Below are 56,044 nucleotides of genomic sequence, written 5' to 3'. Positions count from 1 at the left end.
ATGCTGGCCGCCCGTGACCTGCTGCCGGCCGAGCACTTCCTCGACTCCGGCTACCCGTCGGCCGAACTCATCGTCGCAGTGAAACGCAACTTCGGCGTCGTCCTGGTCACCCCGGTGCTGCTGAACAGCTCGCCCCAGGCCCGCGCCGGTATCGGATTCGATCGGACGGCCTTCACCATCGACTGGGACAAGCGCCAGGCCGTCTGTCCGCGTGGGAGCACCAGCACCTGGTGGAGCCCTGCCAGCCAGCGCGGGACGCCGGCAATCGTCGTCAAGTTCGACAAGCAGACCTGCCAAGCATGCCCCGTCCGCGACCAGTGCACCCGCTCCAAGACCGGAGGCCGCTCGCTCTCCCTCCAGCCCCGCGAACAGCAAGAAGCCCTCGACCAGGCCCGCGCCGAACAGACCAGCGAGCAGTGGCGCACCAAGTACGGCACCCGCGCCGGCATCGAGGGCACCATCCACCAGGCCGTGGCGGTCACCGGCATGCGACGCGCCCGCTACCGCGGCCTGCCCAAGACACACCTCGAACACGCCTTCTCCGCAGTCGCGCTGAACCTGGTTCGTCTCGACGCCTGGTGGAACGGCCACCCACTCGACCGCACCCGGACCGGCCACCTCGCCCGCCTCGACCTCTCCCTCGTTGCATAACCCGAAGTAGGAGCAGCTCTTTCGAAGGGATTGGTTAATCCGGGAGGTTGCAGGTCGGACTGCGGCGGGCCCGGCCCCCGACCCGCCCTCGCGGCAAGGTCTACACCGGTGCCCCGACTCCGTGCAGCAGAGTGTGCACCACACGTGCGGCCAGCTGGTCGACGGCGCCGATATCGACGACCTCTCGCCCTTCTTCGGATGCCTCGTGGATCAGGGCGTAGTAGACCCGGCGGGCCCACTCCAGGTCGGTGTCCGCAGACACGAGGCCGGCCTCCTGCGCGCGGCGGAAGAGCTGATCGCACTGGGCCAAGACGTCGGCGTGCACTCGCGCCGCCTCGGGGTCGGACGGAGCGGTCCGGCTCATCGCAAAACTCCAGCCGATCTTCACCTGAAGGACGTTGGCGGTCACCTGGTGCAGGGCAACCAGCGGCGGGGAGGTGAGCGGGCGGGCGGCCTCCACGGCCTGGTGGAACCGCTCGGTCGCCCAGGTCGCCAGCGCCTCGACCAATGCCTCGCGGGTAGCGAAGCGCCGGTGCACGGTGGTGCGGGCCACCCCGGCCGCCGCTGCGATCTGCTCCATGGTCGCCGCCGGGTCGGCGGCCAGCACGCGTTCGGCCGCCTCCAGGATCGTCCGCACCGTCCGCTCCGTATCGGCGCGCAGCGCGCGCCCCTTCGTCTCCATGGACCAGACAGTACATCGGGGACGCCGTTCCCGGCTTACTTGCATCATTTGTGTTGCATCTACTAGCTTCACGGCGTCGCTGAAGTCGCGACTGGTTTCATAGCCACGACAGGAGTGCATCCATGGATCTGCAGCTGACGAACACCACCGCCGTGGTCACCGGCGCGAGCCGCGGCATCGGACTGGCCACCGTCCAAGCGCTCACCGCAGAGGGCGTTCGCGTGGTAGCCGCCGCCCGCACCATCACTCCGGAACTGAAGGAGACCGGCGCCCTGGCCATACCGGTGGACTTGCTGACCCCCGACGCCCCCGCCCAGCTGATCGACCGCGCCACCACCGAACTCGGCGACCTCGACCTGCTCGTCAACAACGTCGGCGGCGGCGACGGCGGAGAGGGCCAAACCGGCGGCTTCCTCTCCTTCACCGACCAGCAGTGGCAGCAGTCCCTCGACCTGAACTTCCTGGCCGCCGTGCGGACCAGCCGGGCGGCGCTGCCCAGCCTGCTGCGCCGCCGCGGGGCGCTAATCAACATCTCCTCCAACGGCGCCCGGATGCCGCATGCCGGGCCCGTCACCTACACCACCGCGAAGGCCGCGCTGACCGCCTTCGGCAAGGCGCTGGCGGAGGAGTTCGGACCGCAGGGCGTACGCATCAACACCATCTCGCCGGGCCCGGTGCGCACCGCGATGTGGGAGAGCCCGGATGGCTACGGCGCGGAGCTGGCCCGCTCCATGGGGGTCACCCAGGAGCAGTTGCTGGCTCAGATCCCGGCCGCGATGGGCATGACCACCGGCCGCCTGCTGGAACCGTCCGAGGTCGCTACAGCCGTCGCCTACCTCGCCTCACCGCTGGCGGCCAGCATGTCCGGCACGGACCTGCTAATCGACGGTGGATCCGTCAAGACCGCCTGACACGACGTCCAGGACGCAGCCCGGCCCACGGCTTCCCAGCTCAAGCAGGTCTCTTCAGGAGGGCTACACCCACCTGAATTGGCCAGCAGGATCGATGGCAGCAACAAACAGCAGATTCTGTGAGGCCTTTGGGCTTGCTTGAGCCGTGGGTGCTTGGAAACAGGCGTGCCCGGTTCCGAGGGGGCCGGGTCATGGCAACATGACCCGGTTACCCGACCAGTGCCCAGCCGTGGCCACCAGATACGGCAAGCGCGGCTACGTCCTTCTCGTCACCGCGACCACCGCAGCCCTGGTCATCCGGCTCCGAACGTGATCACTACGCGACCCAGCAGTAGACGCCTTGGCTCTGCCTTCTGGCACTCCTGGCAAGGGCAGCCAGTTCACTCACGATCTCGTCGGCGATCTCAGCCTCGACCATCTCGCCGTCCTCCGAACGCTGCTGGACCCACGATGCGGCGACATCACGCAACCGGGACCGCTCGGCCCCGGCGAGGGCGGTGAGCAGACGTGGCGAGATCGCGAACACGACACACCCGTCATCATCCTGACCAGCAACGATACGTGGCTCACCGGCTTGGACAAGTTCCTCGAAGCTGCCGCCGACAAGGAGGCATTCCCACGCGTCGACGGCCTCCTCAGGATCGAAGTTGCCGAACGAGCGGGACTCGAGTGCACGTCCCGGCCCGATTTGAAGCGCCAGGGCCGCTGACCTGTCATCCGGCGCTACGAAGAACTTGACCACGACACTCACCGGGGCATGATGTCTGACTGCCCCGGCCGACCTCCACCACGATCACCCGGACAAGTCCTACGGGTGGTAGATCTCCTGCATGGCAGTGATCTGGCGCTGACCGTTGAGACGGTAGTAGAAGTGCGGGGTATTGGTGAGCTTGTGGTTCACCAGCCACTTCGGGGCGACCGACTTCACGGTTGTGGTGTTGATATCAGTGAAGACCTTGACCGAGGCACCTGGGGCGAAGACATACGACCGGGCCGCTCCCGTTGGGGTGTAGACGACGTCTTCGTCGTTCTCCGTGTTCACGCTGCACGTCTCCGGGGTGACGCGAACGACGATGCTGCCGTGGACGTTCTTGGCGGACTCCAACTCGAAGAAGTGCTTGTAACCCGCGGGCAGGTAGCACGGCTGCCAGGCCGTAGCCCCCGTGGTCCTGGCCTGCGCGTCGGCAGCGGTGTGCGTACCCGGACCGCGGGTGGCTGAACCGGCCGTGGTGGACACGGCCGTGGTGCTTGCCGCCGGGTTCGGACTGGCGCCGGAAGGCCCGCCCGCGGCGGCGAGGAGCGCGGCGGCGGAGGTGAGGACGACGGCGGCGGAGACGTAACGGTGGTTCATGAGCATCCTCTGCGACGAAGATTGGCTGACACCTAGGGAGATACCGGACCATAGGTAAGGGTTTCACCGACCGCCGACCGTGACCGCACAGTGACAACCGTCACACCGCGGAGACAATCGGCCGGGCCTTCGCCGGTCCGTCAGCGGCCGGCCTGCCCTGCCGGCCAGGCCGCCGCTCGGGTCCGCACCCCGAGTCAGATGCTGAGGCGACAGGAGCACCAGCAGTGGCCGGTGCTCCTGATATCGGTCCGCGGGCTTGGAAACGGCCGAGCCGGTAGGCGACGGAGCTGGTACCGGACAGACCGACCCGCCTCGCCGATCTGCCGGAAAGAAAGGCTTCTCGTCGGCCTTGCCGATCCGGTCCGGGATCATACGCAGGATCGCTTCCTGCCGGGCGGACAGGACGTCCGGCAGGGTTACGCCACTCTCGTCCCGCGCTGCTCCTGGCAGTGAGCGAGCCTCCGCAGCTCGACCCGGGCAGCAGTCGTGCCGGGCGGGGTGGACCAGAACGGATGCCACAGCAGGTAGGCGGACAGGTCCAGGAGGCGGCGGCGCAGGGCGGTGGTGTGGCGGGGGCAGGGTGCTGCGAGCTGCCGATAGGTGGCGAGCCAGTCGCGCTGGGCCCGGACCAGGTCGTCGGGGAAGGGAAAGGTCATACTCAAATTAGATCACTTGTTCGATTTTATGTGCGACTCGATCCGGGGTCCTGGCAGACCGGCTCGGCTCAACCTTGGCCTACGAACCCACCCTCGACCGGCTTGTGATGACGCGGCCCGTCCTCTGACCCTCGCACGTGGACCCATAGGGAGTGCCGTTCTGGTGACGGTCCTAGCCATGCAGGTGGCCGTCCTCGCCGGCACCATCGCCGGGCCGCACGGCGACCCCGGAGGCGACTGTCACCGGCCTGTTCCGCGACCAGGTCGACCGTGTGCGCCGACAACAGAACGCGCGGAAGAGTACCTCCGAGTAACCGACCGGCCCCAAGCGGCAGCCGCCCAGGCCGCCTTCACCCGGCAACACAGGTACCGCGCCTCTTCTCGGCGAGCACGGGCACAGGCACCGGCACCGGCACCGATGGGAGCCGCCCATCACCGGCCTGCTCTGAACTTGTTCATCAACTTCTGGCGCTTCTGAAGTGGCGCGGGCAGGGTGGGCGCACGGCAGACAGTTCCGGCTCTGTTCCTGCGGGCGTAGGCGACCGTCAGGCGATGGAGCACATCCTCGGTCGTCCCTTGAGCCGGACATGGCCGACGGGTGCGTTGACACCGGGTAGCCGGGGCACGGTCGTTCGTGACCCGGACTGGGACGGTCCTTGGCAGGTCGAGTTTCCCGGAACGATCGATGCCATGGGCGGACCCGAACTCAACCAGCATGCCCAAGGGCACAGTGGTGAGTTGATGTACTGGGTCACCTACTTCAGAGGTAATCGTCTCGGCCTGCCTGCGTCGGGCAGGATTGGCGATCTCTCCGCGTCGGAGGACGCGGACCAGGACGGAGAGGTCAGCCATGTCCATAACCGCATCTACGAACACACGCACTGTGGTCGAGGAGTTGCTGCGCAGAATCGGCGAGGGCAACCCCGAGCGCATCGCCGAACTGTATGCCGAGCAGGGCGATTGGAAGCTCAACTGGCCGGAGACCGAGCACGGCCGTACTGCCACGCCGTGGATCCGTCACCGGTCCACCCGGGCCGACGCGGCCACCCACTATCGCGAGCTTGCCGAGCACCACTTGCCGGAGCACGTGGCGACTGAGGTCGAGCGCATCCTCATAGACGGAAACGACGCGGTCGTGCTCGGCGAGATCCGCCAGACCGCCCGGTCCACCGGACGTGCGTATCGCGCGCGGTTCGCTCTGCATCTCACCATCGAAGACGGCCTGGTCACCCGGCACCATGTCTACGAGGACAGCCTCGCCGTCGCCCAGGCATTCGACGAGGAGCATCGGTGAAGGGCCACCAGGTCACTTGCGAAGATGCTGCCCACAGCCACTCATTGATAGCCGCTACGAGGACGGTGGAGTGGCCTCGTAGCGGACGGCGAGTTTCTCGTAGCGGGTGGGTAACGCCCGGTGCCTCTTGAGGTGACTGATGCCGCACTCCGCACAGGCCGCACCGTAGGGCAATCGGCCGGGTGGGAGTGCACGGCATCGTCGGCGCGCGGACCGGTACGGGGAGCGTGGGTCTTCGCCAACTTGAAGTCCCGGGTCAAAGGGCTGGCGTGACGGTCTTCCGGGTGCTCCCGCTGGTCGTGGGCGGCAGTCTGCGAGGTAGATCGTCTTTCGGAGTGGTCGGCTACGGACCCGGCTTGGCAGGGTCGTGGGTGATCAGGTCTCCCGGCTGGCACCGCAGGACCTCGCAGATCCTCGACAGGGTCGAGAAGCGGATGGCCTTGGCCCGGCCGTTCTTCAGTACGGACAGGTTGACGACGGTGATACCCACCTGCGCGGACAGCTCGGTAAGTGTCATGCCGCGCTCGGCGAGAAGGTGGTCGAGGTGGATCCGGATCGCGTGAGGTTCCTCTTCGGTCATCAGATGGTCCCTTCGAGGTCCTCTCGCATGCGCACGCCCTCGCGCATGATCCTCCCCATGATCACTGCGGCGAGGCCGGCAAGGACGAGCACCAGCGGCCCGGAGACCGTCGGCTCAGAACCCACGATCGGCGCCATGCTCCCGACGAGCCAGGACTGCGACCAGCCGACGACGAGGCCCGCCAGCGGCGTGCCCACGGTGACGAACCAGCCGAGAACGGAGAGCCGTTGTGCCACCGCCTCGGTGAACGGCCCCTGCAGCAGGACGGCCTTGAGCACCCGGGAGAAGAGCAGCAGCGCGAGCGCACCGAACAGCAGCCAGGGCAGTTCGCCACCGAGATCGGCGGCGCGCTGCCCCCCGGAGGGACTGTCCTGGCAGAGGCGCGTGGCACTGCTGGACACCTTCACGTCCGTGCCCACCGACAGTGGGTCTGCCAGTGAGGCGTTGTGCCAGAAGTCCGTCTGCACGCAGACCGCCCCGTCGTCGAGCAAGTGCGTGACCCCCATGCCGATGAAAGCGAGCCCGCAGAGCGCCGCCAGCGCAAAGGTCACCGAGGCCAGGGCCCTCGTGAGTCGCGTGTTCATTACATCCCTCCCCATCGATTTTCGATATGCTCAAGATAGAGGAGCATATCGATATTCGACAAGTGCATGGCCGTTGCGGATGAGCCGACAGCTCGCCGATGAGCCAACAGTTCGCCGACGAACGCGCGTCGGCCATGCCTACACTCGGGCAGGTGGGCGGACGAGCGGTGACGCCGATCCCGCACCGCACGTCAGAACTACTCCGGCAAACACCATCGTCACGGCCTGCACAGTGCACACCATCGTCGGTGCGCATCGCGGTGCGGTGGCCGGACATGACGGGCGCACTCCCGGTGCAGGCCCGTGACCGGTGCCGGTCTCCCCGATCAGGCAGGGTGGCTGGCTCTTCCTGATCCATTCTCAGCCGGCGAGAGTGTGGATGGTGGCGGCGTCGATGTCGGGTTGACGTCGGAATCGAAGCGAGCGGCAGCGGACCCGGTCGTCGCACTCGGCCATCAGCGGTTCGGCGAGGAAGCCGCGGCAGGTCATCCGGTCCTTGACCGCTCTGTCACAGGAGATCCCTCATACCGCGGGGTGGGGACGTCACGCGTAGTTGCGCAGTTCGGGCCACATCTCGCCCCAGGGGCGGCGGGGACCGGTGCAGATGTAGACGTGGCCGCCCCATTCGATGTTGTGCACGCCGTTGGGGTTGAAAAAAATGGCGGCTACGCGGACGTGCCGGAAGTAGTGACGCAGGTGGGCGGCATACCCGGGGGCGTAGTCGGGGCCGGGGGCAACGGCCACGACGGTCGTTGCGTTCGGGTTGCCGGGGCCCCACCGCCAGTCGGTGTTCTGGGCACCCGTGGCGGTGGGCAGCCCGGTGCTGCGGCCCAGTTCGTAGATGGCGCCGGCCTCGCTGCAGTCCGCCGCGAGGATCACCGCGTTCGCGCGCTGTCCGGGCGGGAGCCCGGTCCACACCTGCCGTACGGTGCCGACCAGTTGGGGCCGGCCCAGGGTCTCCCCCGATATCGGGCTGGTGCCGTACGTCCAGGCCACGACGGAGGGCGGCAGCACCGGCAGCACGATCACGGTGGACAGCGCGGCCGAGACGGTGGTTCCGGTCATCAGGCCGCGCAGCCGGTCCGGGCGGGCGTGCAACCACCCGTCGAGTCCCACCGCACCGGCCGCCCGCAGGCGCACGTACAGCCCGCCCAGGTAGTACACCTGCGCTCCGGTCGTCACGGCGAACAGTACGAACAGCCACGTCCGCCGCGCCCGGCACCCCCCATCGCGGCCTGCTGGTGGGCGTGGACGGCGGCGGTCCTCGTTGCCGGGGCGAGGGCGGCGGCTGCGCGCTACACCGACTGAAGAGCAGGCAGTGGTCACTGCTGCGCGCGATCGGACATCCTGCCGCACTCGGGTCGGTGGAGGACCCCGGCCTGATCGTGGCTAGCGGTGGTGCGGCGGGTGGAGTGGCGGTGGTGGTGGCGGGAGGGTGGTCGTACTGGGTGCGGTCTCCGGCCAGACCAGTAGGACGGGGCAGGAGGCGTGGTCGACGATGAAACGGCCGGCGGGGCCGAGGCTGCGGGGTCCGAGGTGGGTGCGGTCGCCGTCGCGGGCGAGGATGAGCAGGTCGGCGCCTTCTGCGGCGGTCACGACTTCCCGTTCGACACGGCCCGAGCGTTCTTGTCGGGTACACGGTCGTCCCAGCCGCTCGGCCGCTCTGGCCAGGAGCTGTTCGGCGGAGGCGGCGGCCAGGTGTTCCACTGCGGTGCCGGGGTCGCGGTCGGGGCGTGCGCGGCCCAGCAGTCCGGCGTAGGCACCGTGCGCGGCCCCGGGCACCTCGTGGCCGGTGACGTGGAGCAGCACCAGGTCGGCGTCCGCGGGCACGTGGGTGCGGGCGGCGTCGACGCAGGCGGGCCAGGTGCCCTCCACGATCCAGACGATGACGGTCACGGTGTTCAGCCTCCGATCGCTTGGAGCGAGACCCACAGTGCCACCACCGCGAGCAGCAGGGAGGTGGGCACGGCGAACAGACCGAGTCGGGTGAACTCGCCCAGGTCCACGTCGGTGTCGTGTTCGCGCAGGATGCGCCGCCAGAGCAGGGTGGCCAGCGAGCCGGCGTAGGTCAGGTTGGGACCGATGTTCACCCCGAGGAGGACTGCCAGGACAGCACCCGGGCCGGTGGGGGCGGTCAGGGGCAGCAGGACCAGGACGGCGGGCAGGTTGTTGATGACGTTCGCCAGTACGGCCGCCAGTGCCGCGATGGCGAGGAGGGCCGGGAGCCCGGTGCCGCCGGGCACCAGGTGGCCCAGCGCGTCCGCGAGACCGTTGTCGACCACCGCCCGGACCACGATGCCCAGCGCCAGCACGAAGGCGCAGAACGGCAGGGCCGCGGCCCGGACGATCGCCGTGGGGGTGGTACGGCGCCGGGCCAGGGCGCGGGCCGCCAGGACGGCCGCGCCCGTGGCCGCCGCCCATGCCGGGTTGACGCCGACCGCCGAGGTCAGCACGAAGCCCGCCAGCGTGCCTGCCACCGTGAACAGGGCGAACAGCGGCAGTTCGCGGGGCTCTTCGGTGGGCGGGGCCTCGGCGCCCGCGTCCAGGTCGGTGGCGAAGAAACGGCGGATCACCACGTACTCGGCGCCGATGGCGACCAGCCAGGGCAGGAACATCAGGGCGGCGAAACGGGTGAAGGTCAGGCCGCTGGCGGCGAACGCCAGCAGGTTGGTCAGGTTGGAGACCGGCAGCAGCAGCGAGGCTGTGTTCGACAGGTGGGTGCAGGCGTAGACGTGCGGTTTGGCGCGGGCGCCGAGGCGGGCGGCGGTGGCGAACACCACCGGGGTCAGCAGCACCACTGTGGCGTCCAGGCTGAGGACCGCGGTGATCAGTGAGGCGGTCACGAAGACGAGGACCAGCAGGCGGTGGGGGCGGCCGGCCGCTCTGCGGGCCATCCAGGCACCGCAGGCGTGGAACAGGCCCTCGTCGTCACACAGCTGGGCCAGGACCAGGACGGCCGCGAGGAAGCCGATCACCGGGCCCAGCCGGGTGGCCTCGGCCGCCGCGTGGTCGAGCGAGATCACGCCGGTGGCGATGACCACCCCGGCGGCGGGGACGGCCACGACCGCCTCCGGCCAGCCCCACGGCCGGATCACCGCGCAGGCCAGCACCGCCAGGAGCAGGACGACGGAGAGTGCTTCTGCGAGTGAGGCGTTCAGGGTCTGAGCCTTTCCGGAGTGGAGTCCTGGCGCCGCAGCATGTCGAGCCGGGCAGCGGCACCGAGAAGTTCGGACCATCCAACTTCACCCGAGTTGATCAGGGACACCGCATGGACCACGTTGCCTCCTGGCCCGCAGCGACGGGCCGACGGCCCGATGGCCGTCTGCTCGTCCGCGTGCCCGTCTCGTCGTCGTAGCGAAACGGCAGCACCTTTACGACCAGGGCTGGAGCGATGGTTGGCCACTGCTTCAGGATGCTGCCACCGAAGTCGGCCATCGCCCACCTCACACGCTGGGTCCGGTTCACGCGCCGGGGAGGATCGCACCGGTTGGGCCGGTGCGGGACGAATGGGAGCGATGGCGGCGGGTGCGGGCGACGAGCAGCGGCTGGAAGAAGCCCGTCTCCTGCGGCATCCGCCACTCGGGGTCGACGAACCCGGCCTCGGCTGCGAGGCCGGCCAGTCGGTCCCGGCCGATCGCCCAGTAGGTGGTACGGCGGACCTGGACGCGCCATTCTCCGCCTGCCGGAAGGAGTTGGAAGTGCTCCAGGTCGTAGTGCTCGCCGTCGTCGTGCCAGTGCCAGAGCTGGAAGGTGACGGTTCGTTCTTCTCCGTCGGCGCCGTCGACGTTCCTGTGGACTTGTGGAGGCGTCGAGGCCGGGCGGTCGCGCAGCAGGTCGTCGTAGTGGCGTGTGCTGACCAGCAGCAGGCCGTCGGGGCGCAGCGCGCGGCGCATCTCGGCCAGGGCGGCGTGCACATCCTGCTCAGTGAGCAGGTGGGGCAGCGAGTTGTCGGCGCAGACGACCGTGTCGAACCGGCCGTCAGGAAACGGGAGGCGCCGCATGTCGGCGGCGGCCGTGCGCAGGCTCAGGTTCCGGCGGGCGGCCTCACGGGCAGCGCGGGCGGCGGCGCGGGGGCACAGGAGATCGAACTCCGGACCGAAGCTGCCCACACTCTTGACGAAGACCATAGAGGCCTCCGAGCGGAGCAGAATCGTGTGCCGCCGAACGGCAGAAGACGTTATGCGTGCTGTGCCGGTGACCACTGCCTCCCCCGCCCCTGTGCTGCCGTTCCCGCTGCCGACGCCCCAAGGCCGCTGGGCACGCCTCCCCCTGCCGTACGTAGCCACGCTGCCTCCGCCCTCCCCGGACGCCCAAGCGCTCGCGTTGGCCTCTACCGCGCAGCGGATTGGCTGCACGCCTGGCCGACAAGCCGTAAGGGTTGCGGGGCTTTCTCAGATCGCCGGAGCATTCATCGAGGCGCGAGTTGTGGCGGAGATGAGAATGCCGCGGGGCACCCGCGCTGCGGCGGCAAGGGCGCGACCCACCGGGTAGGCGCGGGCGCCTGCTGGGAGATCTCCGTGGCGCCCGCTGAGTACCACGTCGATGGAGCCCGTGGTGCTGTGCGGTTCTGTGGTTCGGTCCAATCGCCGAAGTGCTTGGCGGGCGACTGCCTCCGCGCTGTCGTACAGAGTGGTTCCGGTGGGCAGGCTCTGCAGAATCTCTTGTGCCACCAGGGGATAGTGCGTGCATCCCAGCACCACGGAGTCGCAATTCCGGGGAGTCCGCTCGGCCGCGTCGGTGATCGCCTCTGCGGCTGCGGCCATGTCTCCGTGGTCGATCGCCTCGGCCAGACCGGGGCATGCGACACGCGCGACAGGCCGACCGTTCGCGAAGTCCGCGATCAGGCGATCCTGGTAGTCACTCGCCGTGGTCCGGACGGTTGCCCACACGGCGATGCCCTGGCCGGCCACTGCGGCCGACTTCACGGCGGGCACGGTTCCGATCACAGGCACACGGGGTTCAAAACTCTCACGCAGAGCGTCGATCGCGGTGACGGTGGCGGTGTTACAGGGAACCACGATGGCCTCCGCACCTCGCTGGACGGCCAATTGGGCGGCACTGAACAAACGGTCCGTCACGAAGGAGGCGGTTCTCGATCCCCAGGGGGCGCCGTCGGGGTCCAGAAACAGAAGCAGATCGAGTTCCGGGGCGAGGTGGCGAAGCCATCCTGTGGTGGAAAGGAGGCCGAGCCCTGAGTCGATCAATGCCACCATCATGGAAGTCAAGCTACCAGCCGACCACTGGCGCAGATGGCGGTCCGTCACAGGCGGCGGTGGGGCGGGCCTCCCAGCGGTGAGTGGTCCGCGCGCAGTCGATCGCGGTGGGTCTCGAACAGATCGGCAAGTCTGTCGCGCTGATCCACCTGTCACCTTCCTCGGCTGCCAACCGTCACCACGACAGGAAGCACGGAACTGCGGGCGGCTCAGGAGGCCCGCACGAGCAGATGGGAGATCCTGCCGGTGGACGTTTACCAGGCGGTTGAGACTCGGCGGGCAGTGCGCGGGTTCACGGACGAGTCGGTCTCAAGGATGACACTCGAACGCGTCCTGGCCGCTGCCGCGCGGACGCCATCGGGCGCGAACATTCAGCCATGGCAGATCTATGTGCTCACCGATGCTCCCCTGGCCGAACTGAAGAAGCGCACCACCGAGCGCACTGCGATCGACGAACACGGGGATGAGCCGGAGTACCGGATGTATCCGCCGGATTTGAAGCCCCCCTACAGCGCACGACGTTCCGCTGCCGCGGGCCAACGTTTTGATGCGCTCGGGATCCACCGCGGGGACGCCCAGGCACGCCGGGAGGCCGTCGCCGCGAACTGGCAGTGTTTCGGAGCCCCCGTCCTGCTTCTCTGCTACATCGACCGCGACATGGGCTCGGCCCAGTGGGTCGACCTCGGCCTGTATCTGCAGACTGTGATGCTGCTGCTCCGCGCCGAAGGTCTGCACAGCTGCCCACAAATGGCGTGGTCGGTGTATCACCGAACCGTCGCCGAGGTCGTGTCGCCGCCGAAGGAGCTGATCCTTTTCGGCGGCCTGTCAGTCGGCTTCGAGGACGCGTCCGCGGCGTACGCCCGTATCGACCGCGCCCCACTCGCCGAGACCGTTACCTTCCTGGGCGGTGCGGGTTCTTAGCTGCGCAGCTTGTCGACCGCGTCGGCCACGCGATTCCCGAACCGGGTGGGTTTCATGGGTCGTCCGCGTTCAGCCCGTTCGAGGAGGGGTTGGCCCACGTCTCTTTCGAATCGGGTGAGCTGTGCTGTCAGGCAGCCTGTGCGGTGCCGCTGTCCGCGGCCCCAACGGAACGCACGCCACGGCGATGCCTGCGACAGTTCCGAGATATCCGCCGCCCCAGCCGGTGCCCGGTTCTCATGTCCGAGGCCCCTCGCCGCCCGCCGCCTGCCGCCCGCCGCCACAACCAATCCGTGATCGGAAGCATCAAAGCGAGCGCAATATCAACGGATGAGGCAACCGAAGGGCCACCGATCACAACCATCGGTTGTACCCATAGGATGTCGGCATGGACCTCGACACCATCCGGACCTTCGTCGCCGCCGCCGACGCGGGACAGTTCCGGGAGGCCGCCGCCGAGTTGGCGGTCACCCAGCAGGCCGTCTCCAAGCGCATCGCCGCGCTGGAGCGCAACCTCGGCGTGCAACTGTTCACCCGCACCCCGCGCGGCGCCGAGCTCACCATCGACGGGCAGGCGTTCCTGCCCCACGCGCGCGAGCTGCTGCGCGTCGGCGAGCGCGCGGTCACGTCCGTGCGCACCGGCCGCCGCCCGCTGCGCGTCGACGTCATCGCCTCGCGCAGCGCGCAGTCGGGTCTGATGCGTGGCTTCCACCGCGCGCACCCCGACATCGAGCTCGACGTGCTGATGCTGTTCGACATCGAGGCGGCCGTCGCCGCCATCCGGTCCGGTGCGATCGACGCGTCCTTCCGCGCCGTCGCCGTGCCCGGCCGGCCCCTTCCCGAGGACATCGAGTCCGTCCGGGTGCTCGACGAGCCGCTCCAGCTCCTCACCGGGCCCGCCCATGCGTTGGCGGGCGCCCGGTCGGTGACCGTCGCTCAGCTCGCCGGGCACCGGATCTGGATGCCCGGCATCGTCCCCGGCACCGAGTGGGCCGCCTACTACGACGACCTCGTCGCCGAGTTCGGCCTCACCATCGAGGCGACCGGCCCCAACTTCGGCTCCGACGCGCTCCTCGACACGATCGCCGACACCCCGGCCCTGGCCACCTTCATGGGCGGGCAGACCCGCCTCATCTGGCCCGCCGACCACGGCCTGCGCCGCATCCCGGTGACCGACCCGATGCCCGTCTACCCGCACTCGCTCCTCTGGCACCGCGACAACCCCCACCCGGCGCTGGCCACCCTCCGCGCCCACCTCGCCGCCACAGCGGCCGGCCACGACGCCGCCGGGACCTGGACGCCGGGCTGGGTGATTCCGCGCTGAACGCCGCCGCGTCTGCGGTCATCGCGGCCGGATCCACGGACGAGGTGCTCCCGGAGGAGGCGGTGGCCGAGCTCACCGGCGTGCGAGTCGCGGACCGGGTCACCACACGTCCGGGGATGCCGCCGTGTGGGCATCCGTACGTTCGTGTCCCGAGGACAGCCGACCGACGAGTTCCGCGGACCGGGTCCGGTATCGCGCCACCGATGCCATCTTGATCTCCTCGTAGCCGCGCACGGTGTCGGGCAGTGCGGCGATCTCGACGGCCAAACCGTGGCTGCCCTCGTCGAGGTTCCGGCAGACCTCGGTGATCGTGGCCTCGTACTCGACGACCAGGGCCCGTTCCGTACGCCGCACACGTGCCGCTCCGAAGGGGTCCAGGCGTGTGCCACGGAGCCTGCGCATCGCTGCGAGAGCTTGGAAGGCCGGCTTGAACCAGGGGCCGAGTTCGATCTTGCGAGTCATTCCGAGCGCCCGCAGTACGGGCGGATGGAGACGGTAGGAGATCCGCGCGCCGTCCCCGAAGCGGGCCTTCACCGCCCGCTCGGCCTCGGGGTCGAGGGAGAGCCGGGCCACCTCGTACTCGTCCTTGTACGCCATCAGCTTGTGCAGGTGTCTGGCCACGGCCTCGGTGAGTGCGGTCGAGCCGGGGACACGCTCGCCCTCTGTTTGACGTACCTGTTCGACGAAGCGTGCGTACCTCGTGGCGTAGGCGGCGTTCTGGTACGCGATGAGGTCCGGTACCCGGACTGCCAGGAGCCGGGCGAGCTCCGACCCGGGGGCGGCCCCGACCAGTTCGAGGGTGTGCCGGGCCTCGGCGGACAGACCGCGCCCCGGCTTCGGTGCGGCGGTGCGCCCCGCCAGGAGGCCGGCGAAGGCCTCGGGGTCGGCGACGGCCTGGCGGCCGAGACGGAACGCCTTGAGGTTGGCCTCGACCTTCACTCCGTTGAGGGTGATCGCCTCCTCGATGGCATGGACCGGCAGCGGCAGCGCACCGCTCTGGTAGGCCACGCCCGTGAGCAGGAGATTGGCGAACTGGTCCTCACCCAGCAGGTCATTGGCGAGCCGGCGCGCGTCGAGGAAGATCGCGTCCCTGGACTCCGCCCGGATCCGTTCCTTGAGCGGCTCGGCGGGCGGGAACGACACCTCCGGGTCGATCACCATCTGTCCCGTCGGGACCTCTGCCGTGGAAACGACCGCCACTGTTCGCACCGGGGTGGCCGTCGTCAGCTGTCCGGCTTCGGCGGCGACGAGCAGGTCACAGCCGAGGTAGAGATCGCACTCGTCCAGGGCCGCTTTACCGGCCTGTTCCGTCGCCTCCTTGGTGATCTTGATGTCGGAGACCACCGCGCCGCCCTTCTGGGCCAGGCCGGTCTGGTCGAGGGCCCGGACGTGCAGGCCCGCGAGCGAGGCCGCGGTGCTGAGGATCTGGGCGAGGGTGACCACGCCGGATCCGCCGACGCCGGTGATCCGGGTGGTGTGGGATGCCGGTACGACAAGCTCCGGATCGGGCAGGGCAGCGCCGTCCGGCATCGGGACGGGGGTGAAGGCGGGCTTTGCGTCGGCGGGGACGACGGTGAGGAACGCGGGGCAGTCCCCCGCCAGGCAGGCGTAGTCCTTGTTGCAGGAGGACTGATCGATCCGGGTCTTGCGGCCGAACTCGGTGTCGACGGGCTGTACGGAGAGGCAGTTGGACTGCTGTCCGCAGTCGCCGCACCCTTCGCACACCCGCTCGTTGATCATCACGCGTTCGGTGGGTTCGGGCACCAGGCCGCGCTTGCGCTTGCGTCGGAGCTCCGTCGCGCATTCCTGGTCATGGACGAGCAGGGTGACGCCGGGGGTACGGGCGAGCAGCTCCTGGGCCTCGGGCAGCCGGTCGCGGTGCCAGACGACGACGCCCTTCGGAAGCGTGACCTTCCGGTAGCGCTTGACGTCGTCGGTCGTGACGATGATCCGCTTGACGCCCTCCGCCAGGAGGCCTTGGGCTATCGCGGGCACGGGCATGACGCCGACGGGCTGCTGTCCGCCGGTCATGGCCACCGCCGAGTTGTAGAGCAGCTTGTAGGTGACGTTCACCCCGGCCGAGACCGCAGCGCGGATGGCGAGGCTGCCGGAGTGGTGGAAGGTGCCGTCGCCGAGGTTCTGGATCAGGTGGTCGCGTTCGAGGAACGGCTGCATGCCGATCCACTGGGCGCCCTCTCCGCCCATCTGCGTCATGCCGATCACGTCCCCGGCCTGGGTGGGGTCCATGAGCGTGACCATGGCGTGGCAGCCGATCCCGGCCCCGACGGCGGCGCCCTCGGGTGCCTTGGTCGAGAGGTTGTGGGGGCAGCCGGAACAGAAGTAGGGGGTGCGGGTGAGCAGCGGCAGGAGTGGCAGGGCCCTGCGCCGGGTCGTTGCCCGCACGGTCGCCAACCAGCTCTGTACGGTGGGGAATTCACCCAGTGCGTTCAGCGGGGGCGCGAGCCGCGCGGCAACGGTGTCGGGATCGAGTTCTCCGTCGAGGGGAAACAGGGCCGAACCGTCGGGTGCGCGCTTGCCGAAGACGGCCGGCCGGTCGCGGCGGCCGTAGAGCAGGTCCTTGAGGGCGGTCTCGATGACAGGCCGCTTCTCCTCCACGACGACGATGTGACGCAGTCCCCTCGCGAACCGTTCGACGACCGTGGGTTCCAGCGGGTGGATCATGCCGAGGTGCAGCAGGCGCACACCGCACCGCTCCAGTTCGGCGTCGTCGAGCCCGAGGATGCGCAGGGCCTGGCGGAGGTCGAGGAAGGTCTTGCCCGCCGCGACGATGCCGATGCGGTCGTCAGGACCCGTCCTGACGATTCGGTTGAGGTTGTTCGCGACGGCGTAGCGACGGGCGATCTCCAGCCGGGCGCCGTCCCGGCTGCGTTCCAGATCGCCGAGGACCGGCTGCACCATCCGGCTGCCCACGGTGTGGCGGTACGGCACTCCGTCGACCGCGAGGTCCGGAACGATCGGTGACACCCGTCCGGCGCTCACGTCGACGGTGCCGGAACCGTCCGCGACGGCCGTCACGATCTTCAGCGCCACCCACAGTCCGGATGCCCGGGACATCGCCACACCGTGCAGCCCGAAGTCGAGGGCTTCCTGCGGGTCGGACGGATAGAGCGTGGGCAGGCCCAGGTCGGCGAGGAGCAGCTCGGAGGCGCCGGGGACGGTCGACGACTTGGCGGCGGGATCGTCGCCGACCAGGGCCAGTGCGCCGCCGTCCGGGTGGGTGCCCATCAGGTTGTTGTGCCGGATGGCGTCCGAAGCGCGGTCGAGGCCCGGGGACTTGCCGTACCAGATAGCCGTGACGCCGTCGACGCGCTTGTCCGGCTGCGCCGAGGCGAGTTGGGTGCCCTGGACGGCCGTCGCCGCGAGTTCCTCGTTGACGCCGGGGCGGAAGACGATGTCGTACTCGTCGAGAAGGGAGCCGCAGCGCGCGAGTTCCATGTCGTATCCCGCGAGCGGCGAACCCTCGTATCCGGAGACGAATCCCGCCGTGTCGCGGCCCTCGCGACGGTCGGCGCGACGGATGTCGAGCGGCAGGCGGGCGAGAGCCTGGATGCCGGTGAGGTGAAGGGTGCCTTCTTCGCGTACGTATCGATCCTGGAGCGTGGGGCGGGAGCCGGTTGCTTTCTGGGGGTTCACCACTGCGTTCCTCCGGGTGGGCATCTGTGGTCGTCGGGGCGGACGAGGAGTCGGCCCGGTACGGCAAGGGCGGGCGCCCGAAACGGCCGTGTCGGCAGGGCGCGGCCGTGGTGCGCGTGTCGACTCCGGTCGGCGGCGGGCGGCGTTGGTCACCGGCGGGCGGTGCGGGCGGCGTTCGCCGGGGGCGGCGGCGCGGCCGGGACCAGTCGGCGTCGGCCGGAACTGTGGCATCCGTGCGGCAGGCGGGGCAGACCGAGGCCGTCGGACCCGGCCTTCCGGAAGCAAGGGCCGGGACCAGGGCCGGAGGGCGCCGGGCACGCGGCCCGGCGCCCCTCACGCGCCCCGCACCGGGCTAAGGGCTGTCCCGGTAAACCCCGGCGGGCGTGCGACGACGGCTACGGCACCTCGCCGCGTTGTCGGAACGCCCGAGTACATCCAGTATTCGGGCGTCCCTCCGCCTTGCGATGCACCGCATCCGACGCCGCACGCCGGCCCACCAGGGATTACGGGACGGCCCTCAGGCGGACCGCTCGGCGGCGTTGAACAGGGCGGCGAGTGCGGAGGCAGGGGATGATCCCTCGGCGCTGTGCCAAGCGATGTGGCCGTCCGGCCGGACGAGAAGGGCTCCGTCCTCACCGATCCCGAGCAGCTCGGGGCAGTGGCCGTCCGGGCTGGTGACGTCCCGGCCGATCACGACCGTCCGCTTCGCCACGCCCTCCCCGGTCGCCGCGAAGGCATCGGCCCAGTCGGTTCCCCCGGGTGCCGTGATGAGGGTGAAGCCCGGGATGAGGAGGTCGTGTGTGGACACCCGTTCCCCGTCACGTTCGATCCAGGCATGCGGAAGTCGTGCTCCGGGGACGGCGGTCGGTGTGTGGTCGGTGGCCGAGAGCGGGGCGTCGTCGGCGTGCCGGTCCGCTCCGTAGATGTATCCGATCTCTTGGTTGAGCGCGTCGAAGTGCGGGCGCTGCGGAGGAATGGCCTGCGCGATCCGTCGGCGTTCCGCCTCGGCGACTGCCGGGTCGGGGCTTTCGAGGCGGGCGGCGATCCTGGTCGTCTCGGGGCCTATGCCGACCTCGGCCATCCTGACGGCGTTGAGCATGCTGTGGCGGGCGTTGTCGACGGCGACGGGACGGCGTTCACGCTCGTAGCTGTCGAGCAGGGCGTCGGAAGCACCGTCCCGCAGCACGGCGGCGAGTTTCCAGCCCAGGTTGTCCGCGTCGGCGAGGCCGCTGTTCATCCCCAGGCCGCCGGTCGGCGGGAACTGGTGCGCCGCGTCGCCCACGAGGAACACACGGCCGCTGCGGTACGTCTCGGCGGTCCGGGCCGTCATGGTCCACGGCCCCACGGAGCGGATGTCCAGGTCGAGTTCGGTGGTTCCGACGGCGTCCCGGATGATCCGGGCGCACCGTTCGGGCGGGTAGTCCTGCGGTGATTCGACAGCCGGGTCGAAGCTCCGCTGGAAGGTCCACCGGCGAACACCGTCCATCCCGATGAGGAGCCCCGGGGAGGCACTGTTGATCAGCCAGACCAGCAGGGCGGGGTCCTCCCTCGTCCACGGGGACAGATCTCCGTGGAAGTAGATGTTCAGCTGGTGGCCGAGAACCGCGGAGCCGTCCATCGCGATGCCGAGCGTGTCGCGAAGGCCACCGGTCGCCCCGTCCGCCGCCACGGCGTAACAAGTGCGCAGGATCCGCCGCTCGCCCGCGCCTTCCACGGTGACGTCGACGTGATCGCCGCGGTCCGTCACCTCCACGACGGTGGTGCTGTAGTGCACGGTGGCCATGCCCTGGGCGAGGACCGCGTCGAGGAGGTGTTGCTGCACACGGTCCTGGGCGCAGGAGATGAGCTGCTCGGCGGAGGCGTGGATCCGGCGCAGGAGCTGGTCCTCCGGGCCTTCGAGGAGGTCGATCCGGCCCAGTGGTTCCCCGGCGAGGGTCTGTTTCCACAGGATGGTGCCGGCCGATACCGGATCGACCGCGTCCGCACGGACAGCGTCGGCGATGCCCCAGGTGCGGAACAGTTCCATGGACCGGGTGTTGACGACATGGGCCCGGGGGTGCGGATTGATCCCGTCGTACTGTTCGAAGACCACGCTGCGGACGCCGTGCCGGCCCAGGACGAGCGCGGTGGCGAGCCCCACGGGGCCGGCTCCGACGATGACGACCGGGGTGTCGATGCCGGTCATGCGCGCCTGACCAGTTCGGCGAAGGACTCGCCCGAGTCGAAGCGGCGCACCAGGTCGTCGGGGTCGAACGCGACGCCGATCGGATTGGCTTCGAAGGCTCCGGACCGGAACCACTCGTCGAGGGCTTCCTCGGTGGCGAAGTTGTCGATCTGGAGCTCGATGTGATTGCCGTCGGGGTCCTCGTAGTACATCGAGGTGGTCGGACCGTGGTTGATGCACCAGAAGGGGAGGATGCCGTCCCCCTTCAGCCGCTGGTACGTGCCGAGCAGATCGCCGATCGTGGCGTAGGTGAATGCCGCGTGGTGCAGACCGGTGTGCGCATCCGTCGGGCGCTCGGACGCTCCGGTGGCGACCAGCGCGACACGGTGGTGCTCGTCGTCGTAGGTCAGGAAGGCGAGGGCGTCGTTGGCGAAGGTGACGCGGCCTTCGAGGACGCGTATGTACCAGTCGGTCATGGGCGACAGGCAGCCGGTGCGCAGAACGATGTGGGCGAGTTTGTGCGGAGAAGCCATGGGGCGACGACCTCCTCGTCGAGGGCATGGCAGCCCTCTTGGCTGTCATACAAGAGAACAGTAGGCAGGCTCTTGTATGGCAGTCAAGAGATCGGGGTCAGCGCGCCGCCGCGACGGCCACCAGCGCCTCCATGAGGAGATCGATGAACGCCTCGGTCGACCGGTCCAGCTCCCGGGCGCTGACCAGCAGACCCTCGAACAGCACATGGGCCATGTCCGCCACGGGCGCGATGTCGGCCCCCTCGGGCAGCCGGCCCGCAACAGCGGCGAGAAGGCGGCCCTCCAGCCACTCCCGCATGCGCGAGTACACGTCGGCGAGTGCCGGCGACTCGTCCATGCGGTCGTACGCTTCCCGGTGCAGCCCGCGATAGGACTCCAGGTCGGCAAGGAACGTCACCAGCTGCCGCCGCGGATCACCCCCGATCACGGGGTCCGCCTCGACGCGCTCCCGCTCACGCCGGAAGAGGCGGTCCAGCGCGGCGGCGAACAGGTCGTCCTTGGTCGGGAAGTACCAGCGCACGGCATTGGCCGCGACGCCGGCCGCCTTGCCGACCTCGGCCAGGCTGGTCCCCTTGTATCCCTTGACGGCGAAGAGCTCCCAGGCACTGTCGACCAGGACGGCCTGGCGCTCGGCTTTCGGGATCTGTTGACGGTTCCGTGGCATAGCAGCCCAGCCTAAGGGCTGTCCCGTACTCCCTGGCGGGTCGGCGTGCGGCGCCGGATGCGGTGCATCGCGAGGCGGAGGGACGCCCGAATACTGGATGCATTCGGGCGATCCGACAACGCGGCGAGGCGCCGTAGCCGTCGTCGCACGCCCGCCAGGGAGTACGGGGCAGCCCTTGGGCGGCGCGACCCCGCCCCCATCCACCGCGTTCGAGAACAGCGGCTCGGCAACCGATGAACTCTTGACTCCGAAACAAGAAAGCTCTTGACTTTGAGACAAGAGAACGTGTCGCCAACATGTGGGAGTCCGTGATGCGCCTGTACAGCACAGCCCTGGGCATCGCCAGGGAGGAGAGCCCCGGCGAGCTCTCCGTACTCGACCTCCCCTTCGCCGACCTGGGCGAGCTCCTGCGTGGACCGGGTGTCGACGCCGCACGCGCGGCGCCGGTCGTCCGGCGGGTCGCCCTCGACGAGGTCCGGGTGCACGCCCCCGTCCCCCGGCCCGGGAAGATCCTGATCGTCGGCCTCAACTACCCCAGCCATGCGGAGGAGGCCCTGGAGATGTTCGCTGCGATGGGGCGGCCCGACATCGCCCTGCCCACGGAGCCGAATTTCCAGCTGGTCGCCGGATCCGCGGTCATCGCACCGGGCGACGACATCCGCCTGCCGGCCGGCGCGGCCGACCAGGTCGACTACGAGGGCGAGGTGGCCGTCGTGATCGGCCGGCCCGCGAGCGCCGTCTCCGCCACCGAGGCCGCGAGCCACCTCGCCGGCCTGACCATCGCCAACGACGTCTCCGCGCGTGACATTCAGCAGCGCGCGATGTCGGGCGATCCGACCGCGTCCATCGGCGTGGCCAAGAGCTTCGACACCTTCAAACCGCTCGGCCCCTGCCTGGTCACCCCGGACGAGTTCACCGCCCCGCTCGACCTGCGGCTGCGTACCCGGGTCAACGGCGAGGTACGCCAGGACGACCGCACCAGCAGCTTCGTCCACGGCGTGGCGGAGCTGGTCTCCTACCTCTCGCACTATCAGACCCTCGAACCCGGAGACGTGATCCTCACCGGAACACCGCGCGGTGCCGGCGTATTCTCCGGTCGCCATCTGCGCCCAGGCGACGTCGTCGAGGTCGAGGTCGAACACATCGGCACACTCCGCAACCGCGTGAGCCCCGCCCCCGCAGGCCTTGCCGTTCGGGCTCGGCCGGTCGGAGTCCGACACCCTCCGGCCTTGACGCCTAACACCGTTAGCCCTAACGTGACACCACGCGGCTAACACTGTTAGCCATGGTCGGTCAGTGGCAACGCGAGAGGGCCGCAGTGAACACCGCCCCAGTCAGCAACACCCCGTGCGGCAGTGTCCCGACCCGGCCCCTCCGGGGTACGGGAGAGGCACCAGCGCTCCCGTCCGGGGCATTGGCGGCTTCCGGGGAAGAGCACCGACCGCCGGCCGTCGCCGCGCTCGTGTTCCTCGCCGGACAGGGCCCGTTCCCACCGAACACTGCGAAGCGCACCGCGGGAATCCGGTGTCGCGGGCTCGCCCCGTCCCGGGTCCCGCCCGCTGTTCGGATGCCGGTTTCCGGGTCCGGACGGCCCACCGGAATCCCGGTCGCGCGGACGGCCCGCCGTGGCTGACCGCGTGCAGCAGATCATGACCGCCGCCCGGGAACTGCTCGACGCCGAAGGGCCGGACGCGTTGTCGATGCGGCGCATCGCCGAGCGTGTCGGCATCCGGGCGCCCTCCTTGTACAAGCACTTTCCCGACAAGGCCGCTGTCGAGGCCGGGCTCCAGACGCAGGGGATGATCCAGCTGGCGGAGGACCTGGAGGCCGCCGTGGCCGAGATCGGCGTCGAACCGCCCCTGTGCGTGCTCGCCCGCGCCTACCGGCGGCACGCTCTCGCCAGCCCGCACCTCTACCGCATCACCCACAATCGTCCCCTCGCCCGCACCTCGCTTCCCGAGGGACTCGAAGATCGCGCGGCGATGCCGCTGGCCCACGCGGTGCACGGCGACCTTGACGTCGCGCGCTCGTTCTGGGCATTCGCGCACGGAATGGTCGTGCTCGAACTCGACGGCCGCTTCCCGGCCGGCGCGGACCTGGAATCCGCTTGGCGCACCGGCTGCGAGGCGTTCGCCCAGGCAATCCGGACCAAGACCGGGGGAGACAACGCATGACCACCATCGCCAAGGAACCCGTCACCGGCACCTCCGCCCGCGCCGCCGGGTACACGCACGCCGTGGCATGGGTTCTCGGCCTCGCCGCCGCATGGGGAGCCACACCCGAAGTCGGTGACACACCTGCCGGAATCACGACCGCGTACGCCGACCGGCCGGTCCAGGCAATCACCCAGGCACTGCTCGTTCACGGTGTGGCGGCCGCCTGCCTGGTGGTCGTCGGATCCGGACTCCTCGACCGGGCCCGCCGTACCAGCAGTACTGCGGTTCGCTCGGCCGGATGGGCGGGGAGAGTCGCGGGGGTGCTCGCATTCGTGCAACTCGTCCTGGAACTGGTCGCAGTACGTGGAGCTGATCCGGCGTCACCGGGCAGGACCGGCGCACTGTTCGAGGCGGTCCAGCGTGCGGACGGTGTCAAGATGCTCGCGCTCGCCGTGCTCGCCGCGGCTGCCTGTGCGGCTTCCCGGCACGGCACACTGCTACGGCGTCGGGAGGTCGTCATCGGCTGGGTCCTCGCCGCCACGATCACCGTGTCCGGCATCGGTTACCTGTTTCTGTCCACCGCCTTGACCTCTGCGGCATTCATTTCCCTGCCCTTGTTGCTGATCTGGATCGCCGTACTCGGCGCAGCCCTCAGGCGCCGCGCCTGAGCCCGGAGTTCCGGGACCCGGACCGGCCGGGCACCGGCACCGCATCGACAACTCGCCCGGAAGCGGCCCGAGTCACGGGTGGGGCCCGCCGCGCAGTGCGCCGTCACCAGCCGGGCTCCTGATCGACTGAGACTTCTACGGAGTGACCATGGATCTCGCCTACCTTCCCAGTCCTTCGACCGGGGTCCTTCACCTCGGCCCCGTGCCATTGAGGGCGTACGCCTTCTGCATCATCCTGGGCGTGTTCGTGGCCGTCCGGCTCGGCAACCGACGCTGGGTCGAGAGGGGCGGGGATCACGGCGTCATCGCGGACGTCACCATCTGGGCAGTGCCCTTCGGCCTCGCCGGCGGACGGCTGTACCACGTGATCACCAGCCCCGACGCGTACTTCGGCGAACACGGCGAGCCGATCCGGGCGCTGTACGTGTGGGAGGGCGGGCTCGGCATCTGGGGCGCCATCGCCCTGGGCGGGGTCGGCGCGTGGATCGGCTGCCGTCGCCGCCGCATCCCCTTCCCCGCCTACGCGGACGCGGTCGCCCCTGGCATAGCCCTGGCCCAGGCGATCGGTCGCTGGGGCAACTGGTTCAACCAGGAACTCTACGGCCGCCCCACCACGCTCCCCTGGGGCCTGGAGATCGACCGCGCGCACCGTCCGTCCGGCATGCCCGACATCGCGACGTACCACCCCACCTTCCTCTACGAGTCCCTCTGGGACATCGGCGTCGCCGCACTGGTTCTCTGGGCGGCCCGCCGGTTCGCGCTCGGTCACGGCAGGACCCTCTGCCTGTACGTCGCCGCCTACACGGCCGGCCGGTTCTGGACCGAGTACCTGCGCATCGACGAGTCCCACACGTTCCTCGGCCTGCGCCTGAACAACTGGACCTCTGTCGTGGTCTTCCTGGGCGCCATCGCCTGCCTTGTCGTGTCGGCCCGCCGCCACCCGGGGATCGACGACGTGTCGCAACCGGAGAACGAGGGCGGCAACGAGAGGGCCGGCGAGCCGCGCCTGGACGTCGCCGTCAAGACAGGGGGCGGCGACGCACGATGACACGAGAGACAGCCGGCGGCGCGGAGTGGTTCTCTCCGGGTCATGGTGTGTCGCGACATGCGAGAGCATGCCGGATCGCCGCGAGGGTTTCCTCGTCAGTGGCATGGAGCTGCCTGGCGGCGGCAGCGTAACTGCTTGCGTGTTCCGCGAGCTTCGCTTTGATGTCGGTCGTGGCCGCAGGGGCGATGACCTGGGTTCCAGAACCTCGGCGGCTCTTCACCAGGCCCGCGGTCTCCAGTTCGCGGTAGGCCCGCACAACGGTGTTGTTGGCCAGCCCGAGGTCGGAGGCGAGCTGGCGTACGGACGGCAGCCTGTCCCCCTGAGTCAGCCGGCCGATGGAGATCAAATCGGCTAGTTGTGAACGGAGTTGCTCATACGGTGGGACGGGAGAAGCGTGGTTGACGCTGATGCTGATGCCATGTGTTGTCATGGTCGAGCCTTGATGTAGGCCTGGGGCAGCAACAGGACACCCAGACAGTGACACGCGGTCAGTGCGGAGATGAGGGCCGTGACGGCCAGTCCCCACAAGGCCACGTCCTTCATCCCGCCCGCGCAGGACAAGCTCAGCACCACAACGCCCATCGTCAAGGAGACGGCGAACAGAGGGGCGGTCACCAGCACTCCCCACGCGCCGACCGCCGCCCGGACGCTCGTACGGCGTTGATCGTCGCTCCCGTACCGCGCGGTGACACGACGCAGGAGCAAGGCGCAGGCAACGGTCCCGAGGGCGAGCCCACCGAGGACCGGCCAGGCGTAGTAGGGGCCCGGCCAGGGCGAGAGCAGCTGGGCGCCCTCCGGGCACGCGACGGACAGGGCACGTCCTGAACGACCGTCGGCGTCCGCCGAGCCTGTTGTGGCGGCGACGGTCAGCAGGGCCAGCAGGACAACCGCCTGCGCGGCCAATGCGGCGGTCAGGAATCGGGGCAGATGGTCCCGGATCCGGCGCGGTGTCACTTCGGCGACGCGTAGCGGGCCAGGGCTCGGGCGCGCGATCACATCCGCCGCGAACACGCCGCCCATGACGCAGAGACCGAACACGGGGAACCCGTACAGCAGATCCACATCGGGCTCGGGGCTGAAGGAGACCAGGGAGTTGACCGTCAGACCGGTCGCCGCACCGGCCCATCGCACGGGCGTATCGAGCCTCGCCCGCCACACTCGCTCCGTTCCTGCGGCAGCAGACATGCCGACCCCGTTCCCTCCCACGACGTGTATCACCTACATGACACACTGCCCAGCGGACCGAAGTGTGTCAAGTGAGTGACACACTTGGCCCGTCCGGCATCGGCCGGCCCCATCGTGCGCTACGCCGCCCGCCTCCGCACCGTCCTCGCGGTGACCGCGATCCCGGCCGGCACGGCGACCAGCAGGGTGCCGAGGACGGCGGTGGTGATGGCACCGGTGTTCAGGTGCAGGCTCACATCGGACGAGGTGGCCTGCGAGAGACCGGAGGCCAAGCCCGCCAGCGGCGGCAGCGTCACCACGACACCGAGCGCGGCGCCGATCGCGACGACCAGGGCGGACTCGCCGGCCGCCAGGAGGAGCAGCTGGCGAACCGTGCCGCCGGCGGACTTCATCACCGCGAAGTCGCGGCGCCGTCCGTGGGCGGCCATGGCCATGCTGTTGGCGACGGCGACGACGCTGTAGCCGACGGCGATCACGATCAGCATCGTGGCGAGGCTGTCGGTGAGTTCGGCGTCGGTGTCGTAGTCGGCGAGGGCGTACTCGGCGGCGTCGTGCAGGGCCGTACCGGGGACCGCGTCGGTGGCTTCGGCAGCACCGGGAACGAAGATGTCGTCGGTGAGCGCGGCCGGATCGTGGGCACGGACCAGTTCACGGGCGACCACGAAGTCACCGCGGGCCGGGTCGTCGGGCAGGACCGCCCCGACGCGCAGGGGGACGCGGATGCCGTCGGCGAACCGGACCGTCACGGGTCGGCCCTTGCGCAGGCCCAGGTCCTTGGCGGTGCGCTCGCCGAGCACGGCCTCGCCCGGCTTGTTCCACCGCGGGTCCCGGGTGCCCAGGACGTCCAGGACGGTGGCGCTGTCCGAGTGGTCCGGGCCCTTGAGCACGAAGGCGCGGGTCGGCAGGGCCGCCTTGCCCACCGGGTTGGCGGCGACCACCTCGTCGGTGTTGCCGGGGGTGCCGTCCGGCGTAACGATGGTCTGGCCCGCGACCTTGAGCGCCTCGCCCGCCGGGTAGGCCACCCGCATGGTCTCCACCATGCCGCTGAGCAGGACCGCGAAGCCGACGGCCGCGATCACCGGGGCCACCAGCGATGCGGCACGGCGGGGGTTCGCGACCAGCTCGGCCCGGATCAGGACCGGCCCGGCCGAGCCGCCGCGCTGGAACGGGGCGGTCAGAAACCGGCCGACCGGCCCGATGAAAACGGGCGTCAGCAGGGCCGCAGCGACGATCAGTGTCATGGTGGCGAAGATCGCCATGTTGATGCGGTTGTCGGCACTGGAGGTGGCGGTGCCGATGGCGAGGAGTACGCCCAGGCCGAGGACGGCGAGGCCGGCGGTCCAACGGCCGTGCCCCATACCCTTGTTGGCGGCGCGGCTGTCCAGCAGCGCCTCGATGGGGGCCACCCGGGCGGCCTTGCGGCCGGCGGCCCAGGCGCCGATCACACTGACCCCGACACCGATCGCGGAGGCCGTGAGCAGCGGCCAGGCGGTGACGGTGACCTCCATGCCCGGCGGGGTCACGTCCAGGCCGTCGAGGACGGAGCGCAGCAGCGGGGTGGCGGCCACGCCGACGACGGAGCCGGCGATCGAGCCGAGCAGGCCGACGACGGCGGCCTCGCCGAGGATCATGCGGCGGATCTGGGCGGGGGCGGCACCGATGGCGCGCAGCAGGCCGATCTCGCGGCGGCGCATCCCGGTCGCCAGGACCAGCATGGAGGCGACCACGAACACCGTGGTGAACAGGCCGAGGACGGCCATGGCACCGATCAGCTGGACACCCAGGAAGCGCTTGTGCCCGATGTACGCGGGCTGGAGCTCGGCCCTGCCGTCGCCGGAGACCACGCTGCCCCTGTCGCCGAGCACCTTCCGGGCGGCGGTGACGATCGCGCCGGTGTCGGCTCCCGCGTCGGCGATCAGGGCGATGGCACCGACACCGGGCTGTTGCCGCGCCGCGAAGGCCTCGCTGAAGTAGTAACCGGGGCCGTCCACCGTCCCGACGACGGTGAACCGCTTGCGGCCCTCGGCGATGTTGACGGTCAGTTCGCTGCCCACGGCCGCGCCCAGGCCGCGGTCCACCACGACCTCGTTCGCGCCGCTCGGGGCCCGGCCGGAGGCCGGCTCGTAGGGCGCCATCCGTGTGCTGCCCCAGCCGTGCCCCGCGACCGAGGCGCCCTCGTCGGTGACGGGCTCGCCGTCGCGGATCGCCTGGGCGTAGAAGGAGCGGTCCACCACGGCCTCGGTCACGCCCGGAACCCTGCCGAGGCCGCCCAGCAACGGCTCCGCCTCGGACTTGCTCCATGGCATCCGGTCCTCGGGGCTGCCGTCGGCGTCGACGGCCTGCTCGGGCAGGGCCAGGGCGGCGGTGCCGGCGTATCGGGGCTGGACGTCGGGGCGGGCGGAGTCGTAGATCACCAGAGTGGTGGTGATGAGGCCGACGCCGACGAGGACGGCGATGAAGGCCCCGAGGAATCCGGACCAGCGTTCACGTACGTTCGCGAGGATCAGCATCACGCCTCCAGCCGGGCCATGCGGGTGGCGATCACGGTGGCGCCGGAGCCGTCGGCGTGCCGGCCGAGCGGCATGCGGTCGGCGATCCGGCCGTCCTTGAGGAAGACGACGACGTCGGCCACGGCCGCCGCCACCGGGTCGTGGGTGACCATCAGGGTGGTCTGGCCCTCGCGGTCCACCAGCATCCGCATCATGCGCAACACCTCGCGGGAGGTGACAGTGTCCAGGGCGCCGGTGGGCTCGTCCGCGAAGAGGACGTCGGGGCGGGTGACGAGGGCCCTGGCGAGGGCGACGCGCTGCTGCTGTCCGCCGGAGAGCTCGCTGGGGCGGTGCCCGGCGCGATCGGCCAGACCGACCGCGGAGAGCGCGTTCGCGACCTGCTCGCGGCCGACCCTGCGGCCGGCGAACCGGGAGGGCAGTTCCACGTTCTGGGCCGCCGTCAGGGACTCCACCAGGTTGAAGGCCTGGAAGACGAATCCGACGTGGTCGCGGCGGAACTCGGTGCGCTCCCTCTCGTTCTGCCGGCCGATGTCCACGCCGCCGAGGACGATCCGCCCGTCGGTCGGATGCTCCAGCCCGGCCGCGCACTGCAGCAGTGTCGACTTACCGGAACCCGAGGGGCCCATGATCGCGGTGAAGGTGCCGCGGGGGAAGGCGATGGAGACGCCGTCCAGCGCGGTCACCCGGCGGCCGTCCGCGCCGTGGACCTTGCACACGTCGTGGAGTTCGACCGCGTCCTGCACGGGGGTCCGCCTCGTGGTCGTCGGGGTGTGCCTCGTTGTCGTCATGGGGCGATTCCACTGCTCAGGAGGGCTCGGAGCACTGGTCCGCGCTCTACCCCGGAGGTAGAGGCAGCTCCACCGCGGCACCCGAACGGGCCGTACTACGGTGGCTCCATGCGTCCCACAACCGCCTGGCAGGCCATGGCTCAGCGTCCCTTGAGCTTCCTGACCTCAAGCTGGCCCTGGCGGTCGCTGGCCTATCTGAGCGGGGGCGTCGTGGTCGGCGCCGCGGCCGTGCTGGTCCTCGCCGCGGGCCTGGCCGCCGGGCTCGCCCTGCTGATCGTGCTGATCGGTGTGGCGCCCCTGGTCGGCACGGTACTGGCCGCCACCGTGGTGGCCACGGTGGAGCGCCGCCGACTGCGGCTGGTGGACCTCGACCAGCTGCCCGACCCGCACAAGGCCCCGGACGGGCCCGGTCTGCGCGCATGGGTGACCACCCGGCTCAAGGAGCAGGTGACGTGGCGGGAGCTGATGTTCGCGCTGCTGTCGGCGGCGGCGCTGTGGTGGCTGGATCTGCTGGTCCTCGGCTTCTCCTTCGGCGTGCCCGCCCTGACCTTCGCCTCGCTGGACAGCACGACCTGGCCCTGGGCGGTGTTCGGAGGGATCGTGCTGCTCGCCTCGCCCTACACCGTGACCTCGTGGGCGGGCGCGCGTGCCGCCATGACACGTTCCTTCCTCGCCCCGCGCGACCGGGAGCTCGGGGAGGAACTGCGCGAGGTGCGTGCCTCGCAGTCGCGGCTGCTCGACTCCTTCGACGCCGAGCGGGTGCGTATCGAGCGCGATCTGCACGACGGGGCGCAGCAGCGGCTCGTCTCGTTGGGGATGACCCTGGGACTGCTGCGCCTGGAGACCCGGGAAGGTTCCCCGCAGACCGAGCTGCTCACCCGGGCGGAGAGTCAGCTCTCCACCGTCCACCAGGAGTTGCGGTCCCTGATCCGGGGCTTGAACCCGCCCGTGCTGGCCGATCACGGACTGGTCGCGGCGATCGAGGACTACGCGGGCCGGTTCCCGATCCCGGTGACGGTGGACCTGCGGCTGCCCGAGCGGCTGCCCAGGAAGCTGGAGACGACCATGTACTACCTGATCAACGAGGCCATGACGAACATCGCCAGACACAGCGGGGCCACAACCGCGCAGGTACGGGGCCGGTACCATTCCGATCTGTTGATCCTCGACATCACGGACGACGGTCACGGCGGGGTCGCCCCGGAGGCGGGCAGCGGCGTGACCGGGCTCGCGGACCGCGTCACGGCGCTCGACGGCCGGATGCGCGTGTCGAGCCCTGCCGGTGGTCCCACCCTGCTGCATGTGGAGGTTCCGTGTCGCTTCGCCTGATCGTGGCCGAGGACGCCGTTCTGTTGCGCGAGGGCCTGGTCGGGCTGTTGGAACGGTTCGGCCACGAGGTGGTGGCAGCTGTCGGGGACGCCGACGCCCTGGTCGAGGCGGTACGCGCCGACCGTCCCGACCTGATCGTCACCGACGTACGGATGCCGCCGTCGCTCAGTGACGACGGGCTGCGGTCCGCGGTGAGGCTGCGCGAGGAGTTCCCCGGCCTGCCCGTGCTCGTCCTCAGCCAGTACGTCGAACGCTCCTACGCCCTTCGCCTGCTCGACTCGGGCGGCGGGGCGGGCGTGGGCTACCTCCTCAAGGAGCGGGTGAGCCCGGTCACCGACTTCATGGCCGCGATCGAACGAGTCGCCGTCGGCGGAGCGGTGGTGGACCCGGAGGTGATCCACCAGCTGGTCCGGCTGCGCAAGGACCCACTGGAGCGGCTGAGCCCTCGGGAGCGCGAGGTGCTCGGGCTGATAGCGGAGGGCCGCACCAACGCCGGCCTCGCGGCCCACCTGTTCATCAGCGAGGCGGCCGTCAACAAGCACATCGGCAACATATTCGCCAAGCTGGACCTGCCCGTGGATACCGAGGGCCACCGGCGGGTGCTGGCAGTCCTTGCCTTTCTACGGGCCTGACACACGCCCCCGGTCCTTGCCTTTCTACGGGCCTGACACACGCCCCCGGTCCTTCCAAGCGTCGCGGCGGACGGGGTCGGTCTGCCTCCCTGGTCGTCACGGCGCACAGCGCGATACTCCCGGCACGGGTGACCCGCGCCGGCGGATGCCCTTCGCGCTGCGGACGCGTGCCTGTTCACGTCGCCGGGCGGTCAGCGCGTCGGGGTGCCGGGGACCCCGGCCACACGATCAACGGCGCGCACCGATCCCGAGGCCGTGGTTGCGTGCGACGGCGCCGTCGCGCTTGAGGGTGCGGATGAACGGGCCGCTCTTCACTCCCTCCACGGAAGATCATTTCACTGTCCGTCAGATCGCTTTTCAGCCGTTCGACACCGGCCTGGAACGCCGTTGACGGAGGTTTCGGCGCCGTGGATGATCCGTTGGAGCCGCGTCGGATCTCGTGACGCGCGCCCGGCCGGCCGCGAGACCCGACAGGAGTCCACATGCTCAATGAGTTCAGTTACGACGTGGGGCAGTGGGACCTCTCCCGTTTCCGGGAGCGTCCGCCGCAGGACACCTTCACGGTCTTCGACCTCGAATGGCATCTGCTCCCCGACGTGTGGCCGGGAAACGCGGTCGCCACGAAGCTCTTCACGTCCTGGCTGCCCTACGAGGAGGTCGACAGCTTCCTCGAAGTCGGCTGCGGCGCCGGCGTGACGGCCGTCATCGCGGCGATGCGGGGCTGTTCGCGGGTCTGTGCCCTCGACATCAATCCGGCGGCGGCCGAAACGGCCGAGCTGAACGCGACGCGGCACGGTGTGGGCGACAAGGTCACCACGCTGACCAGCGATCTGTTCTCCGGGCTCGACGAGGACACGACGTTCGACCTGATCTACTGGAATTCACCGTTCGTCGAGGCGCCGGTCGAGCACGACTACCGAAGCCAGATCGACTACGCGGCCTTCGATTCCGACTACAAGATGCACGGCGCGTTCTTCGCCGGCCTCCAACAGCACATGTCCGAGACCACGCGCGTCTTCCTGGGCTTCAGCGAGACCCTCGGAAATCCGCAGCGCCTCCACGAGCTGGCCGCGCGGTCGGGGTTCACCGCGTCCGTGTACCGCAGGGAGGAGATCGCCCTCCCTGCGGACTTCTCGGGCCCCCGCAGCGGCGACGGCAGCGGCCTGACGTCGTTGGTGTACGTGCTCTACGAGTTCCGGCGCACCGCTCCCGCAGCCTAAGGGCTGTCCCCGTCCGGCTCCCCCAGCCTGAGCTGCGGATCGGCGGTGCCCGCGGCGAGGATCGTACGGAACTGTTCGGCGATGTCCCGTGCTGTCGCCGCCTCGAAGAGGTCGGTGTTGTACTCAAGGCGCCCCGAGCAGCCCGCGCCCGAGCGTGTGACGGTCAGGGAGAGGTCGACCTTGGCCGTCGCGGTGTCGCCGAACTCCCCGCGCACCGCGCAGCCGGACAGTGTGAGGCCACCCCCAGCGCCCTCCTCGCGGGCGGCCTCCTGGTAGCCCAGCATGAGTTGGAAGACGGGGTTGAAGCCCGGGTCGCGTACGGGCTTCAACTCGTCCACGAGCAGGTCGAACGGCACGGCCTGGTGCGCCATCGCGCGGCGGCTCTCGTCACGGGCCCGGTGCACGAGCTCCTCGAAGGTGGGCTGCCCCGACACGTCGAGGCGGTGGACGAGCGTGTTCACGAACATGCCGATCATCCGGTGGTGGCTCTCGCGCTGCCGGGACGTCACCGGCGCCCCGATCACCACATCGGCTCCGCCGCCGCGCAGCCGCACGAGGGCCGCGTACACCGCGAGCAGCACGGCGAACGGCGTCGCCCGGCACGCCTTGGCGAGCGTCACCGTCCGGTCGGTCACCGCCGGATCGACGGCGAAGCGCACATGTCCGCCGAACACCCCCTGCACGGCGGGGCGTTCGCGGTCGGCCGGGAGGGTCGCGGGGGCGGGGAGTCCGGCAAGGTGGGTGCGCCAGTGCTCGACCAGCGGCCCGGTCCTCGCCTGCGTCAGCCGGCTCGTCTGCCACGCGGCGAAGTCGGCGTACTGCTCGTCGAGGGGCCGGAGCCCGGACGGCTCCCGCCGTCGCGCCGCCCGGTAGCAGACGGAGAGTTCGTGCTCCAGAATCTGCAGCGACCCGCCGTCGCAGGCGATGTGATGGAGAGTCAGGCACAGCAGATGCCGGTCGGGGGCGGCGCGCAGGAGCAACGGCCTGATGACCGGTCCTGCCGCCAGGTCGAACGGCCGCCTGCCCTCCTCCTCGGCGCGGCGGCTCGCCTCGGCATCCGGGTCCGGGTGCCCCGAGACGTCCACGACGGGGACGTTCACCGTCCCGGCCGGACGGACGACCTGGCGCACGGCGCCCGCCCGCAACCGGTAGACGGTCCGCAGCACCTCGTGTCTGCGGACCACCTCGCTCAGGGCGCGGTCGAGCGCCGCGACGTCCAGGTCGCCCTCGACACGGTAGATCAGGGGGACGGTGTAGACGGCCGATCCCGGGCGGAACCGGTCGAGTATCCACACCTTCCGCTGGGCGGGCGAGACCTCGCGGTCATCGCTCACGGGACACCTCGGCGGCCAGCCTGAGCACGGTCGGGTCGTAGAGGAACTCCCCGAGGTCCACATCCGCGTCGAACGTGTCGTTGACCCGGGAGACCAGCCGCATGGCGAGCAGCGAGTGCCCGCCGAGCGCGAAGAAGTCGTCGGTCAGGCCGACGGACGCGAGGCCCAGGATGTCGGCGGTGGTCGCCGCGAGGCGGCGTTCGAGGTCGGTGCGGGGTGCTTCGGCACCGGCGTCGGGGGCGGCCACCGGCAGCGCCTGGAGAGCGAGCCGGTCGACCTTTCCGGCGACGGTCAGGGGCAGTTGGGGCATGGCGAGGAACGCGGCCGGGATCATCCACTCGGGCAGCGTGCCGGCGAGGAACTCGCGCAGTCCGTCGGGTGCGCCGTCGGTCGCGGCGGGCACCACATGGGCCACCAGGCGCCGGTCGCCGGTGGACTCGTCCACGGTGACCGCCGCCTGCCGGATGCCGGGGTGGGTGGTGAGGACGGCTTCCACCTCGCCGGGCTCGACGCGGTAGCCGCGGATCTTGACCTGGTGGTCGGCGCGGCCGACGAAGTCGAGGGTGCCGTCGGCGCGGGCGGTGACCAGGTCGCCGGTGCGGTACATCACGGCTCGGTCCTCGTCGGCGAAGGGGTCGGGCAGGAAGCGTTCCCGGGTCTCGTCGGGACGTCCCACGTAGCCCCTGCCGACGCCGGGGCCGCCGATGAAGAGTTCGCCGGTGGTGCCGTCGGGCACCGGCTTGAGGTCCTGGTCGAGGACGTAGCAGGAGGTGTTCGCGACGGGTCCGCCGATGGGCACGGCGGTCGCGTCGGCGGGGACGGTGTCGACCTGGGCGCGCACCGCGAAGACGGTCGTCTCGGTGGGGCCGTAGCCGTTCACGAAGCGGTCGGGCCGGTCGGCGGGCGCGCCGGAGGTGAGCAGACGGGCTCGGGCGACGTTGAGCACGTCGCCGCCCACGACGAGGTTGCGCAGGCCGCCGAAGCTGTCGGGCCGGTCGGCCATGACCTCGGTGAACAGGGCCGAGGTGAGGATCAGGGTGGTGATGCGGTGCGTGTCGAGCGTCCGCTTCAGCTCGCCGGGCGCGAGGACCACCTCGCGGGGGACGACGACGAGGGTGGCGCCGTTGAGCAGGGCGCCCCAGACCTCGTAGGTGAAGGCGTCGAAGGACGGGTCGGCCACCTGCGCGATCCGCTCGTCGGGGCCGAGCGGGACGACGTCGCCGCCGCAGACGAGCCGCAGCACGGACCGGTGTTCGATCATCACGCCCTTGGGCCTGCCGGTGGACCCCGAGGTGAACAGGACGTACGCGAGGGAGCGCGGCCCCGCCACCGGCTCGACGCCGCCGTCCGTGTCCCGCGCGGCGGCCGCCCGGACGTCCTGCGCGCGCACGACGACGCTCGCGCCCGCGTCGGCCAGCATGTCGTCCTGGCGGCGGCGTGGGTATCCGGGGTTGACGGGGACGTAGGCACCCCCGGCCTTGAGGACGGCGAGGAGGGCGGTGATCATCTCGTGGCCGCTGTCGAGAAGGACGCCCACCCGGGTCTCGTCGCCGACGCCCCGCTCGCGCAGCAGGTGGGCGAGCCGGTCGGAGCGCCGGTCGAGTTCGGCGTACGTGAGGGTGTGCGCGCCGTCCACGACGGCGACCTCGTCGGGGCGGGCCCGCGTCTGTTCGGCGAAGCGCTCGGGGATGGTCGAGTCCGCGGGGTAGGGGGTCGCGGCGCCACGCAGCAGGCCCATGTCAGCTCCTCCAGTTACTGGTTCGGGTGGTCGCTCCGGTCCCGGTCGGCCGGGGTGGTGGGGGTTCAGGGCGTCCCGGCACGCGCGGCCCGGTCGGCGAGGGCCCGCAGCGCCTGCCGGTCGGTCTTGCCGTTGGCGTTGAGGGGCAGGGTCTCCAGGTGCAGGAAGCGCCGCGGCACGAGATGGACGGGGAGACTCGTGCGCAGGGCGCGGACCAGGTCGCGGGGCGGTACGGCCTCGCCGGTGTAGCAGGCGACCAGTTCGGCGATGTCGTCGCGGCGCACGGCGGTCACGACGACGTCGTGGATCTGGGGCAGTCGGCGCAGGGTCGCCTCGACGTCGCCGGGTTCCACGCGCAGACCGCGGATCTTCACCTGGTCGTCGAGGCGTCCCAGGTGGACGAGCCGGCCGTCCTCGACGCCGACCCGGTCGCCGGTGCGGAAGAAGTGTTCGGGCCCCGGGCGTCCGCCGTCCGCGGGGCCGTGGAAGCGTCCGGTGTCGTCGCGGGGGTCCACGTAGCCGTCGAAGCGCTGGGGTCCGCGTACGCACAGCTCACCGGTGCCCGCGTCGTGCAGCGGCTCCAGGTGGTCGAAGACCTGGCCGATGGGGACGGTGCCGTTGGAGGTACGGGGCCAGTGGGCGGGGTCGCGGGGCAGCCGGTAGGCGGCGCAGGCGACGGCGGCCTCGCTGGGTCCGTAGGCGTTGTCGATACGGGAGCCGGGGGCGACGGCGTGCCAGGCGCGCGCCTGGTCGAGGGTGAACTGCTCGCCGCCGAAGACGCTGTAGCGCAGGGCGGTGATCGCGCCGGGCGGGGTGGCCCCGGTGGTCGGCCCGGTGGGCAGCCGGCCGAGCTGGGCGCTGACGGAGATGGCGGAGGGCACGGAGAACCAGTGGGTCAGGGCGCGCCCCGCCGCGTAGTCGACGGGGCTGAACATCTCGCCGCGGCCGGGCACGACCAGCACGGCACCGCCCGCCCAGGTGACGAAGAGGTCGTAGACGGACGGGTCGAAGCTCAGGTCGAAGGTGTGCGACATACGGCATCCCGGTCCGACCTCGTACCGGGCGAGGCACTCGCGGACGAAGGGCAGGACGTGCCGGTGCCGCAGCGGCATGCCCTTGGGGCGTCCGGTGGTGCCGGAGGTGAACAGGACGTAGGCGGTGGCGTCGGGGTCGGGACGGTACGGCGGCAGCGTGCCGTCCGGCACGGCGGCGAGGACGTCGTCGTCGGTGAGCGAAAGGACCGGGAGGCCGTTCGCCCACGCGTGGTCGCCGCCGCGCACGGCGGCGGCGTCGGCCACGACGACGTCCACGGCGGCCTGTTCCCGGACGCGGGCGAGCCGGTCGTCGGGGTGCTCGGGGTTGAGGGGCACGACAGCCGCGCCGAGCCGGAGCGTGGCCAGATAGCCGGCGAAGGCGACCGTGCTGCGGGTGGCCAGCAGCCCGACGCGCGCGACGGCCGGCCGCACGGCCCTGATCCGCTGCGCGAGGGCGTCGGCGGCCTGTCCGAGCTCGCGGTAGGCGAGGGTGCGGCCGGGCAGCTCGACGGCCGGGGCGTCCGGCCGGCGCTCGGCGGTGTCGGCGAACACCTCGTAGAGGGTGCCGCTCACCGGCCACCCGCGAGGAGCTCCGCCTGGGCGCGCACGGTCGGGTGCTGGAAGAGGTCCGCGACGGGCAGCGGGTGCCCGGCGACGTCCGCGAGCTGCTCGGAGAGCATCACCAGGAGCAGCGAGTTGCCGCCGGCGTCGAAGAAGCCCACGTCGATCGGTACGTCGTCGGGGTCGAGCGCCAGGGTCTCGGCCCAGGCGTCGCGCACCGCGAACAGGGTGTCGTCCTCGGTCATCGTTCCTCCGGTGGCGCGGTCAGGGTGGCGAGGCGCTGGTGCGGGTCGGCGGCCACGGCGGCCAGGAGGTCCTCGTAGTGGCGGGCCGCCCGCGCGACGGTCTCGGCGTCGAACAGCTCCTGGTCGTACTCCCAGATGAGCTCGACGTCCCTCTCGGTGTTCTCGCCCTTGCCGATCGCCTGCTCGGCGCGGGGGATCGCGACGACGCTGAGGTCGAACTTGGCGCTGCCGTTGGTGACGCCGACAGTCACCGCGACGTCGAGTCCCGGCATCGTCACGGCGCCCAGCGGCGAGTCGTGGAAGGCGAACGCGACCTCGGACAGGGGCTGTCGGCCGGGGATGCGGGGCGGACGCAGCGCGGTGACCACCTGGTCGAAGGGGAGTTCCTGGTGCTGGACCGCGCCGAGCGTGGTCGCGCGAACGCGGGTGAGCAGTTCCTGGAAGGTGGGGGCGCCGCGGAGGTCGGCGCGGAGCGCGACCGTGTTCACCAGCATGCCGAGAAGGTTCTCGGTCTCGGGGCGGCCGCGGCCCGCGATGCCGGTCCCCAGACAGAAGTCGTCCTTGCCGGACCAGCCGTGCAGCAGCACCTGGAAGGCGGCGAGCATCACCGTGAACAGGGAGACGCGTTCGCGCCTGGCGAGGTCACGGACCTGGTCGGCGACGCGGGCCGGGACGGTGACGCGCAGGGTGTCGCCGGTGAACCGGCGGCGCGCGGTGCGCGGCCGGTCGGTGGGCAGGTCGAAGTAGGGCGGCACACCGTCGAGTTGGCTTGTCCAGTACGCCAGTTGCCGCTCGGCGTCCGCCGACCGGAGCCACGCGCGCTGCCAGACGGCGTAGTCGGCGAACTGGAGCGCGGGTTCGGGCAGTGGTGACGGCAGGCCCTGCGCGTAGGCCCCGTACAGGGAGCACAGTTCCTCGACGAAGCGGTTGAAGCCCCAGCCGTCGTGGATCAGATGGTGTTCGAGGTGGAGCAGGACGTGCCGGTCGGGCCCGGTGCGCAGGAGCCGCCAGTCGACCAGCGGGAGCCGGTCGAAGGGGAGGTCGACGCGGACGGCCTCGCGCACCGCCGCGCGGGCGGCCTCCTCGGGGTCGGGGGCGTCGCGCAGGTCCTCGACGGGCAGCTCGACGGGGAACGGCGGGTGGACGATCTGCCGCGGTCCCTCGCGGCCGGCGGCGAAGGTCGTGCGGTAGACCTCGTGGCGCCTGACCACCTCGGTGAGTGCTTTCGCGAGGGCGGCGGCGTCGAGCGTTCCGGTGAGTTCGAGGGTCGCCTGGAACTGATAGGCGCGCATGCCCCGGTTGAGGTGCAGCAGGAACCACAGCCGCTCCTGCGAGCACGACAGCGGAACGGGCTCCGGGTGGGGGCCGGTGCGGAATGCGGGCGCTGTTCTGCCGGTGCGCGTGGTCCGACCGCTCACGGGTGCGTTCCCTTCTGCTTTCGGCGGCGCGATGTCGTTCACTCCCATCGCATGGCACTCCAGTCGATCTCGACTCCGGCGGCCCACAGCCGGCCTGCCGCGCCGAGCAGCAGTTCGCGTTCGGTGCGGCTCTCGAACTGGCCCGGCATCGTCTGCACCACCCGGGCGGCGGCGTCCGCGGGGCGCCCCGGATGAGCGAGCGCGAGACGGGAGAGTGCCTGGCCCGGACCCAGTTCGACCAGCATCGGGTCGGGCAGCCGCCACACCTCGGCCAGCTGGTCGGCGAACCGGATGGTGCGGCTCAACTGGCGGGCCCAGTAGCCGGGGTCGGTGGCCTCGTCGGCGCGCAGCCAGGTGCCGGTGGCGTTGGAGAGCACGGGCAGGCGGGGGGCCTCGATCGGCATCGTCGCGAGGAGCGCTTCGAGGGGTTCGGTCAGTGGCCGGGTCATCGTGGAGTGGAAGGCGTGGGTGGTAACGAGGCGGCGGCAGGCCACGCCGTGTGCGGTGAGGGTCCGCGCGCTCTCCTCGACGGCCTCGACGGAGCCGGAGAGCACGGTCTGTCCGGGGCTGTTGAGCGCGGCGAGCGACACGCCGGGCGCGAGGTGCGGGGTGACCTCGTCGGCTCCGGCCGTGACGGCGAGCATCGCGCCCTTCGGCAGCGCCTCCACGAGCCGGGCGCGGTCTGCGACCAGTCGCAGCGCGTCCTGAAGGGAGAAGACCCCCGCGACACAGGCGGCGACGTACTCGCCGACGCTGTACCCGGCCAGCGCGGTCGGTTCGGCGCCGAGGTCCGACAGGGCGTTCGACAGCGCGTACTGCATCGCGAAGAGCAGCGGCTGGGCGACGACCGTGCGATGGATCTCCTGGGGCTTCTCGCGCCGCTCGAAGAGGGCCGCGAGGTCGGGGCGTGCGTCGCCGGCCGCCGGGTCGGCCTCCGGTGGGAAGAGCACGGGGCGCAGGTCGAGGCCGTGGTCGGTGGCGAGGGGACGCAGACAGCGGTCGAGTTCGCGGCGGAAGGCGGGCACGCACCGGTACAGGCCGGCGCCCAGGCCCGGGTACTGGTCGCCGACCCCGGAGAACAGGAAGACGCGGGAGGCGCAGGTTCCGGGGCCCGCGGTGAAGACGCGGCGGGGGTCGCGTCGGCGCAGCCACCGTGCCGCGTCGGCCGCCGAGGTGGCGACGAGCACGCGGCGTACGGTTCCCGGGGGCGCCGTGGCCCCGGGGAGGTCCGGTGCCGGGGCGGCGGCGCCGTCGTCCAGGGTGTGGAGCTGGTCGGCGAGTGCGTCGCTGGCTCGCTCCAGGGCGTCCGGTGTCGGTGCGCTGAGGGTCAGCAGGCGGGGCGGTCCGCTCATCGGGCCACCGCCTTGCGCACGTGGGCGGGCCAGCGTGCGGGGTCGGCGCCGTGCCGGCAGAGGAAGGCGTAGGTGAGGCGTTCGAGGCCGAAACCGGCGCAGCCGGTGAACACGGGCCGCTCGTCCGCGTCGCGGATGCCGAACGACTTCCCGAAGAACTGCTCGTGGTAGTTGAAGGAGGCGACGGCCACGTCCCGCTCGTCGTCCAGGGGCAGCCGGAGTTCGTACTTCATCTCCAGGAGCCGCTGGGACCAGGCCCGGACGGCCGCGGACTCGTTGAGGAAGAACGGGTCGCCGGCCACCTCGCACCGGCCGCCGAGTCCGAGCGACTCGGTCAGGGCGTAGGCGCGTTCCATCAGCCGGGCGCGGGAGGTGAGGACGAAGTCGGGGGTGCCGAGGAAGACGATCTCGCGGATGGTGAAGTCCCAGAGCCGTTCCAGGGAGCGGCGGTAGCGGGACTCGTACCGGAACGCCTTGCCGCGGGCGGTGACCACCGTGTTCGGGGCGGGCGGTGGGCCGTCGGCGTACTGGTGGTAGGTGTGGAAGCACATGGTGGGCGGCAGGACGTGGTCGATGTCGCCGGTGTTTTCACGCAGGGCCGCGGCGAGATCGCCGCCGTCGTCCCCGTCGCCGCCGGTCAGCGTGGACAGGAAGGCGCGGTAGGTGTCGACGTCGCCGTGCAGCCGTGAGACCAGCATGAGGAGTTGCGGGAAGGACTCGAAGTAGCCGGTGCGGCGCAGCGCGGGGGCGGACATCAGGGTCGGGTAGCGGAACTCGTGGGCGTCGAACTCGTCCAGGACGAGGGCGCGTATCTCGGCGTCGAGGTGGTCCATCAGGGACAGGACGGGTTCGCCGAGCGCGATCTGCCCCTCGCCCAGCTCCGCGGCGACGCCTCGCGCCAGGAGTTCGGGGAAGACGTCCCGGACCGCGCCGCCCTCGGCGGAGCGCCACACCACCTTGGGCTCCACCTGGCGCTGGCTCAGGACGTCGTTGGCGACGACCAGGTGCAGCTTGCGGGTGAGTGCGTCGAGGTCGGCCGCCGCCGCGTCCTGTGTGGTGACGTCGACCGCGGTGACCGTGTCCCCGGAGCGGATCAGGGTGAAGTCGGTGATCCGGTCGGAGACGAAGTAGATCCGCTTGGCGAGTTCGTCGGCGAGTGCGGCGGGGACCGGGGCGTCGAGCGGTATCCGGGTCATCGCCGCTCCCCGGTCGACAACGCGCCGCGCACTCCGATGAGTTCGCCGAGGATGCCGCGCTGCACGGCGTTGGTTCCGGCGTAGATGGGTCCGGCGAGCGCGTCGCGCAGTTCCCGCTCGATGCCCTCGTCGGTGAGGTAGCCGCGGGCGCCGTGCACCTCGACGGCCGCCATGGCGGTCCGCACCAGGCTCTCGCTGACGAAGATCTTGGCCATGGTGGCGTCCAGGAGCGCGAGACGGCCTTCGCGCTTCAGCCAGCCGACCCGGTAGAGGAGCATCCGCGCCAGTTCGAGACGGATCTTCATGTCGGCTATCTCGTGGGAGACGGCCTGGAAGTTTCCGATCGAACGTCCGAACTGTTCACGGGAGTTGGCGTGCCGCACGGACGCGTCGAGGAGCCGCTCCATGGCGCCGACCTGCGGCGCGAACATGAAGGAACGCTCCCACTCGATGGACGAGGTGAAGACGCCGTAGCCGCCGCCCTCCCGGCCGAGGACGTTCGCGGCGGGCACCGGCGTCCCGTCGAACTCGATCACGCCCATCGGGGTGGACCGCAGGCCCATCTTCGAGAGTTCGGCCTTCTTGACGACGCCGGGCAGATCGGCGGTGACGACGAACGCGGTGAGCTGGTTCTGCTTCCTGCCCTCGTCGCCGGTGCGGGCGAGGACGACGAAGACGTCGGCCACCGGTCCGTTGCTGATGAAGCACTTGGTGCCGTCGAGCCGGTACACGTCGCCGTCGCGGCGCGCCACGGTGGTGATGCCGAGCAGGTCGGAGCCGGCCTCGGGTTCGGAGAGTGCCTGGGCGCCGATGAGGGTGCCGGCGCACAGGGACGGCAGGTAGGCGCGCTTCACCTCCTCGCTGCCGTGGAGCAGCAGATGAATCGTGCAGGCCCACAGGTGGTTGTTGACGGCGAAGACGAGGCCGTTGTCCCGGCATCCGTAGCCGAGTGCCTCCAGGGCGATCATCGTGGTCAGCGGGTCGAGGCCGGCGCCGCCGTACTCCTCGGGCACGGGCCAGCCGAGCACGCCGAACGCGGCGCACCGCTCCCAGTCGGCGCGCGGGAAGCGGGCTTCGCGGTCGTCGGCCGGGGTGTCCCTGCCGAGCTCCCGCTCGGCGAAGGCGATGACGTCCTTGCGCAACCGGCGCTGCTCCGGACTCAGTTCGAAGTCCACGCCCCACCTCCGACGGTGGCGCGCTTGCCGTCCACGAAGGCCGCGACGGCGTCGACCGACGAGAAGTTCGCGAAGTCGAGGTCCTGGCCGCCCACCACCAGGTCGAAGGTCTGCTCGACCCACATGACGAGCTGGACGGCGAAGAGCGAGGTCGCGTATCCGCTCGCGAAGAGGTCCACGTCGTCGTCCACGGACTCCTCGCCGACGTGCGAGCCGATGAACGCGCGGATCAGGTGCTTGTCGTCCTCAACCATGCCGTCGCTCTCCCGACTCGTCGGACTCGTGGGTCTGGTGGGTGTCGTCGTCGTTCCGGTGGGTTTCGTGGCGCTGGTGGGGGTCGTGACGCCGTGGCGTGGGACGGCCCTGGGGGGTGTCGTAGCGGTGGAAGCCCTGGCCCGTCTTCCTGCCGAGAAGCCCCGCGTCGACCAGCTTGCGCAGCAGCGGGCACGGGCGGTACTTGGGGTCGTCGAAGCTGTCGCACAGGACGTCGAGCGAGAGCAGCACCGTGTCGAGGCCGATGAGGTCGGCGGTCTCCAGCGGCCCCATGGCGTGCCCGAAGCACTCCTTGAACAGGCGGTCGATCTCGGCGGCCCCGGAGACGCCTTCGTGGAGCAGGAAGATCGCCTCGTTGAGCGTGAGCATCAGGACCCGGTTGGTCACGAAGCCCGGTGAGTCCCCGACCACGATGTGCCGTTTGCCCGCACGGTCCAGGAGGTCCTGGGTGCGCGCCAGGGTCTCGTCGGACGTGTGGTGGCCGCGGATCAGCTCGACGGTGGGTTTGGCGGGCGCCGGGTTCATGAAGTGCGTACCGATCACCCGGTCGGGCCGCCCGGTGGCGGAGGCGACCCGGGTGATGGGGATCGCGGAGGTGTTGACGCCGAAGGGCACGTCGGGGGCGCACAGGGAGTCGAGTTCGCCGTAGAGAGGGCGCTTGAGGTCCCAGTTCTCGGTGGTGTTCTCGAAGAGGAAGTCGACCCCTCGCACCTCCTTGAGGTCCGTGGTGAACCTGATCCGCCCCACGACCTCCTCCGGCACCCGGTCCGGTGTCCCGGGGCGCAGCAGCCGCGCGAAGCGCACGTCCCGGCCGATCTCCGCTCGCGCGGAGTCGAGGACCGGGTCCGCGACGTCCACCAGAACGACCTCGTGCCCCTGCTCGGCGAAGAGCTGGGCGACTCCACGGCCCATGGTGCCGGCGCCCACGACGCCTATCCGCTCCACTCCGGGCCTCCTTTCGTCTCGTCGAGAACTGTTCGGGAATGCGTCAGGACGGTCTCCCGGACGACGCTCATGGCTGCGGTCCGGCTCGTGCGGAAGTAGAAGTGACCGCCCGGCACGAGCCGGATGTCGGTGGGCCCCGTGGTGTGCCGGGACCAGGCCGCGACGGTGTCGGCGCCCGGCTCGTCCGTCCCGGCGACCGCGGTGACCGGGCAGGTCAGCGGGGCGTCCGGGGTGGGCCGGTAGCTGTCCAGGAGCGCGAAGTCGGCGCGGAAACTGCTGAGGGCGTCGGCGCGCAGGTCCGGGTGGCCGCGCAGATGGTCGAGGGGCTCGCCCCAGCGCCGTTCGATCTCGCGCAGGAGCGCCTCGTCGGGCAGCAGGTGGAGGGGCTCACCGAACGCCGGCAGGGGTGGCGCCGGGCACGAGGAGACGATCAGGCGGTCGGGGCCCCGCCGGCCACGGCGGCGCAGCTCCTTCGCCGTCTCGAAGGCGAGCAGCCCACCGAGGCTGTGCCCGAAGAGGACGAACGGTCCGTCGCCGTCGAACCGGACGGCGGTCACCAGGGCGTCGACCAGCGGTCCGACGCGGGTGAAGGGCGGTTCGGCGTTGCGGGTGGTCCGGCCGGGCAGATGGACTCCCCAGACCTGGACGTCCGGCAGGTCGTCGGCCCAGCGCACGTACTCCCCCGGCGATCCGCCGGCGTGCGGGAAGCAGAAGAGGGAGGTGGCGGCGTCCGGTCGGCGGTGCCGGCGCACCGTCCAGCCGCTCATCGGGCGCCCTGTGCGGCCAGGCGCTCCGCTATGAGGGCGGCGAGCTGCTCGGCGGTGGGGGCCTGGAAGAGGGAGCGGGGCACCAGTTCGACGGGGAAGACCTCGCGGGCCCGCGCGACGAATTTGGTGGCGATGAGGGAGTCGCCGCCGAGGTCGAAGAAGCTCTCGTCGGGCTCCACGTGGGGCAGTTCGAGGATCTCTGCGAAGAGGGCGGCCACCAGGTCGACGTTGTCGCCGTCCCCGCTCGGGTCCTGGGCCGGCTGCGGGGGTGCGGCGGGAGACGGGCCGGGCCGCTGTGCGAGGGCGGGGTCGTCCGTCTCCACCGTGTAGCGCTGTCCCGCGAAGGGGTAGGCCGGGAGGGCGACGCGCTCGGGGGCGGTGTCGTGCAGTGCCGCCCAGTCGACGGGGGCGCCCGCGAGCCACAGGCGTCCGACGGCGTCGAGCACGGCCGGTTCGTCGGTGGGGGTCCGCTCGGCGCGCAGGTCGAGGGAGATGCCGCGCGGGCGGCGAGCGCCGGTTCGGTCCTCCGCGTCGTACGGGTCCGGCACGTCCGTCGAGGTGTCCGGCCGGCCCAGGAGCGTGGCCCAGTACGCCGGATCGACCGCCTCGTCCGACGTGACCCGCCTCGCCTGCGTCCCGCCGCTCGCGACCCGGAGCGGCAGTACGGGCGCCCGGGGGCCGGCCCGCCGGACCGACTTCTCCCACGCGGCCCGCTCGTCCTCGGATTCCACGGGCCCTCGCTCCGCCGCTTCCACCACCAGCCGCCCCGCCTCGGCCGCCCCGAACACCCCGGCCACCACGGCCGCCGCCAACACCCCGGCCACGCCCTCGCCCGAGACCGACGCGGGCACGACACCGCGCCGCTGCCACAGCCGGGCAAGCGCGTACCGAGTGGCGAACGTGACGGTCCGCGCGGGGGCGGACCCCGCGAAGACGTCGCCCGCCGCGCACGCGTCCACGGCGCTCCGGAACGTCGGCTCGGCCGCGTACAGCCGGGCGGCGGCATCCCGCTCCCGCGCCACGTCGGCGCCGGCCACCGGCGTGCACCGGAAATCCACCGGTCCCGGCGCGGTGCCGGTGGCGGTGCCGGTGCCGGTGGCGGCGCCGACGAGCCGTTCGGGCAGTTCCCCGGAGAGCACACGGACGGCGTCATCGACACCGTCCACGACCGCGAACCGCCGTCGCGCGTGCTCCGTACGCCCGGTCTGGAGCGTCCGGGCCAGACCGGCGGCCGGCGTCCCGGGACGGTCCCGCAGATGCGCGGCGAGGCGGGCGACGGTCTGTTCCAGCGCGGCCGGGGTCTTCGCCGACAGCGGGAGGAGATGCCAGGAGCGGCCGGACGGCGGCGCGGTCTCCCGGGCGGGGGGCTGCTCCAGGACGACGTGCGCGTTGGTGCCGCCGAGGCTGAAGGAGCTGACTCCGGCGCGGCGCGGCATCCCCTCGGGCCGCCACTCCCGCGGCTGCGTGACGACGCGGAACGGGCCCGCCCCGAAGTCGATCTGCGGGTTGGGGGTGGTGAAGTGCAGGCTCGGCGGGAGCAGGCCGTGCTTGAGGGCCAGGACCGTCTTGATCAGTCCGGCGGCGCCGGCCGCGGCATCGGTGTGCCCGATGCCGGTCTTCACGGAACCGATTCCGCAGGGGGCGCGGCGCTCGCCGCCGCGCCGGAACGCCTTGGTGAGCGCCGCGATCTCGACGGGGTCGCCCAGAGGGGTGCCGGTGCCGTGCGCTTCCACGTAGGTACAGGTGGCCGGGTCGATGTCGGCGGCGCGATGGGCTGCTTCGATCACGGCGGCCTGTCCATCGACGCCCGGGGCGGCGAAGCCCATGCGGTCGGCGCCGTCGTTGTTGACCGCGCTGCCCAGGACGACCGCGTCGATCCGGTCGCCGTCGGCCAGGGCCCGGTCGAGGCGTTTCAGTACGACGAGACCGACGCCGTCTGCTCCCACCGCCCCGCGCGCGTCCGCGTCGAACGCCCGGCAGACGCCGTCCGGTGCCTGGATGCCCGCCTCGGTCGCCTCGTCCGGCACGAACGGGAAGCGCACCGTCGCTCCCCCGGCGAGCGCCAGGTCGCAGTCGCCCGAGAGCAGGCCCTGGACCGCCAGATGCACGGAGACCAGGGAGGTCGCGCAGCCCGCCTGGACGGCGACGGTGGGGCCGCGCAGGCCGAGCTTGTAGGCGACGCGGCTGCACAGGAAGTCGGCTCCGTTGCCCATCCGGATCTCGTACGCCGACACCGGTGGCTGCCGTGCCCGCTGGGCGGTGAGGACGTGCCCGTAGGCGTTGTCGCTGCTGCCCCCGTACACGCCGACGGTTCCCGGGTGACGGGCCGGGTCCACGCCCGCGTTCTCCAGGGCCTCCACCGCGCACTCCAGGAAGACCCGGTGCTGCGGATTGACGAGGCGGGCCTCGCGCGGGGACATACCGAAGTATCCGGCGTCGAAGCGCTCGGGATCGTCGAGGAGTCCGCGGGACGCGATGCCGCGCGGTCCGGTCACGCGGGTGACCGCGTCACGTCCCTCGACCAGATTGCACCAGAATTCGTCGGCGTTCCGCGCTCCGGGAAAACGGCAGGCCATACCGATGACAGCGACGGGAACGGTCCCGCTTCCCCCGTGCGAACGGGACAGCTGACGTGCCTGGTGCGGCTGGTGCACGCCATCGGTGTTCCGGCCCTGAGTTGTCACTGACCGCCCAATCTCTTGTTGGTGAGATCAACCCGCCTCGCGATCGGCACCATACCTTCGGGCGCCGGAGAAATAGAAGTGGTTCCAAGCCGCCCGAACATTTCCCGGGAAATGTTCGAAGAACCCCTGAAAATCTCTTGAAATACTTCCTGAAGGGCCTGGAAACGTTGCCACACAACGTCTCTGACATCACATCGGCACCACGCTCCGGTGAAAGCTGGACACATCGGAGCAGGACGGGTAGACCAACAAATCGACGCCTCTGGAAGACCGGAAAGATCTACTCCGCGCGTCGAACTCTGTTTTGGAGGAAGATTACTGGTGTTCGCAGATTTCATCGCTCCGCTCACTCCGGAGCAATTCTTCTCGGACCACTGGCCCGACACCCCGTACGCGGGACCGCCGGCCGCGCTCCCCGGGCGGCTCCTCGCGGCGGTACCCGAACTGGTCGGCGCGGAAGAGGTGTTGAGGTCCTTCGGCGGCCCGGTCTCCCTCATCCAGCGCAACGGCCCGCACGCGCGCGTGCCGCGTGGCAGCGACGCACTGCCGATGTACCGGGCGGGGTTCACCTGCTACATGCGCCACGCCGAGCGGGAGTTCGCCGGCCTCACCGGCCTCATCGACGAGGCTGCGCTGCGGCTGGGGCTGCCGCCCGACCGGATGTCCTGCGAGATCTTCTGCTCGACGGGCACGAGCGGTGTCCCCCTGCACAGCGACTTCGACGTGAACTTCGCGCTGCTCCTGTCCGGCTCCAAGCGGTGGCGGCTCGCCCCGAACACGAGCATCGAGAACCAGACGACGATGTGCTTCGCGCGCGACCGCAAGCAGGCCGACGAACGTCAACTCGACTATGCGCACGCCCCGTTCCCCGAGCGGATGCCGGACGACGCCCGTGAGGTCACGATGGAGGCCGGCGGGCTGCTGTTCCTGCCGCGCGGCTGGTGGCACGAGACGTACTCGACCGGCGCCTGCATGCAGCTGAACCTCGTGGTCAAGGGCCCGCACTGGGCGCGGGTGTTCAGCGGCGCCCTGGAGGAGCGGCTGCTCGAAGCCGCCGACTGGCGGGAGTTCGCGTACGGGGTGTCGGCGGCCGACGGCCCCGGGCACGACGCGGCTGTGGACCGCCTCGCCGGCCTGATCACCCGCTTCCAGAAGTCCCTGGCCGGCGAGGACCCCCGTTCCCTGGCGGCCGAACTCGTCACGTCGTTCCGCGCCACCAACCCGCGCCCGGCCGGCGGCTGACCCCGGCCCCGAACGCCCGATGGCCCACCGCATGCGCGCGGTGAGCCATCGGGCGTTCGGGGATGCCGCACGACGGGCGCGCGGCGCCCGGTCAGCTCTTCACGGTGCCCGCGCGCAGCCGGTCGATCATGTGCCGGGTCATCTCGACCGGGCTGCCCTCGCGGACGGCGGCGCGGCTCTGCGGCAGCTCCTTGTTGCGCAGCTCCACCGTCGCGTTCCATTCCTCACGGCCCGCGAAGGGGATCGTCTCGCCCTCCTGGTAGGCGGGGAAGGGACGGTAGCTGTTGAGGGCGGCGGGGTCGCTCCCCCGGACGAGCAGCGGGTCGAGGTAGAGGCCCTCGCTGCGGATCCGCGTGCTGGTGGAGATGTAGCCGATGTCGAGGCCGCAGCGGCGCTTGGCGGAGGTGTTCGCCTCCGAGCAGTGCAGCAGGCTCGGGTGGTGGATCGAGACGTCGCCCGGCTGGAGCTCGATGTCCACGATGCCGCGCTCGTCGGCCCACTCCCGCACCACGGTCTCGTCGGCCGTGGAGAACAGCATGTTGTCCTTGTCGGTCCGCACCGACGGCTTGTGCAGCGGCAGCCGGTGGCTGCCGGGGATCATGCGCAGGCAGCCGTTCTCCGTGGTGCTCTCGTCGATGGCGAGCCACACCGTCAGGGCTTCCATCGGGCTCAGCGTCCAGTAGGCGCCGTCCTGGTGCCACAGGACGGGCTGGCCGTCATGGGGCGGCTTGCAGATGTAGTGGGCGGTGAAGCACGCCAGGTTCTCGCCGAGGAAGAACTCCCCTATGTCCACCAGCAGGGGCTCCGAGACCAGGCGCGCCCAGAAGGCGTCGTTGCGGATCAGGGGGTGGTGGAAGTGTTCGGGGCGCAGGTCCGGGTATTTGCGGGTCAGCCACTCGACATGGGCGCGGGCCTCGTCCAGGAGATCCGGTGGCAGGACGTCACGGATGATGGCGAACCCTTGATCGGCGTACTCCGCCGCGGCCTTCTCAAGGACACTCCGGTTGAGTGTGGGCATGTGTCAGCTCCTCGTGAGATGTGCCAAATATTGCTTTCCGTGCCGGACCAGTTCGTGGACCCGCCATGGTGTCCCGTCCGCCAGTGACTCGAGTTCCGCCGCGGACGCGTAGAGGTAGTCGAACCAGGGCGTCGACGTCACACCGTCCCTGATGCGCAGCCGCTGCTGCCCGGCCAGCCGGCCCGCGGCGAGGTTGCGCTCCTGGTAGGCCCGGTTCCAGGCGCTGGTCAGGGCGTGCGGGTCGACGCTCACGCCGAGGAGTGAGCCGCCGGGGCGGGTCACGGCGGCGAGGCGGCGCAGGATGTCCCCGGCCTTCTCGCGGTTGCCCAGGAGCCCGATGTTCTGGCCGCCGAGCAGCACGGTGTCGAAACTGCCGATGTCGGGCGTGAGGGTCTCGACGGTGGTGGTGAGCGTCTCCACGCCCCGCAGACGGGCGATGTCGGCGGCGCCGGGCGAGGACTCGACGCCGAGCACCTGGCGGCCCTGTTCCAGCAGGTGGGTGGCGTGCCGGCCGGGCCCGCACCCGACGTCGAGGACCTGCTGTCCGGCCCGTTCGCAGAGCTGTTGTTCGAGCGGGGCCCACTCGGCGTAGGGCGCGAAGTACCGGTGGACGTCGTTGGCGGTGATCAGGCCATCGTCGCGCTCGATGATCTCGTAGGAGACGCCCGGCCGGGCGCCTGCCTCCCAGACCTCCCGGACGGCGTCGCCGAAGGGGTCCCCGCCGGTGGCGAGATCGAGGGTGGGGGTGTGAACACTCACGGTGGGTCTCCCGCGTGATGGGGTCGGTTACGGGGGGCGGGGTGCTGCGGGCGTCGGGCCCGTCAGACCTCCCACTCCGGGGGAAAGGTCCGGTGCGAACGGAGCGGCGAGCGCAGCAGGATGACAACGGGGATCGCCGTGACGACCACACCGACCCAGAGGGCGACCGTGGTCGACCAGGTGCCGGCGAGGACACCGCCGATCAGTCCACCGAGCGGGGTGGCGCCCTGGGTGACGACGCCGTTGGCGGCGGTGACGCGTCCCATGTAGGCGAGCGGGGTGGCGCGGGCGCGCAGTCCGGCGACGGCGACGGCCCGGCCGACCACGACGAAGCCGATGAGGATCTGGGCGGTGGCGACGAGGGGGACGGCCGCGCCGCGGAAGACGGCGGCGAGGGGCGCGGCGACGAGGGCGAAGGGAGCGAGCGCGGAGAAGACCATCGTCATCCGGATCTCGCCGAAGCGGCGCCGCAGCCGCGGGCAGAGCAGTGAGGCGACGACACCGGCGACGGCGCCCAGGGTGGACAGCAGGCCGAAGGCCCAGGAGGAGACGCCGACCTCGTCGAGGAGGAAGACCGGCAGCATCGCCAGCATGATGCCGGCGCCGAGGTTGTTCAGGGCGGCCTGGCAGACGATCAGGCGGAGCAGGGGGTGCTTGAAGAGGAACCGTACGCCCTCGACGATCTCGCGGCGGAAGTTGCGCTTCTCGACGGGGGGCCGGTCCATCTCGGCGGGCTTGATGCCCTTGATCATCAGGATGGACACGAGGTGGCAGACGACGGCGAACAGGTACAGGAGGGGGGCGGGGACGGCCCGGGTCGCCAGGCCTGCCGCGCCGGGTGAGACCGCCATGATGGTGGTGGAGGAGGTCTGCAGCCGGGCGTTGGCGTCGGCTATCTGGCGCTTGGGCAGCAGTTGGGGCAGGACGCTGTTGTGCGCGACGTCGAAGAACACACCGCTCACACTGCCGACGAAGGCCGTCGCGATGAGATGCGGCACGGTCAGGGCGTCGAGGGCGTAGGCGAGCGGGATGCCGGCAAAGGTGACCGCGTAGATCGCGTCCGACCAGAGCAGGACGGACTTGCGGTTCCAGCGGTCGACCCAGACGCCGGCGGGCAGCCCGACCAGCAGGTAGCCGAGGCGGCTGAAGACGAAGACCAGACTGACTTCGAAGGGGCTCGCGTGCAGTGACGTAACTGCCGTGATAGGGAGTGCGAAGCTGGCGATCTCGGCCGCGGAGAACCGGAACCCGTTCGCTCCCCACAGTCGTCTGAAGCCGGGCACCCGAAGGACTTCGGACTCGGATTCGACCTTTCCCTCGGTGGTCACCACAAGAGCGCTCTCTTCCCCTAGCCGAAGATCGTGAAGCCACTCATTATGGGCAGTCGCGGAGAACTCGCCAGGTCAGAGAGCCATTTCCGGTCGACTTTCCCATTGCTGAGCCTGGGGAGTTCGCCGTCGACGTGCACGACGTGGCGCGGAAGCATGTAGGGCGGCAGGTATTCCGGCAGCTGTCCGCCGAGGGTGCGGGCCGCTTCGGTTTCGGCGGTGACGAATACGGTGATCAGATTGGAGAAGACGGGGTCCGGGGTGGCGACGGCCACCGCTTCGTGGACGCCCGCGCAACGCCGTACGGCCTTCTCCACCTCGCCGAGCTCCACGCGGTAGCCGCGCGACTTGATCTGCGCGTCCACCCGCCCGATGAACCGCAGGTCACCGTCGGGGTTCTCGCAGACCTGGTCGCCGCTCGCGTACCACTCGCGGCCGTCGGCGGTGCGCACCATCGACCGTGCGGTCTGCGCGGCGTCGAGGTAGCCGGTCATCAGCATCGCGCCGCGCACGAGGAGTTGGCCCGGCTCTCCGGGTGCTACGGCGGTCAGGTCGTCGTCCACGACCAGGATCTCCGCGCCGGGCAGTACGCGCCCGATGAGCACTTCGTCCTCGGGTCCCAGAGGAGGCTTGATCTCGTGGAAGGTGCACACATTGCTCTCGGTGGGGCCGTACACGTTCAGGAGCCGCATCGCCGGCAGGGCGTCGTGCAGGGTGTTGACGTCGACGGGGTGCAGGATCTCGCCGCCGGTGACGAACGCGCGGAGCCCGGAGAGGCGGGGCAGCAGCGAGGTGCCGTGCCGCACCAGCCAGACGAGGGTCGACGTCACCGCGTACAGGACGGTGCCGCCGGAGCGTCGGCAGAAGTCGATGTACGCGGCGGGGAAGGGCGCTGCGGCGGCGGGCATCAAGGCCACCGCCGCTCCCGACCTGACGGCGGCGAACAGGTGCAGGGTGGTGGGGTCGAAATGGAGCGGGGCGGAGTTGACGATGACGTCGTCGGGGGTGAGGGCGAGTTCGGCCACGGCCCAGTCGACGAACGCCGATGCGCTCGCGTGGGTATGGACGACGCCCTTGGGGATGCCGGTGCTCCCGGAGGTGTGCAGGACGTAGGCGAGGTCGTCCACCGGCGGGCGCGGGTCGCCCTCGCGCAGGTGGGCCCACAGCCCGTCGTCGGCGCCGGGCGGCGCGGGCAGCGGGGTCCAGTCCAGGCCGGGGGTCAGCGCGTCCCACCGGGCGCGGGCCGTGCCGTCGGCCACGACCGCGCGGGGGGCGCAGGCGCGGGTGATGAGGTCGGCGCGGGCGATCGGTCCGTCCGGGTCGAGGGGCACGTATCCGCCGCCGGAGCGCAGGATGCCGTGGACCGTCGCGACGCCGGCGGACGACTTGCGGCCGTGCCACACCACGCAGTCGCCGTCGCGCACCCCGAGGTCGCGCAGGGCGAGCGCGATGGCCTCCGCAGCGTCGTCCAGCTCGGTGTAGCTGAGGGTCACGTCGCCGTCGATCACGGCGGGCCGGTCCGCGTGCAGCTTGGCCGCGGCCCGCAGGTCGTCGCTGAGAGAGGTGCCGACGCCCATCAGCGCCCCTTCGCGGTCAGGAAGGAGCGGATCGCCGTGATGGTCTCGAAGTGGGTCGGCAGGATCTCCGTGTCGTCGATCCTGATGTCGAACGAGTCCTCCAGCCGGGACACGACGGTCAGCAGGGAGAGGGAGTCGATGATCCTGCGCGCGATGAGCGGGGTCTCGTCCGTCACCTCCTGACCGGACGCCGACTCCTCGACGATGCTCCGCACGGTGGCCAGCACGGAATCCTGCGCCATCACAAACCCAGCCCTTCAGCGATGATCTTCATTTGCATGTCGGAGGTGCCCGAGTAGTACCGGCTGGCAATCGCGTCCGACATGAGGTGGGCGGCGCCGGTCTCGGGGAACAGCGCGTATCCGCCGTAGACGTCGGGAAGCTCCCGGCAGAAGGCGTTGAACTCGTTGCTCACGTGAAGCTTCGTCAACGAGGCGCGCGCGTGGTCGAGTTCGCCGCGGTCGGCGGCGCGCGCGGTCGTGACAAGGACCTCCCGGGCACTGGTGAGACTCAGGTGCATGCGCACGACGCGCTGCCGGATCGTCTCGTAGGTGCTCAGGGTGGAGCCGAACTGACTGCGCGTGCGGACGTGTTCGACGGCCTTGCGCAGGGCGTGGGACATCAGGCCGAGCACCGGCGCGAGGATGAAGGCGCGCTCGTAGCGCATCGCGCGCATGAGGACCGCGTAGCCGCCGCCCACCGGACCGAGCACGGCCGATGCGGGCACCGCGCAGTCGTCCAGGCGCAGCGAGCCGACCTGGGCGCCCGGCAGGCCGGCCTTCTCGAAGGCGGGGCCGACGCTGAGTCCCGGGGTCGTGCGCGGGATCAGGAAGGCGCTCAGGCCGGACAGCGGGCTGCCCTCGGCGGTGCGGGCGATGACGACGAAGACATCGGCGACGGGGCCGTTGGTCACGAAGGTCTTCGCGCCGTCGAGGGTCCAGCCGCCGTCGTCGCGCGGGGTGGCCCGGGTGGTGAGGGAGAGCAGGTCGGACCCGGCGTCGTACTCGGTGGCGGCGAAGGCGCCCACCGCGGTCCCGGCGGCGAGCGGCGTCAGACAGGTGCTGAGCTGTGCGGCGTCGGCGAACGCGGCGACCGGCTCCTGGCAGGCCCACATGTGGGCGGAGAAGGCGAACGGCAGCCCGGAGCGGCCGGTGGCGTCGGCCATGGCCTCCATCGCGAGACAGCTGGCGAGAAAGCCGACGCCGGTGCCGCCCCGCTCGGCGGGCAGGGACAGCGAGAACAGCCCCTGGGCGCCGGCCGACTTCCACGCCCGCTCGTCCTCGGCGGCGCCTGCCGCCCAGGTGCGGAATCCGTCGAGCCAGGTGGTGAACTCGGCGCTGTCCACCAAGTGCGGGGCGCTGCTCATGAGGTCTCCTGTGCCGGGGCGATCGGCCACTTGTACACATGGTGGGAGCGGGCGAGGCCGAAGTGACCCATGGACGAGGGCTGGTGGTCCTGGGAGGTCAGCGCGAGCACCTCGATGTCGCGGCCGGCTCCCAGGTCGCTGCGCAGCCAGGCGAAGACGTCCTCGGTCATGCCGACACCGCGGTGGACGGGGCTCAGCTTGATCTCGTGCAGGAAGACGCGCGGGGCGCCGTCGGGCCGCAGCCGGCCGAGCCGGGTGAGGGTGAATGCCGCCGCGACCCGGCCTTCGCTCTCCACGACGTAGTGGGTGGTGCCGGGGGTCCCGCCGCCGTGCGCGAGGAGCGCCGCGAAGTCGCCCTTGCCGTCCTCGTCGTAGATGCGCTGAAGCGCGTCGGCGTCGCCGGGCACTGCCGGGCGGATACGGCGCGGTGCGGGGCTCTCAGTCATCGCTCGCCACCCTCGCCGCGCCCACGGCCGCCCCGGCGTCGGCGCGGTGGCGCTCCCAGCGGTCGACGGCCTGGCGCAGTTGGGCGGTGTAGTCGCTGTTGGCGATGAAGCCGTGGCCGCGTCCGTCGCGCAGCATGACGGCGCGCAGGCTCGGGTGCCCGTCGAGGTGCGCCATGATCGGCCGCAGGTGCTTGAGGGCGAAGTAGGAGTCCTTCTCGGGGATCACGACGTGCAGGTAGCGGGCGCTGCCGGGGGCGGCCCAGTCGCGGATGATCTCCGTGGTGGCTTGTGGGCGCGCCATGGCGGGCAGGCTGCTGAAGGGCTCGGCCTCGCGGGTCCACTGGGGCAGGATCAGGGGGTCGTTGTGCGGTGACACGACGAAGGCGAGGTCGTCCTGTCCGCCGCGCATGCAGTGCTTGATGGCCGCGTAGCCGCCGGAGGAGAGTCCGTGCCAGACGGTGCCGCGCAGGCCCCACTGCTGGAGGAGCGACGCGCGCAGTTCGAGTACCCGGGGCAGGAACTCGTCCTCGCCGAGCAGGAACCAGCCGCAGCTCGATTCCTTTGTGTAATTGTGGATCGGGTCGGACACGAGGAGACAGACGGAGTTCTCCGCCTCGTCCCACTGACGGCGTGCGAATACCGGAGGAACGTGCTTCTCGATCACGCTGAAGCCATGGAAGAGAACATGGAGATAAGGGCTTGTGATCTTGTCGGGCACACTCACCATGTAGTCGAGGGAATAGCCCTCGGAATGAGTGAACCTTCCACTGTGCGAGCTCAGGGGAACCTCCGGTAGGTAACGCCGGGGTGTGGCGGCCTCGGCGAGCGCCATGAGGCGTGGTGTGAAGCTCGTACGGCACTTGCGCGCGGA

53 protein-coding genes (1 of these 53 cut by a window edge) are annotated in these 56,044 nt (G+C 70.8%); 13 read left to right on the top strand and 40 right to left on the bottom strand.

Features of this window, described 5'->3' with window-relative positions; genetic code table 11:
* On the top strand, positions 1-651 hold the 3' portion of the coding sequence (locus tag ACFV8T_RS01590) for a transposase (protein WP_385323285.1). Its footprint begins 291 nt before the window's first position; only the last 651 of its 942 coding nucleotides appear in the window; its start codon lies off the left edge, out of view; the stop codon is at positions 649-651.
* A 100-nt stretch (positions 652-751) separates the two neighbouring features.
* Here the strand turns inward: ACFV8T_RS01590 and ACFV8T_RS01585 are convergent, their stop codons facing one another.
* Entirely contained in the window at positions 752-1,333 is a 582-nt protein-coding gene (locus ACFV8T_RS01585) for a TetR/AcrR family transcriptional regulator (protein WP_385323284.1), read from the bottom strand.
* Between the two features lie 122 nt (positions 1,334-1,455).
* Between ACFV8T_RS01585 and ACFV8T_RS01580 the strand changes: the two genes are divergently transcribed.
* Complete coding sequence (locus ACFV8T_RS01580) at positions 1,456-2,244, top strand: SDR family oxidoreductase (RefSeq protein WP_385323282.1); 789 nt, start codon at positions 1,456-1,458, stop codon at positions 2,242-2,244.
* 316 nt (positions 2,245-2,560) lie between these two features.
* Here the strand turns inward: ACFV8T_RS01580 and ACFV8T_RS01575 are convergent, their stop codons facing one another.
* The 3 genes from ACFV8T_RS01575 to ACFV8T_RS01565 form a co-directional block, all read right to left on the bottom strand.
* A complete protein-coding gene (locus ACFV8T_RS01575) occupies positions 2,561-2,995 on the bottom strand; it encodes a hypothetical protein (protein ID WP_385323280.1) in 435 nt (144 codons plus the stop codon).
* A 57-nt stretch (positions 2,996-3,052) separates the two neighbouring features.
* Positions 3,053-3,595: a hypothetical protein gene (locus tag ACFV8T_RS01570; protein ID WP_385323278.1), complete on the bottom strand. Its 543-nt coding sequence runs from the start codon at positions 3,593-3,595 to the stop codon at positions 3,053-3,055.
* 416 nt (positions 3,596-4,011) lie between these two features.
* Complete coding sequence (locus ACFV8T_RS01565) at positions 4,012-4,251, bottom strand: hypothetical protein (RefSeq protein ID WP_385323276.1); 240 nt, start codon at positions 4,249-4,251, stop codon at positions 4,012-4,014.
* An 850-nt stretch (positions 4,252-5,101) separates the two neighbouring features.
* On the opposite strand from ACFV8T_RS01565, the gene ACFV8T_RS01560 reads away from it, so the two are divergent.
* Complete coding sequence (locus ACFV8T_RS01560; protein ID WP_385323274.1) at positions 5,102-5,545, top strand: nuclear transport factor 2 family protein; 444 nt, start codon at positions 5,102-5,104, stop codon at positions 5,543-5,545.
* A 343-nt stretch (positions 5,546-5,888) separates the two neighbouring features.
* On the opposite strand, the gene ACFV8T_RS01555 is transcribed toward ACFV8T_RS01560, so the two are convergent.
* The 8 genes from ACFV8T_RS01555 to ACFV8T_RS01520 form a co-directional block, all read right to left on the bottom strand.
* Positions 5,889-6,125, bottom strand: coding sequence for a helix-turn-helix domain-containing protein (locus ACFV8T_RS01555; protein ID WP_385323272.1), 237 nt, complete (start codon positions 6,123-6,125; stop codon positions 5,889-5,891).
* Positions 6,125-6,709, bottom strand: a complete 585-nt coding sequence (locus ACFV8T_RS01550; RefSeq protein ID WP_385323270.1) for a DUF2975 domain-containing protein — start codon at positions 6,707-6,709, stop codon at positions 6,125-6,127. The genes ACFV8T_RS01555 and ACFV8T_RS01550 overlap by 1 nt, the downstream gene beginning before the upstream one ends.
* A 360-nt stretch (positions 6,710-7,069) precedes the next feature.
* On the bottom strand, positions 7,070-7,198 hold the full coding sequence (locus ACFV8T_RS01545; protein WP_385323269.1) for a hypothetical protein: 129 nt from the start codon (positions 7,196-7,198) through the stop codon (positions 7,070-7,072).
* 54 nt (positions 7,199-7,252) lie between these two features.
* Complete coding sequence (locus ACFV8T_RS01540; protein WP_385323267.1) at positions 7,253-7,891, bottom strand: hypothetical protein; 639 nt, start codon at positions 7,889-7,891, stop codon at positions 7,253-7,255.
* A 207-nt stretch (positions 7,892-8,098) separates the two neighbouring features.
* On the bottom strand, positions 8,099-8,605 hold the full coding sequence (locus tag ACFV8T_RS01535; RefSeq protein ID WP_385323266.1) for a universal stress protein: 507 nt from the start codon (positions 8,603-8,605) through the stop codon (positions 8,099-8,101).
* 5 nt (positions 8,606-8,610) lie between these two features.
* A complete protein-coding gene (locus tag ACFV8T_RS01530; protein ID WP_385323632.1) occupies positions 8,611-9,867 on the bottom strand; it encodes an SLC13 family permease in 1,257 nt (418 codons plus the stop codon).
* A 303-nt stretch (positions 9,868-10,170) separates the two neighbouring features.
* On the bottom strand, positions 10,171-10,836 hold the full coding sequence (locus ACFV8T_RS01525) for a class I SAM-dependent methyltransferase (protein WP_385323264.1): 666 nt from the start codon (positions 10,834-10,836) through the stop codon (positions 10,171-10,173).
* A gap of 264 nt (positions 10,837-11,100) precedes the next feature.
* Positions 11,101-11,925, bottom strand: a complete 825-nt coding sequence (locus ACFV8T_RS01520) for a glutamate racemase (protein WP_385323262.1) — start codon at positions 11,923-11,925, stop codon at positions 11,101-11,103.
* Positions 11,926-12,168: 243 nt separating this feature from the next.
* Between ACFV8T_RS01520 and ACFV8T_RS01515 the strand changes: the two genes are divergently transcribed.
* Together ACFV8T_RS01515 and ACFV8T_RS01510 are read left to right on the top strand one after the other, a co-directional pair.
* Positions 12,169-12,843, top strand: coding sequence for a nitroreductase (locus ACFV8T_RS01515; protein ID WP_385323260.1), 675 nt, complete (start codon positions 12,169-12,171; stop codon positions 12,841-12,843).
* A 385-nt stretch (positions 12,844-13,228) separates the two neighbouring features.
* Positions 13,229-14,164: a LysR family transcriptional regulator gene (locus tag ACFV8T_RS01510; protein WP_385323258.1), complete on the top strand. Its 936-nt coding sequence runs from the start codon at positions 13,229-13,231 to the stop codon at positions 14,162-14,164.
* Positions 14,165-14,263: 99 nt separating this feature from the next.
* On the opposite strand, the gene ACFV8T_RS01505 is transcribed toward ACFV8T_RS01510, so the two are convergent.
* The 4 genes from ACFV8T_RS01505 to ACFV8T_RS01490 all read right to left on the bottom strand — a co-directional run bounded on the left by ACFV8T_RS01505 (position 14,264) and on the right by ACFV8T_RS01490 (position 21,179).
* Positions 14,264-17,818, bottom strand: coding sequence for an indolepyruvate ferredoxin oxidoreductase family protein (locus tag ACFV8T_RS01505; protein ID WP_385323256.1), 3,555 nt, complete (start codon positions 17,816-17,818; stop codon positions 14,264-14,266).
* Positions 17,819-18,335: 517 nt separating this feature from the next.
* A complete protein-coding gene (locus tag ACFV8T_RS01500) occupies positions 18,336-20,003 on the bottom strand; it encodes an FAD-dependent monooxygenase (protein ID WP_385323254.1) in 1,668 nt (555 codons plus the stop codon).
* Positions 20,000-20,515, bottom strand: a complete 516-nt coding sequence (locus ACFV8T_RS01495; protein WP_385323253.1) for a VOC family protein — start codon at positions 20,513-20,515, stop codon at positions 20,000-20,002. The genes ACFV8T_RS01500 and ACFV8T_RS01495 overlap by 4 nt, the downstream gene beginning before the upstream one ends.
* 97 nt (positions 20,516-20,612) lie before the next feature.
* Positions 20,613-21,179, bottom strand: coding sequence for a TetR/AcrR family transcriptional regulator (locus ACFV8T_RS01490; RefSeq protein WP_385323251.1), 567 nt, complete (start codon positions 21,177-21,179; stop codon positions 20,613-20,615).
* A 311-nt stretch (positions 21,180-21,490) separates the two neighbouring features.
* Here ACFV8T_RS01490 and ACFV8T_RS01485 point away from each other — a divergent pair, with 311 nt between their 5' ends.
* The 4 genes from ACFV8T_RS01485 (at position 21,491) to lgt (ending at position 25,051) form a co-directional block, all read left to right on the top strand.
* Complete coding sequence (locus tag ACFV8T_RS01485; protein ID WP_385323249.1) at positions 21,491-22,453, top strand: fumarylacetoacetate hydrolase family protein; 963 nt, start codon at positions 21,491-21,493, stop codon at positions 22,451-22,453.
* A 375-nt stretch (positions 22,454-22,828) separates the two neighbouring features.
* Positions 22,829-23,353, top strand: coding sequence for a TetR/AcrR family transcriptional regulator (locus tag ACFV8T_RS01480; protein ID WP_385323629.1), 525 nt, complete (start codon positions 22,829-22,831; stop codon positions 23,351-23,353).
* Positions 23,350-24,003, top strand: coding sequence for a hypothetical protein (locus ACFV8T_RS01475; protein WP_385323247.1), 654 nt, complete (start codon positions 23,350-23,352; stop codon positions 24,001-24,003). The genes ACFV8T_RS01480 and ACFV8T_RS01475 overlap by 4 nt, the downstream gene beginning before the upstream one ends.
* A gap of 148 nt (positions 24,004-24,151) precedes the next feature.
* Positions 24,152-25,051, top strand: a complete 900-nt coding sequence (gene lgt / locus ACFV8T_RS01470) for a prolipoprotein diacylglyceryl transferase (RefSeq protein ID WP_385323245.1) — start codon at positions 24,152-24,154, stop codon at positions 25,049-25,051.
* Between the two features lie 40 nt (positions 25,052-25,091).
* On the opposite strand, the gene ACFV8T_RS01465 is transcribed toward lgt, so the two are convergent.
* From ACFV8T_RS01465 to ACFV8T_RS01450, 4 genes are all read right to left on the bottom strand, one after another.
* Positions 25,092-25,481, bottom strand: a complete 390-nt coding sequence (locus ACFV8T_RS01465; protein WP_385323243.1) for a GntR family transcriptional regulator — start codon at positions 25,479-25,481, stop codon at positions 25,092-25,094.
* Positions 25,478-26,236 (bottom strand): hypothetical protein, encoded by a 759-nt coding sequence (locus ACFV8T_RS01460; RefSeq protein ID WP_385323242.1) that lies wholly within the window; start codon positions 26,234-26,236, stop codon positions 25,478-25,480. The genes ACFV8T_RS01465 and ACFV8T_RS01460 overlap by 4 nt, the downstream gene beginning before the upstream one ends.
* A gap of 119 nt (positions 26,237-26,355) precedes the next feature.
* Entirely contained in the window at positions 26,356-28,746 is a 2,391-nt protein-coding gene (locus ACFV8T_RS01455) for an ABC transporter permease (protein ID WP_385323240.1), read from the bottom strand.
* Positions 28,746-29,534 (bottom strand): ABC transporter ATP-binding protein, encoded by a 789-nt coding sequence (locus tag ACFV8T_RS01450; protein ID WP_385323239.1) that lies wholly within the window; start codon positions 29,532-29,534, stop codon positions 28,746-28,748. The genes ACFV8T_RS01455 and ACFV8T_RS01450 overlap by 1 nt, the downstream gene beginning before the upstream one ends.
* A gap of 108 nt (positions 29,535-29,642) precedes the next feature.
* Between ACFV8T_RS01450 and ACFV8T_RS01445 the strand changes: the two genes are divergently transcribed.
* The 3 genes from ACFV8T_RS01445 (at position 29,643) to ACFV8T_RS01435 (ending at position 32,715) form a co-directional block, all read left to right on the top strand.
* Positions 29,643-30,863, top strand: coding sequence for a sensor histidine kinase (locus tag ACFV8T_RS01445; protein ID WP_385323237.1), 1,221 nt, complete (start codon positions 29,643-29,645; stop codon positions 30,861-30,863).
* Positions 30,848-31,495: a response regulator gene (locus tag ACFV8T_RS01440; protein WP_385323236.1), complete on the top strand. Its 648-nt coding sequence runs from the start codon at positions 30,848-30,850 to the stop codon at positions 31,493-31,495. Before ACFV8T_RS01445 ends, ACFV8T_RS01440 begins: the two co-directional genes overlap by 16 nt.
* Positions 31,496-31,977: 482 nt before the next feature.
* A complete protein-coding gene (locus tag ACFV8T_RS01435; protein ID WP_385323234.1) occupies positions 31,978-32,715 on the top strand; it encodes a methyltransferase in 738 nt (245 codons plus the stop codon).
* On the opposite strand, the gene ACFV8T_RS01430 is transcribed toward ACFV8T_RS01435, so the two are convergent.
* The 12 genes from ACFV8T_RS01430 to ACFV8T_RS01375 form a co-directional block, all read right to left on the bottom strand.
* A complete protein-coding gene (locus ACFV8T_RS01430) occupies positions 32,712-34,049 on the bottom strand; it encodes a condensation domain-containing protein (RefSeq protein ID WP_385323233.1) in 1,338 nt (445 codons plus the stop codon). The genes ACFV8T_RS01435 and ACFV8T_RS01430 overlap by 4 nt on opposite strands.
* Positions 34,039-35,787 (bottom strand): amino acid adenylation domain-containing protein, encoded by a 1,749-nt coding sequence (locus ACFV8T_RS01425; RefSeq protein WP_385323232.1) that lies wholly within the window; start codon positions 35,785-35,787, stop codon positions 34,039-34,041. The genes ACFV8T_RS01430 and ACFV8T_RS01425 overlap by 11 nt, the downstream gene beginning before the upstream one ends.
* A gap of 65 nt (positions 35,788-35,852) precedes the next feature.
* Positions 35,853-37,394: an AMP-binding protein gene (locus tag ACFV8T_RS01420; protein WP_385323230.1), complete on the bottom strand. Its 1,542-nt coding sequence runs from the start codon at positions 37,392-37,394 to the stop codon at positions 35,853-35,855.
* Positions 37,391-37,627, bottom strand: coding sequence for an acyl carrier protein (locus ACFV8T_RS01415; RefSeq protein WP_331748334.1), 237 nt, complete (start codon positions 37,625-37,627; stop codon positions 37,391-37,393). The genes ACFV8T_RS01420 and ACFV8T_RS01415 overlap by 4 nt, the downstream gene beginning before the upstream one ends.
* The gene (locus ACFV8T_RS01410; protein ID WP_385323228.1) at positions 37,624-39,045 is read right to left on the bottom strand and encodes a condensation domain-containing protein; all 1,422 of its coding nucleotides are present in this window, start codon (positions 39,043-39,045) and stop codon (positions 37,624-37,626) included. The genes ACFV8T_RS01415 and ACFV8T_RS01410 overlap by 4 nt, the downstream gene beginning before the upstream one ends.
* Positions 39,046-39,083: 38 nt before the next feature.
* Positions 39,084-40,397: an acyltransferase domain-containing protein gene (locus tag ACFV8T_RS01405; RefSeq protein ID WP_385323227.1), complete on the bottom strand. Its 1,314-nt coding sequence runs from the start codon at positions 40,395-40,397 to the stop codon at positions 39,084-39,086.
* Positions 40,394-41,593: a hypothetical protein gene (locus ACFV8T_RS01400; protein ID WP_385323225.1), complete on the bottom strand. Its 1,200-nt coding sequence runs from the start codon at positions 41,591-41,593 to the stop codon at positions 40,394-40,396. Before ACFV8T_RS01400 ends, ACFV8T_RS01405 begins: the two co-directional genes overlap by 4 nt.
* A complete protein-coding gene (locus ACFV8T_RS01395) occupies positions 41,590-42,768 on the bottom strand; it encodes an acyl-CoA dehydrogenase family protein (protein ID WP_385323223.1) in 1,179 nt (392 codons plus the stop codon). The genes ACFV8T_RS01400 and ACFV8T_RS01395 overlap by 4 nt, the downstream gene beginning before the upstream one ends.
* Positions 42,753-43,022 carry a phosphopantetheine-binding protein gene (locus ACFV8T_RS01390; protein WP_385323221.1) on the bottom strand — a complete coding sequence of 90 codons (270 nt, stop codon included), beginning with the start codon at positions 43,020-43,022 and terminating at the stop codon, positions 42,753-42,755. Before ACFV8T_RS01390 ends, ACFV8T_RS01395 begins: the two co-directional genes overlap by 16 nt.
* A complete protein-coding gene (locus ACFV8T_RS01385; protein ID WP_385323220.1) occupies positions 43,015-43,986 on the bottom strand; it encodes a 3-hydroxyacyl-CoA dehydrogenase family protein in 972 nt (323 codons plus the stop codon). Before ACFV8T_RS01385 ends, ACFV8T_RS01390 begins: the two co-directional genes overlap by 8 nt.
* On the bottom strand, positions 43,974-44,753 hold the full coding sequence (locus tag ACFV8T_RS01380) for a thioesterase II family protein (RefSeq protein ID WP_385323218.1): 780 nt from the start codon (positions 44,751-44,753) through the stop codon (positions 43,974-43,976). The genes ACFV8T_RS01385 and ACFV8T_RS01380 overlap by 13 nt, the downstream gene beginning before the upstream one ends.
* Entirely contained in the window at positions 44,750-47,407 is a 2,658-nt protein-coding gene (locus ACFV8T_RS01375; protein WP_385323216.1) for a type I polyketide synthase, read from the bottom strand. Before ACFV8T_RS01375 ends, ACFV8T_RS01380 begins: the two co-directional genes overlap by 4 nt.
* A gap of 351 nt (positions 47,408-47,758) precedes the next feature.
* Here ACFV8T_RS01375 and ACFV8T_RS01370 point away from each other — a divergent pair, with 351 nt between their 5' ends.
* Entirely contained in the window at positions 47,759-48,679 is a 921-nt protein-coding gene (locus tag ACFV8T_RS01370; RefSeq protein WP_385323215.1) for a cupin-like domain-containing protein, read from the top strand.
* Between the two features lie 91 nt (positions 48,680-48,770).
* Here ACFV8T_RS01370 and ACFV8T_RS01365 read toward each other — a convergent pair whose 3' ends face one another.
* From ACFV8T_RS01365 to ACFV8T_RS01330, 8 genes are all read right to left on the bottom strand, one after another.
* Positions 48,771-49,697: a phytanoyl-CoA dioxygenase family protein gene (locus ACFV8T_RS01365; RefSeq protein WP_385323213.1), complete on the bottom strand. Its 927-nt coding sequence runs from the start codon at positions 49,695-49,697 to the stop codon at positions 48,771-48,773.
* A gap of 3 nt (positions 49,698-49,700) precedes the next feature.
* Complete coding sequence (locus ACFV8T_RS01360) at positions 49,701-50,456, bottom strand: class I SAM-dependent methyltransferase (RefSeq protein ID WP_385323211.1); 756 nt, start codon at positions 50,454-50,456, stop codon at positions 49,701-49,703.
* Between the two features lie 62 nt (positions 50,457-50,518).
* Positions 50,519-51,784: an MFS transporter gene (locus ACFV8T_RS01355; protein ID WP_385323209.1), complete on the bottom strand. Its 1,266-nt coding sequence runs from the start codon at positions 51,782-51,784 to the stop codon at positions 50,519-50,521.
* 20 nt (positions 51,785-51,804) lie between these two features.
* Positions 51,805-53,361, bottom strand: a complete 1,557-nt coding sequence (locus ACFV8T_RS01350) for an amino acid adenylation domain-containing protein (RefSeq protein WP_385323208.1) — start codon at positions 53,359-53,361, stop codon at positions 51,805-51,807.
* Complete coding sequence (locus tag ACFV8T_RS01345) at positions 53,361-53,603, bottom strand: acyl carrier protein (protein WP_385323206.1); 243 nt, start codon at positions 53,601-53,603, stop codon at positions 53,361-53,363. The genes ACFV8T_RS01350 and ACFV8T_RS01345 overlap by 1 nt, the downstream gene beginning before the upstream one ends.
* Positions 53,603-54,727 (bottom strand): acyl-CoA dehydrogenase family protein, encoded by a 1,125-nt coding sequence (locus tag ACFV8T_RS01340; RefSeq protein WP_385323204.1) that lies wholly within the window; start codon positions 54,725-54,727, stop codon positions 53,603-53,605. The genes ACFV8T_RS01345 and ACFV8T_RS01340 overlap by 1 nt, the downstream gene beginning before the upstream one ends.
* Positions 54,724-55,173, bottom strand: coding sequence for a hypothetical protein (locus ACFV8T_RS01335; protein ID WP_385323202.1), 450 nt, complete (start codon positions 55,171-55,173; stop codon positions 54,724-54,726). Before ACFV8T_RS01335 ends, ACFV8T_RS01340 begins: the two co-directional genes overlap by 4 nt.
* Positions 55,166-56,044: hypothetical protein (locus ACFV8T_RS01330; protein ID WP_385323201.1), on the bottom strand; the 879-nt coding region annotated here is incomplete at its 5' end. The genes ACFV8T_RS01330 and ACFV8T_RS01335, both read right to left, overlap by 8 nt.

The organism is Streptomyces sp. NPDC059832 (genome assembly GCF_042731715.1).
Lineage (GTDB): Bacteria > Actinomycetota > Actinomycetes > Streptomycetales > Streptomycetaceae > Streptomyces.
The sequence above is the reverse complement of the archived record's forward strand: the minus strand, read 5'-3'. Positions and strand labels throughout refer to the sequence as shown.

Coding starts and splice junctions, on each gene's coding strand:
- ACFV8T_RS01510 (WP_385323258.1), top strand. CDS start 13,229: ATGGACCTCGACACCATCCGGACCTTCGTCGCCGCCGCCGACGCGGGA.
- ACFV8T_RS01380 (WP_385323218.1), bottom strand. CDS start 44,753: ATGAGCGGCTGGACGGTGCGCCGGCACCGCCGACCGGACGCCGCCACC.
- ACFV8T_RS01495 (WP_385323253.1), bottom strand. CDS start 20,515: ATGGCTTCTCCGCACAAACTCGCCCACATCGTTCTGCGCACCGGCTGC.
- ACFV8T_RS01335 (WP_385323202.1), bottom strand. CDS start 55,173: ATGACTGAGAGCCCCGCACCGCGCCGTATCCGCCCGGCAGTGCCCGGC.
- ACFV8T_RS01520 (WP_385323262.1), bottom strand. CDS start 11,925: ATGATGGTGGCATTGATCGACTCAGGGCTCGGCCTCCTTTCCACCACA.
- ACFV8T_RS01480 (WP_385323629.1), top strand. CDS start 22,829: ATGACCGCCGCCCGGGAACTGCTCGACGCCGAAGGGCCGGACGCGTTG.
- ACFV8T_RS01340 (WP_385323204.1), bottom strand. CDS start 54,727: ATGAGCAGCGCCCCGCACTTGGTGGACAGCGCCGAGTTCACCACCTGG.
- ACFV8T_RS01445 (WP_385323237.1), top strand. CDS start 29,643: ATGCGTCCCACAACCGCCTGGCAGGCCATGGCTCAGCGTCCCTTGAGC.
- ACFV8T_RS01500 (WP_385323254.1), bottom strand. CDS start 20,003: ATGACCGGCATCGACACCCCGGTCGTCATCGTCGGAGCCGGCCCCGTG.
- ACFV8T_RS01555 (WP_385323272.1), bottom strand. CDS start 6,125: ATGACCGAAGAGGAACCTCACGCGATCCGGATCCACCTCGACCACCTT.
- ACFV8T_RS01485 (WP_385323249.1), top strand. CDS start 21,491: ATGCGCCTGTACAGCACAGCCCTGGGCATCGCCAGGGAGGAGAGCCCC.
- ACFV8T_RS01450 (WP_385323239.1), bottom strand. CDS start 29,534: ATGACGACAACGAGGCACACCCCGACGACCACGAGGCGGACCCCCGTG.
- ACFV8T_RS01405 (WP_385323227.1), bottom strand. CDS start 40,397: ATGAGCGGACCGCCCCGCCTGCTGACCCTCAGCGCACCGACACCGGAC.
- ACFV8T_RS01490 (WP_385323251.1), bottom strand. CDS start 21,179: ATGCCACGGAACCGTCAACAGATCCCGAAAGCCGAGCGCCAGGCCGTC.
- ACFV8T_RS01585 (WP_385323284.1), bottom strand. CDS start 1,333: ATGGAGACGAAGGGGCGCGCGCTGCGCGCCGATACGGAGCGGACGGTG.
- ACFV8T_RS01425 (WP_385323232.1), bottom strand. CDS start 35,787: ATGGGCCTGCTGCGTGGCGCCGCGACCCCCTACCCCGCGGACTCGACC.
- ACFV8T_RS01545 (WP_385323269.1), bottom strand. CDS start 7,198: ATGACCTGCCGCGGCTTCCTCGCCGAACCGCTGATGGCCGAGTGCGAC.
- ACFV8T_RS01580 (WP_385323282.1), top strand. CDS start 1,456: ATGGATCTGCAGCTGACGAACACCACCGCCGTGGTCACCGGCGCGAGC.
- ACFV8T_RS01565 (WP_385323276.1), bottom strand. CDS start 4,251: ATGACCTTTCCCTTCCCCGACGACCTGGTCCGGGCCCAGCGCGACTGG.
- ACFV8T_RS01390 (WP_385323221.1), bottom strand. CDS start 43,022: ATGGTTGAGGACGACAAGCACCTGATCCGCGCGTTCATCGGCTCGCAC.
- ACFV8T_RS01475 (WP_385323247.1), top strand. CDS start 23,350: ATGACCACCATCGCCAAGGAACCCGTCACCGGCACCTCCGCCCGCGCC.
- ACFV8T_RS01465 (WP_385323243.1), bottom strand. CDS start 25,481: ATGACAACACATGGCATCAGCATCAGCGTCAACCACGCTTCTCCCGTC.
- ACFV8T_RS01415 (WP_331748334.1), bottom strand. CDS start 37,627: ATGACCGAGGACGACACCCTGTTCGCGGTGCGCGACGCCTGGGCCGAG.
- ACFV8T_RS01570 (WP_385323278.1), bottom strand. CDS start 3,595: ATGAACCACCGTTACGTCTCCGCCGCCGTCGTCCTCACCTCCGCCGCC.
- ACFV8T_RS01345 (WP_385323206.1), bottom strand. CDS start 53,603: ATGGCGCAGGATTCCGTGCTGGCCACCGTGCGGAGCATCGTCGAGGAG.
- lgt (WP_385323245.1), top strand. CDS start 24,152: ATGGATCTCGCCTACCTTCCCAGTCCTTCGACCGGGGTCCTTCACCTC.
- ACFV8T_RS01525 (WP_385323264.1), bottom strand. CDS start 10,836: ATGGTCTTCGTCAAGAGTGTGGGCAGCTTCGGTCCGGAGTTCGATCTC.
- ACFV8T_RS01560 (WP_385323274.1), top strand. CDS start 5,102: ATGTCCATAACCGCATCTACGAACACACGCACTGTGGTCGAGGAGTTG.
- ACFV8T_RS01365 (WP_385323213.1), bottom strand. CDS start 49,697: ATGCCCACACTCAACCGGAGTGTCCTTGAGAAGGCCGCGGCGGAGTAC.
- ACFV8T_RS01455 (WP_385323240.1), bottom strand. CDS start 28,746: ATGCTGATCCTCGCGAACGTACGTGAACGCTGGTCCGGATTCCTCGGG.
- ACFV8T_RS01400 (WP_385323225.1), bottom strand. CDS start 41,593: ATGACCCGGATACCGCTCGACGCCCCGGTCCCCGCCGCACTCGCCGAC.
- ACFV8T_RS01435 (WP_385323234.1), top strand. CDS start 31,978: ATGCTCAATGAGTTCAGTTACGACGTGGGGCAGTGGGACCTCTCCCGT.
- ACFV8T_RS01350 (WP_385323208.1), bottom strand. CDS start 53,361: ATGGGCGTCGGCACCTCTCTCAGCGACGACCTGCGGGCCGCGGCCAAG.
- ACFV8T_RS01460 (WP_385323242.1), bottom strand. CDS start 26,236: ATGTCTGCTGCCGCAGGAACGGAGCGAGTGTGGCGGGCGAGGCTCGAT.
- ACFV8T_RS01550 (WP_385323270.1), bottom strand. CDS start 6,709: ATGAACACGCGACTCACGAGGGCCCTGGCCTCGGTGACCTTTGCGCTG.